This is a genomic window from Ewingella americana ATCC 33852 (assembly GCF_000735345.1).
Classification (GTDB): Bacteria; Pseudomonadota; Gammaproteobacteria; order Enterobacterales; family Enterobacteriaceae; genus Ewingella; species Ewingella americana.
The window spans coordinates 111608-169278 of sequence record NZ_JMPJ01000066.1 but is presented as its reverse complement, the minus strand read 5'-3'; the positions used below and the strand labels follow the sequence as shown (position 1 = coordinate 169278).

50 protein-coding genes (1 of these 50 cut by a window edge) are annotated in these 57671 nt (G+C 54.6%); 28 read left to right on the top strand and 22 right to left on the bottom strand.

Annotation, left to right across the window (positions count from 1 at the left end; translation table 11 throughout):
- Nucleotides 1–310: the 3' end of a hypothetical protein gene (locus GEAM_RS17375; protein ID WP_034793949.1), read on the top strand. Its footprint begins 1064 nt before the window's first position; 310 of the gene's 1374 nt are visible here — the last part of the coding sequence; its start codon lies beyond the left edge, outside the window; its stop codon occupies nt 308–310.
- 86 nt (nt 311–396) lie between these two features.
- Entirely contained in the window at nt 397–978 is a 582-nt protein-coding gene (locus tag GEAM_RS17370) for a TetR/AcrR family transcriptional regulator (RefSeq protein ID WP_034793948.1), read from the top strand.
- On the opposite strand, the gene GEAM_RS17365 is transcribed toward GEAM_RS17370, so the two are convergent.
- The 6 genes from GEAM_RS17365 to GEAM_RS17340 form a co-directional block, all read right to left on the bottom strand.
- The gene (locus GEAM_RS17365) at nt 965–1189 is read right to left on the bottom strand and encodes a DUF2798 domain-containing protein (protein WP_034793946.1); all 225 of its coding nucleotides are present in this window, start codon (nt 1187–1189) and stop codon (nt 965–967) included. The genes GEAM_RS17370 and GEAM_RS17365 overlap by 14 nt on opposite strands.
- 58 nt (nt 1190–1247) lie before the next feature.
- Nucleotides 1248–1682: an ester cyclase gene (locus tag GEAM_RS17360; RefSeq protein WP_218586960.1), complete on the bottom strand. Its 435-nt coding sequence runs from the start codon at nt 1680–1682 to the stop codon at nt 1248–1250.
- A 115-nt stretch (nt 1683–1797) separates the two neighbouring features.
- Nucleotides 1798–5433, bottom strand: coding sequence for an autotransporter outer membrane beta-barrel domain-containing protein (locus GEAM_RS23540; RefSeq protein ID WP_167333540.1), 3636 nt, complete (start codon nt 5431–5433; stop codon nt 1798–1800).
- A 220-nt stretch (nt 5434–5653) separates the two neighbouring features.
- Nucleotides 5654–7369, bottom strand: a complete 1716-nt coding sequence (gene olsF / locus GEAM_RS17350; protein ID WP_034793942.1) for a bifunctional ornithine lipid synthase OlsF — start codon at nt 7367–7369, stop codon at nt 5654–5656.
- Nucleotides 7370–7516: 147 nt separating this feature from the next.
- Nucleotides 7517–7951, bottom strand: coding sequence for a hypothetical protein (locus GEAM_RS17345; RefSeq protein ID WP_051899559.1), 435 nt, complete (start codon nt 7949–7951; stop codon nt 7517–7519).
- Nucleotides 7952–8257: 306 nt separating this feature from the next.
- Nucleotides 8258–8785, bottom strand: a complete 528-nt coding sequence (locus tag GEAM_RS17340; RefSeq protein ID WP_034793941.1) for a GNAT family N-acetyltransferase — start codon at nt 8783–8785, stop codon at nt 8258–8260.
- A gap of 592 nt (nt 8786–9377) precedes the next feature.
- On the opposite strand from GEAM_RS17340, the gene GEAM_RS17335 reads away from it, so the two are divergent.
- The 5 genes from GEAM_RS17335 (at nt 9378) to licT (ending at nt 15941) form a co-directional block, all read left to right on the top strand.
- Complete coding sequence (locus GEAM_RS17335) at nt 9378–10073, top strand: pirin family protein (RefSeq protein ID WP_034793940.1); 696 nt, start codon at nt 9378–9380, stop codon at nt 10071–10073.
- Between the two features lie 205 nt (nt 10074–10278).
- Nucleotides 10279–11277, top strand: coding sequence for a gluconate operon transcriptional repressor GntR (gene gntR, locus GEAM_RS17330; protein WP_034794121.1), 999 nt, complete (start codon nt 10279–10281; stop codon nt 11275–11277).
- Between the two features lie 371 nt (nt 11278–11648).
- Nucleotides 11649–13532, top strand: coding sequence for a beta-glucoside-specific PTS transporter subunit IIABC (locus tag GEAM_RS17325; RefSeq protein ID WP_034793939.1), 1884 nt, complete (start codon nt 11649–11651; stop codon nt 13530–13532).
- 19 nt (nt 13533–13551) lie between these two features.
- Complete coding sequence (locus GEAM_RS17320) at nt 13552–14961, top strand: glycoside hydrolase family 1 protein (RefSeq protein WP_034793938.1); 1410 nt, start codon at nt 13552–13554, stop codon at nt 14959–14961.
- A gap of 152 nt (nt 14962–15113) precedes the next feature.
- On the top strand, nt 15114–15941 hold the full coding sequence (licT, locus tag GEAM_RS17315; RefSeq protein ID WP_034793936.1) for a BglG family transcription antiterminator LicT: 828 nt from the start codon (nt 15114–15116) through the stop codon (nt 15939–15941).
- A gap of 122 nt (nt 15942–16063) precedes the next feature.
- Here licT and GEAM_RS17310 read toward each other — a convergent pair whose 3' ends face one another.
- Nucleotides 16064–16582 carry a gluconokinase gene (locus tag GEAM_RS17310; protein WP_034793934.1) on the bottom strand — a complete coding sequence of 173 codons (519 nt, stop codon included), beginning with the start codon at nt 16580–16582 and terminating at the stop codon, nt 16064–16066.
- A gap of 245 nt (nt 16583–16827) precedes the next feature.
- Between GEAM_RS17310 and gntT the strand changes: the two genes are divergently transcribed.
- Together gntT and GEAM_RS23535 are read left to right on the top strand one after the other, a co-directional pair.
- Nucleotides 16828–18144 (top strand): gluconate transporter, encoded by a 1317-nt coding sequence (gene gntT / locus GEAM_RS17305; protein WP_034793931.1) that lies wholly within the window; start codon nt 16828–16830, stop codon nt 18142–18144.
- A gap of 143 nt (nt 18145–18287) precedes the next feature.
- Complete coding sequence (locus tag GEAM_RS23535) at nt 18288–18422, top strand: hypothetical protein (RefSeq protein ID WP_256594441.1); 135 nt, start codon at nt 18288–18290, stop codon at nt 18420–18422.
- 72 nt (nt 18423–18494) lie between these two features.
- Here the strand turns inward: GEAM_RS23535 and GEAM_RS17300 are convergent, their stop codons facing one another.
- Complete coding sequence (locus tag GEAM_RS17300; RefSeq protein WP_034793928.1) at nt 18495–19088, bottom strand: YhgN family NAAT transporter; 594 nt, start codon at nt 19086–19088, stop codon at nt 18495–18497.
- A 293-nt stretch (nt 19089–19381) separates the two neighbouring features.
- Here GEAM_RS17300 and asd point away from each other — a divergent pair, with 293 nt between their 5' ends.
- The 7 genes from asd (at nt 19382) to GEAM_RS17265 (ending at nt 31538) form a co-directional block, all read left to right on the top strand.
- Nucleotides 19382–20485 (top strand): aspartate-semialdehyde dehydrogenase, encoded by a 1104-nt coding sequence (gene asd / locus GEAM_RS17295; protein ID WP_034793925.1) that lies wholly within the window; start codon nt 19382–19384, stop codon nt 20483–20485.
- 384 nt (nt 20486–20869) lie between these two features.
- Nucleotides 20870–23056, top strand: coding sequence for a 1,4-alpha-glucan branching enzyme (gene glgB / locus GEAM_RS17290; RefSeq protein WP_034793922.1), 2187 nt, complete (start codon nt 20870–20872; stop codon nt 23054–23056).
- Nucleotides 23053–25044, top strand: coding sequence for a glycogen debranching protein GlgX (gene glgX, locus GEAM_RS17285; protein ID WP_034793919.1), 1992 nt, complete (start codon nt 23053–23055; stop codon nt 25042–25044). Before glgB ends, glgX begins: the two co-directional genes overlap by 4 nt.
- Before the next feature lie 79 nt (nt 25045–25123).
- Nucleotides 25124–26401 carry a glucose-1-phosphate adenylyltransferase gene (gene glgC, locus GEAM_RS17280; protein ID WP_034793916.1) on the top strand — a complete coding sequence of 426 codons (1278 nt, stop codon included), beginning with the start codon at nt 25124–25126 and terminating at the stop codon, nt 26399–26401.
- Between the two features lie 178 nt (nt 26402–26579).
- On the top strand, nt 26580–28016 hold the full coding sequence (gene glgA, locus GEAM_RS17275; RefSeq protein ID WP_034793913.1) for a glycogen synthase GlgA: 1437 nt from the start codon (nt 26580–26582) through the stop codon (nt 28014–28016).
- Nucleotides 28017–28056: 40 nt separating this feature from the next.
- Nucleotides 28057–30504 (top strand): glycogen phosphorylase, encoded by a 2448-nt coding sequence (gene glgP / locus GEAM_RS17270; RefSeq protein WP_034793910.1) that lies wholly within the window; start codon nt 28057–28059, stop codon nt 30502–30504.
- A gap of 233 nt (nt 30505–30737) precedes the next feature.
- A complete protein-coding gene (locus GEAM_RS17265) occupies nt 30738–31538 on the top strand; it encodes an NYN domain-containing protein (protein ID WP_034793907.1) in 801 nt (266 codons plus the stop codon).
- Between the two features lie 63 nt (nt 31539–31601).
- Here the strand turns inward: GEAM_RS17265 and glpD are convergent, their stop codons facing one another.
- The 5 genes from glpD to GEAM_RS17240 form a co-directional block, all read right to left on the bottom strand.
- A complete protein-coding gene (glpD, locus tag GEAM_RS17260) occupies nt 31602–33113 on the bottom strand; it encodes a glycerol-3-phosphate dehydrogenase (RefSeq protein ID WP_034793905.1) in 1512 nt (503 codons plus the stop codon).
- Between the two features lie 275 nt (nt 33114–33388).
- On the bottom strand, nt 33389–34147 hold the full coding sequence (locus GEAM_RS17255; protein WP_034793903.1) for a DeoR/GlpR family transcriptional regulator: 759 nt from the start codon (nt 34145–34147) through the stop codon (nt 33389–33391).
- A gap of 9 nt (nt 34148–34156) precedes the next feature.
- A complete protein-coding gene (gene glpG, locus GEAM_RS17250) occupies nt 34157–34993 on the bottom strand; it encodes a rhomboid family intramembrane serine protease GlpG (protein ID WP_034793901.1) in 837 nt (278 codons plus the stop codon).
- A 192-nt stretch (nt 34994–35185) separates the two neighbouring features.
- Nucleotides 35186–35812 carry an isochorismate family cysteine hydrolase YcaC gene (gene ycaC / locus GEAM_RS17245; RefSeq protein WP_034793899.1) on the bottom strand — a complete coding sequence of 209 codons (627 nt, stop codon included), beginning with the start codon at nt 35810–35812 and terminating at the stop codon, nt 35186–35188.
- A gap of 89 nt (nt 35813–35901) precedes the next feature.
- Nucleotides 35902–36771, bottom strand: a complete 870-nt coding sequence (locus tag GEAM_RS17240) for a pirin family protein (protein ID WP_034793897.1) — start codon at nt 36769–36771, stop codon at nt 35902–35904.
- 137 nt (nt 36772–36908) lie between these two features.
- Between GEAM_RS17240 and GEAM_RS17235 the strand changes: the two genes are divergently transcribed.
- Nucleotides 36909–37814, top strand: coding sequence for a LysR family transcriptional regulator (locus tag GEAM_RS17235; protein WP_034793894.1), 906 nt, complete (start codon nt 36909–36911; stop codon nt 37812–37814).
- A gap of 6 nt (nt 37815–37820) precedes the next feature.
- Here the strand turns inward: GEAM_RS17235 and GEAM_RS17230 are convergent, their stop codons facing one another.
- The 4 genes from GEAM_RS17230 to ulaG all read right to left on the bottom strand — a co-directional run bounded on the left by GEAM_RS17230 (nt 37821) and on the right by ulaG (nt 41592).
- The gene (locus GEAM_RS17230) at nt 37821–39011 is read right to left on the bottom strand and encodes a trans-sulfuration enzyme family protein (protein WP_034793891.1); all 1191 of its coding nucleotides are present in this window, start codon (nt 39009–39011) and stop codon (nt 37821–37823) included.
- Between the two features lie 224 nt (nt 39012–39235).
- Nucleotides 39236–39556 carry a thiosulfate sulfurtransferase GlpE gene (gene glpE, locus GEAM_RS17225; RefSeq protein ID WP_034793888.1) on the bottom strand — a complete coding sequence of 107 codons (321 nt, stop codon included), beginning with the start codon at nt 39554–39556 and terminating at the stop codon, nt 39236–39238.
- A gap of 84 nt (nt 39557–39640) precedes the next feature.
- On the bottom strand, nt 39641–40396 hold the full coding sequence (gene ulaR / locus GEAM_RS17220; RefSeq protein WP_034793885.1) for an HTH-type transcriptional regulator UlaR: 756 nt from the start codon (nt 40394–40396) through the stop codon (nt 39641–39643).
- A 131-nt stretch (nt 40397–40527) separates the two neighbouring features.
- Nucleotides 40528–41592 carry an L-ascorbate 6-phosphate lactonase gene (gene ulaG / locus GEAM_RS17215; RefSeq protein WP_034793882.1) on the bottom strand — a complete coding sequence of 355 codons (1065 nt, stop codon included), beginning with the start codon at nt 41590–41592 and terminating at the stop codon, nt 40528–40530.
- Between the two features lie 418 nt (nt 41593–42010).
- On the opposite strand from ulaG, the gene ulaA reads away from it, so the two are divergent.
- The 8 genes from ulaA to malQ all read left to right on the top strand — a co-directional run bounded on the left by ulaA (nt 42011) and on the right by malQ (nt 51185).
- Nucleotides 42011–43414 carry a PTS ascorbate transporter subunit IIC gene (gene ulaA / locus GEAM_RS17210; protein ID WP_034793880.1) on the top strand — a complete coding sequence of 468 codons (1404 nt, stop codon included), beginning with the start codon at nt 42011–42013 and terminating at the stop codon, nt 43412–43414.
- A gap of 47 nt (nt 43415–43461) precedes the next feature.
- The gene (gene ulaB / locus GEAM_RS17205; protein WP_034793878.1) at nt 43462–43770 is read left to right on the top strand and encodes a PTS ascorbate transporter subunit IIB; all 309 of its coding nucleotides are present in this window, start codon (nt 43462–43464) and stop codon (nt 43768–43770) included.
- Nucleotides 43771–43780: 10 nt separating this feature from the next.
- Nucleotides 43781–44269, top strand: a complete 489-nt coding sequence (ulaC, locus tag GEAM_RS17200; protein WP_034793876.1) for a PTS ascorbate transporter subunit IIA — start codon at nt 43781–43783, stop codon at nt 44267–44269.
- A 12-nt stretch (nt 44270–44281) separates the two neighbouring features.
- On the top strand, nt 44282–44938 hold the full coding sequence (locus GEAM_RS17195) for a 3-keto-L-gulonate-6-phosphate decarboxylase UlaD (protein WP_034793873.1): 657 nt from the start codon (nt 44282–44284) through the stop codon (nt 44936–44938).
- A gap of 10 nt (nt 44939–44948) precedes the next feature.
- Complete coding sequence (locus tag GEAM_RS17190) at nt 44949–45812, top strand: L-ribulose-5-phosphate 3-epimerase (RefSeq protein WP_034793871.1); 864 nt, start codon at nt 44949–44951, stop codon at nt 45810–45812.
- A complete protein-coding gene (locus tag GEAM_RS17185) occupies nt 45806–46495 on the top strand; it encodes an L-ribulose-5-phosphate 4-epimerase (RefSeq protein WP_034793868.1) in 690 nt (229 codons plus the stop codon). Before GEAM_RS17190 ends, GEAM_RS17185 begins: the two co-directional genes overlap by 7 nt.
- Nucleotides 46496–46677: 182 nt before the next feature.
- Nucleotides 46678–49098, top strand: a complete 2421-nt coding sequence (gene malP / locus GEAM_RS17180; RefSeq protein ID WP_034793866.1) for a maltodextrin phosphorylase — start codon at nt 46678–46680, stop codon at nt 49096–49098.
- Between the two features lie 8 nt (nt 49099–49106).
- A complete protein-coding gene (malQ, locus tag GEAM_RS17175; protein ID WP_034793864.1) occupies nt 49107–51185 on the top strand; it encodes a 4-alpha-glucanotransferase in 2079 nt (692 codons plus the stop codon).
- A gap of 67 nt (nt 51186–51252) precedes the next feature.
- Here the strand turns inward: malQ and nfuA are convergent, their stop codons facing one another.
- Both nfuA and gntX read right to left on the bottom strand, forming a co-directional pair.
- Nucleotides 51253–51828 (bottom strand): Fe-S biogenesis protein NfuA, encoded by a 576-nt coding sequence (nfuA, locus tag GEAM_RS17170; RefSeq protein WP_034793862.1) that lies wholly within the window; start codon nt 51826–51828, stop codon nt 51253–51255.
- Nucleotides 51829–51887: 59 nt separating this feature from the next.
- Entirely contained in the window at nt 51888–52577 is a 690-nt protein-coding gene (gene gntX / locus GEAM_RS17165; protein ID WP_034793859.1) for a DNA utilization protein GntX, read from the bottom strand.
- Nucleotides 52578–52621: 44 nt separating this feature from the next.
- Between gntX and bioH the strand changes: the two genes are divergently transcribed.
- The 3 genes from bioH to GEAM_RS17150 all read left to right on the top strand — a co-directional run bounded on the left by bioH (nt 52622) and on the right by GEAM_RS17150 (nt 54690).
- A complete protein-coding gene (bioH, locus tag GEAM_RS17160; RefSeq protein WP_034793857.1) occupies nt 52622–53392 on the top strand; it encodes a pimeloyl-ACP methyl ester esterase BioH in 771 nt (256 codons plus the stop codon).
- A gap of 231 nt (nt 53393–53623) precedes the next feature.
- Nucleotides 53624–53899 carry a YdgH/BhsA/McbA-like domain containing protein gene (locus tag GEAM_RS17155; protein WP_034793855.1) on the top strand — a complete coding sequence of 92 codons (276 nt, stop codon included), beginning with the start codon at nt 53624–53626 and terminating at the stop codon, nt 53897–53899.
- 170 nt (nt 53900–54069) lie between these two features.
- Nucleotides 54070–54690: a malonate decarboxylase holo-ACP synthase gene (locus GEAM_RS17150; protein WP_034793854.1), complete on the top strand. Its 621-nt coding sequence runs from the start codon at nt 54070–54072 to the stop codon at nt 54688–54690.
- Here the strand turns inward: GEAM_RS17150 and GEAM_RS17145 are convergent.
- The 3 genes from GEAM_RS17145 to feoA all read right to left on the bottom strand — a co-directional run bounded on the left by GEAM_RS17145 (nt 54687) and on the right by feoA (nt 57548).
- Nucleotides 54687–54926: a FeoC-like transcriptional regulator gene (locus GEAM_RS17145; protein ID WP_034793853.1), complete on the bottom strand. Its 240-nt coding sequence runs from the start codon at nt 54924–54926 to the stop codon at nt 54687–54689. The genes GEAM_RS17150 and GEAM_RS17145 overlap by 4 nt on opposite strands.
- Before the next feature lie 9 nt (nt 54927–54935).
- Nucleotides 54936–57251, bottom strand: a complete 2316-nt coding sequence (gene feoB, locus GEAM_RS17140) for a Fe(2+) transporter permease subunit FeoB (RefSeq protein ID WP_034793852.1) — start codon at nt 57249–57251, stop codon at nt 54936–54938.
- A 69-nt stretch (nt 57252–57320) separates the two neighbouring features.
- Complete coding sequence (feoA, locus tag GEAM_RS17135; RefSeq protein WP_034793850.1) at nt 57321–57548, bottom strand: ferrous iron transporter A; 228 nt, start codon at nt 57546–57548, stop codon at nt 57321–57323.
- Between the last annotated feature and the right edge of the window lie 123 nt (nt 57549–57671).

Genomic DNA, 57671 nt, shown 5'->3' with positions numbered 1-57671 from the left:
GTTTATCGCCGGTGCTTCGGGAACAGGGCAGTTTGTTATCCAGCATCTGGAGATGTCGAAACCCTTCGCCCAGTGCTCGGCGCAGGAGAAACAGACCCGTGAGAAGATTCTAATCATGTACGCAGCGCTGATGACCCTCTCCGGTCATCACAGCATCATGGAAACCCTGATGATCGGCAGGAAGATTGGCTATCTGGCCGACATCCCCGACCCGCTGCAAGGCCCCGGCGGCTATGACAAATGCATGAAAGCCCTCGACGCACGCCTGCGCAGCATGGGAATGGACGCCAACGTTAGGTTGCGGGCTTAACTCTCCCCCAAAGACAACCTTGACACTCTTGTCAAGGTTGTTGTCTACTTTGCCCCATAACATTGCACTGCAAAAAAGAGGCGGCTATGGCGGGGACTCGTCAATTTAACGAGCAAGAGATGCTGGATAAGGCGCTCAAACTTTTTTGGGCCAAGGGCTACTCTGACACAACAATGAAGGATATCGCCGAGGAAACGGGCGTTCAGCGCGGCTCGCTGTACAACGCTTATGGCGATAAAGATGTGATTTTTTTGCGTGTGTTTAGCCTCTATCGTGCGAAGTATGTCGAACAGATGCTCGCCACCTTACAAGCTCCGACCTTACGCGGCGCGCTGGAGAGTTTTTTCGATTTCGCCATCAACTCAATGACCACAGGTACACCTACGCGTGGCTGCCTAAGTACCAAAACTATCGTGGGTACCGAAGCGCCTGACGAGGCCATAAAAGCCCAAGTTAAAGCTCTATTAGATGACATCGAAACAGCCCTGAGTGAGCGTATTTCTCGTGCGGATGAGCAAGATAATTTAGCGCTTGATCCCATCGCGGCAGCCCAGCTGATTGTCACCCTGACCCGTGGGTTAGTGGTGATCGAGCGAACTTACCAAGATAAACAAAGGCTGCAAAACGTGGCTCACTCCTTGTTGAGCACGTTATTTAAGGCTGAGTAAGCTTAATGGTTAGCTTACGAACATAGGGTGCGATGAAAATAACTACCGGGACCATAACGGCCCATGAGAGTAAAAAGCTGTTGATCCAATGAATTACGCCGCCTTCGCGCAATATTCCCTGCGCATTATTGATGGTCGCCGCAATGGCGCAGGTCAGGCAGGATTGAATGATCCCAAAGATAAAATGGCTATATTTCTCAGGTAGTTTCATTAGCGAATTCTTGTGAAGGGCGGGCATAGGTTTCTCACCTAGCCCGCGTTTAATTGTCTTATTTTTTAAAGGATTGGAACACTTCGTGGGCATTACGCTCTACCCAGTTGTGTTGCAGCAATCCATTTTCCAGCACGTGAAATACCGCCGTGCCCGTCATATCAATCGGTGACTGACAGGCTTCGGTACCCATGAAACCGTTATTTTTCCCGGTTACCCGCCAGCGAGCCGTGACGCGATCGCCAGTTTGATTCTGAAATATTTCAATAATTTCAAAGCTAAAGTCATTGATAGAGGCTAAAAAGCCGCTCACCCATTGTTTGAATACCGGACGCGGGCCAATCACTTTCCCGCCAGAAGTCACTGCAAAAGATTCAGTGACGAATTTGTCCGCCATTTCTGGGTTTTTGTTTTGCCATACTTCAGTAAAAAAACCGGTGACTGCTGCAACTGCATTATTATCTGACATGATCTCACCTTTTATTTTTGACACTGTTGTCAATGATTGAAACTCTATGGAATCTTGACATGCGTGTCAATAATAAAGTTAAGGACGAAAAAAAGCGCAGTTTCCTGCGCCTTTGGCGTGATGTTGACTCTATTGGCCTTTAGAAGCTTACCTTCACTCCGACCATTGCGCTGCTGTCGCGGTAGCTCTCGCTGCCCATCTGCTGGCCGATGTTACCCCACAGATTGACGCGTTCGCTGACCTTGCCGTCAACACCGGCGCGGACTTCGGCGATGTTCTTGCCACCGCGCTGCTCGATGCTCACGTCATTGAGAGTGGCTCCGGCGTTCTGGGTGTTGCTGATCCAGTTGGCTTCGATGTAAGGCTGGAAGCTGGCTTGCTGCTTCTCGCTGTGGGTTTTCATCGAGGCGCGAACCCCGACGCGAGATTGCAGGTTGCCGCTGCCTTGGCTGCTGACCTGCGTGCCGTTGCTTTCGGTCAGGTCGTCGGCCTTGATGTTGCTCCAGACAAACTGTGCGTTTGGCTCGATGAAGTAGCTGTTTTTCGCGCTGTCTTCGCCCACTTTCCAGCGATAGCCGCTCTCCACTGACGCGCTAACGCCCTTGGATTTATAGCTTTCCTGTGGCAAATCATCGCCTTTCACACTGTTGTTGAACCAGCTGTACTGCGCCCAGCTATCAAGGTACATGCCAGTTTGTGTCGCGGCATTTTGATACCAAGTGCTGTAGAGGCCGACGCTATAACCATTCACCTGACCCTTCGAACGATGGCCAGTGACCTTGGAGTCGGTGTTGCTTTGTGCATTACCGTAGCCCGCCATGGCGCCGAAGCTCAGGCTGTCGTTGCCATCGAAGCTCCACTTGCCAAGCTCGCCACCGATTTGCAGCACATAGCGATTAGTCTGCGTTTTCAGCTGGCCGCTGCTGTCGGTGCTGGTGTTGTGGCCGCCGAGGTTGCGCATCCACATGGTGGTGGTTTTTTGCTCGCCGGTGATAGCATCGCGGTACAGCGTTTCTGCGCCACGGTCTTGCAGACGCAGAGTAAACATGTTGTTCGCCGCCGCGATGTTGGCGAGGTAACTGCCCGCTTCCGGACGGGTGATCATCACAGCATCCACAGGAACCACTGGTTTAACGGGAGTGACTTCTTCGCCGGGCTCAACCGGTTTAGCAGGGTCGACAGGCGTGACTGGGTCAACAGGTTTTGCCGGGTCGACAGGTGTTACAGGGTCAACAGGTTTTGCCGGGTCGACAGGCGTGACTGGGTCAACAGGTTTTGCCGGGTCGACAGGCGTGACTGGGTCAACCGGTTTTGCTGGGTCGACAGGTGTTACTGGGTCAACCGGTTTAGCTGGGTCGATAGGTGTTACAGGGTCAACCGGAACCACTGGGTCAACTGGCGCAACGACGTTGGTATCACTGATCAGATACCAGTTTTTGTTGTTGCTGCCGGTTCCGCGCACCAGATGGTAGTCATACGCGCCCGCCACGATACGGCCCTGCTGGTTGAATTCACCCGCCGAGTTGCCGCCTACGGAGATAACTTCAATCCCCTGAATGGTCTGCGCGCCGCTGCCGCCGGCTTTGTTCATCACCACATTGGTATCGCCAGAGGTGTCACCGGTGATCTTCAGGTTATCGTGAGCCGAGCCGTCATCCGCCAGAATGCTGTTCATCACCAGCGTGCCGCCGTTGCTGCTGTAGTTGCCGTCGACGGTCAGGGTTTCAAAGTTGTCATTCACGTGGCTGAACATCAGGGTGCTGTCGTTGAGATTCAGTTCGCCGACATTGGAATCGCCGGTGATGGTCCACTGGCTACCATTGCTCAGGTTCAGAGTCTGCAAGCCTGCGGACGCGCCTTTCCATACCGAGTTATCCAGCGCCAGCGTGCTGCTGTCGGTGAAATCTCTGTCGATGGCGATATCGCCGCTCAGCTGTGAGCCGTTGGTGGCGGTCAGGCTGATGTCACCGACGGTGATGTCGCCGTCGTTGGCTTGCCCGCCGACCATCAAATATTTCTGGCCGATGATGCTTGAGCCGTCTGCGGTGACATTCAGTGACGCAGTATTAAAGGTTAAGTCATCTGCCGACGGGGTGACATCAGCGCGCAAAGCCGTGCCGTCAGTGGAGAGCAGGGTATTTTTCAGCGTCGCGCTTTGTACGCCGTTGGTGGCTTGAATGCCAATGGCTTCTGCGCCGTTGTATACCAAGCGTGAGTCTTCGAAGCTGGCGGTGTTCAGCCCTGAGCCATTGCTCAACAGCACGGCGGCGTTTTCAGCGTCATTCACATTGTCGATAGCGAGATCGAGGTTTTTAGCCAGCAGCGTGCCGTCATTATTGATGGTCATGCCGTTGCCGCCCTGTGCACCAGTGATGCGCACGCCGTCAAGGTTTGCGGTTGAGTGGTCGAGGTACATAGCTTGAGATTTCGCTACCGCCAGCGTGATATCAGCATTGGTTAAATTCAGCGTTGAATTGAGGATGCCGCCCAGCACTGCGCTGTATTGGCCGTCGGTCTGTACCATATTGATATTATTGGCATTAATGGTGCCGCCCGTCAGCCACATGGCAGAGCTATTGGCATTGATATTCAGACTGTCAGCGTTAATCACCGCGCCAGCGCCGGAATAGAGGCCCGTTGCGCCGTTGTAGTCCACGCTGCCGACGGCATTAATATTGAGATCCATATTGCTGATATTAGCTATCGTGCCAGTCGTTCCCTGAACGCCATTACTGCCCGCGCCGGAAGTGGTGATAGTTCCGCCGTCGACGGTGACCTGGGACCCCACGCCATTGATCAACACGCCGCGCGCGCTGCTACCGGTGGTGGTCAGCGCGACATTGTTGGCGGTTGTGGTGGTGCTTTGCGTGTAAATAGCGCTTGAGCCGTTGCCCGATGTGTTGATGGTTGCGTTGCTTACGGAAACTCCGCCGGTACCGGTTGACGCGTTTTGAATACCATAGCTGCCGGCCCCCTGCGTCGAGATGTTGACGGTATCAACAGTGGCTTGGGTATTAGCACCCGTGGTTAAAATGCCACGGGCACTGTCGCCGAGAGTGGCGATAGTGATATTACTGCCGGTGAGGCTTCCCGCCTGTCCCAGAAGGCCGCTGGCACCAAAACCTGCTGTGCTGAAACTGGCATCTTTGATATCCGCCGTGGCAGCGCCGGTGTAGCGCAGGCCATAACCGTTAGTGCCGCTGGTGGTGACATTCAGCGTGTCGATATTCAGGGTGGAATCGGCAACCAAAATACCGGAGTTGGTGCTGTTAATTAGCACATTGGTGCCGGTGAACTGACTGCCACTCAGTAAGTTAATGCCATAAGTAGTGACGCCCGTGCCGATCAAATTCAAGTTATTGGCATTTACCGTTGAGCCGCCCGACGCATACAGTACGTGGGCGTTAGGGCCGGATGAGGTGAGGGTGACATTGTCCAGCAGCAGTGAGGAGGTGCCCTGAACCAGCGCCACGTAAGCCGCGCTGCCAGAGGTAGTGGCTTGGCCGTTGGTGTAAGTCAGGTCGCCGCTGTTGTTAACTTGCAGGCCGAACTCCGAGGTGCCGGTGGTGGCGATGTCATAGGCATCATAGCTTGCGGTACCGCCAGAGATGATTAAGCGAGGGTTGGTGTCAGCCGCAGCTGAGAATGAGGTCAGTAAGACCGCCGTAGCCAGCAGACCAGTCGTGCTGGATTTGGTTTTGCCAGTGGCCAGTTCTGAGGCGACGGTATAGCAGCGCGTGGCGCTGTTCCAGATAACGCGAAAGACTTTATTCATGACGTTTTGCTCTTCAGTGACAGCTTCCATGTCCTAGAAAATCAGGCGCGCGGAATATGAGGGATAAACACCCGGCGCGCCGCGAAGCTGGCGTACTGAGTGGTGCTGTCACGCAATATAGGGAATGAAGATAACGTCGGCAGTCAGGTGCGTCCTACCTGCTTGTAGGACGCATCTGAAGATAAGTGGAAAGGGGAAAAATCTCTGGAAAAGGGCGGTTTTAGGCCGATTTCTGGCACTGATGCACGCCAATATAGCGATCAAACTTGGCGGCTTTTAGTTGGCTTAAATCTACTAAGACCAGCCCGTCAATGCAGTTATTAAACGCCGGGTCCGAGCCGAAGTCGATAAACTGCACGCCGCCCGACTCGCACAGCTCGGTGTACTGCTTGTACAACGGCGGAATGGCGCAGCCCAGATTGCTCAACATTCTTTTCAGGCGCTGAAGGTCTTCGGCATAGTCCTCGCCGGAGAACTGCGCCAGCACGTCGGGCAGCGAAGCCGGGTAAGGGTGGCGCGAAGTCGCCAGCGGCAGGGTCGGAGCAAAGTAAATCCGGTAGAAGGCAATCAGCAGGTCGCGAGCCGCCAGCGGCAGGCCGCCGGAAATCGACACCGGGCCAAACAGATAGCGGGTTTGCGGATACTTCGCCAGATAGGCCCCAATGCCCAGCCACAGGTAGTCGAGGCCGCGTTTCCCCCAGTAGGCGGGCTGGATAAAGCTGCGGCCAAGCTCAATGCCCTGAGCTAAAATCGGGTCCATCTGATGGCCGTAATGGAACAGGCTTTGGCTATAAATAGTGTCGATGCCGTGCTCCTGCACGTGGTCGGCCGTCGGCATAAAACGGTACGCGCCAACGATTTCCAAATCCTGCGGATCCCACAGCACCAGGTGATAATAGGTGTCGTCGTAGCTGTCGAGGTCGCGGCGGCGACCACTGCCTTCACCCACTGCGCGGAAGGCGATTTCGCGCAGACGCCCCAGCTCGCGCAGGATCGGCACATAGTCCTCGCCGTTGCGGCGATAGAGATAAATCAGCTTGCCGTCCGGCGTTTGCCCCAGCTTTTCACTGCCTTCCAACGCCCGTTTCAGCACGGCGCGGTCTTCAGCGCGGGCAATGGCGGACTCAGACTGGAATAGCCCCTCTTTACCTTGCCCAAGGCGATAAACGTGGCGACGAAAACGCTCCGCCAAATCATTGGCGTGGGTGTGTCCATCGTGCCAGCTGGCATAAGGAATGCGCGCGCCAATCTGCAATTTCAAACTGTTGCCGCGCTGGCGGAACATTTCCCGCACTAGCAGCAGCGAGGAGAGCGGGCGATAAACCAGCGAGCTGAGATAGAACAGCGCGCTGTTATTGCCGCTGATGTGCACCGGCACAATGGGCGCGCGCACCTTGGCGGCCATGCGAATAAAACCGGTATGCCAGCGGCCGTCGCGTACGCCTTTCGAACTCAGGCGTGACACTTCTCCCGCTGGGAAGACAACCAGCACGCCCTGATTTTCCAGATGCTCCTGCATCGCGGAGACCTGCGAGCGCTGTGTGCGATTGCCCATATTATCCACCGGAATCATCAAGCTGCTGATGGACTCCACGCGTGACAACAGGCGGTTGGCCATCACTTTGACATCTGGGCGCACCGAGGCCACGGCGTGAAGCAGCGCCAGTCCGTCTAAGGTGCCAATCGGATGGTTAGCAATCACCACCACCGGACCATAGCTTGGGATCTGCTCCAAATCACGCTCGGCCAGTTCACAGCGAATATCGAAATACTCCAAAACCTGCTCGACCATATCCATGCCCTTGAGGTGGCGATGCTGATCGGCAAGCTGGTGGAAGTCTTTCTCGTGGAACAGAGTTTTCAGCAGGCTAAGCTGCCATGAAGGGGTTTTACGCTGCGGGTCGAGATCCTGAAGTACGGTGTCCATGCTAAACATAGGCTTGTCCTCCGGTGAAGTTAACCAGACCATAAGCAGCACGGATGACAGTAAAATTGCAGGTAAGTGACAGAACGGGGAATCTTGGTCTTTAGAAACCATTTACGCGAATCAGCCCGCCTTGCGCGAGCTTTTCCGTTTCTGCCGCTAATTGATGTGATAGCTGATTGGTGCGGTGATGTTCTGGCCGTTAAAGGTGTAAGTTGAAGACTCCCCGAGTGAAAACACCTTCCCGGTATAGGTTACGGTTACTCGGTTATCTGCGTTGGCGGTGATATCCGAAATGGTCCCATTGCCGGAGAGGAACGGATAGCCCTCGGCCAAACTTTTGACTATGTCGCTGGCGCTTCCCTTCAGCTCACCGGCCAGATAAAACCGGTAGTTATTCGGGACCGTAGCGCCGCCAGTTTGGCTTTCGGTCATGTAAAGCCACATATGGTCATTGATTTTGGCCACATGCTGTAGCTTATCCGTCGCCCGGTTATCTCCGGTTTGGTTGAGCCACCACATACCCGCAACGATAATCAGCAGAACGGCTGTGACAATCCCATGAACTACCTTAAAAGCCGCTTTGAATGGCATATTCTATGCCCTCCTGAATGTAACGCTGATCGGTGGGATCATCTGCAAGCGGTACTGATGCCATTTTTAACTCCCTGTAAAATATTGGCTGTATTGTGAGCATATCAGTATCGAGCGCGACAAAGGGTCTGAAAATGAGGGCCTTTTGCTCCTCCCCCTGATAAGGGGGAGGTTGGGAGGGGGTATTACATAAAATTCAGTGGGTTAGGAGGGGTTCGGCTGGTTTTGCTCCTTCACCTCTCAGAGGAGAAGGTTGGGATGAGGAGTGGTTTTTATCCAGCACCTGAAAGGGGAGGGATAAAACCATCAAACCGCGCCAGGCGTCACGCGCCCCATATGGTGCACATCCACGAATTTCCCATCGCGAACGGCGAAGCAGGGGCTGGTGCCTTCGATTTCAAACCCAAACTTTTGATACAGCGCCAGCGCGGCTTTATTGTCGACAAACACCGTCAGCTCGATGCGCCGCACGTTGATCCAGTTATCGCAAAGGTCGGTGATGGTTTTCAGCAGCAAGCTGCCGACGCCTTGGCCGTGATAACTCGCGTCCACGCCCATGCCGAAGGAGGCGACGTGGCGGCGGCGCAGGTTTGGCTCAATTCTTAAGGTTATCTGCCCCACGATCCGCTCGCCGTCGCACGCTACATAGCTGAAAAGGCTCGGGGAAGTGTCCGCTAGCCGCTCTTCCCAACGGGCGAGAGTTGGCAGAGGAAGTTGTAGCGTGTCGCTGTAAAGCTGAGTCTGGGCATAAAGATGATTAAGTTGTGCAGCATCGCTTGGTAATGAATGACGGACGCTAAACTGACTCGATTTGCCGGACTCGCTCTCGCTCATAACAACTTCCTCTTTTAGAGTGGGTGTGGTGTTTACTGCTTGAATAACCTCTGAATTTATCCGTCTTTAAAAAAGAGTCAATCAATAGTTTGGCTAAAAAAAGTGCTTTACAAGTGCGAATGATAATGATTATTATTGTCATGTGTTCCGGAGATGGCCACACACCATGGTCAAACGGGTCTCCTGAATGCACGACATTGCTCACATTGCTTCCAGTGTTTCTTAGCCAGCCGGGTGCTGGCTTTTTTTTTATCCCTTTTTTCCCGTCATATTTTGAGCTGTGGGTGCGTTGGCTGCACTCAGTCACCCGAATCACTTACCTGTGTAAGCTCATCGGGATTCCTTCATTTGCCGCCTTCCCACAACTCAAACTATTTAGGGAAAATATTTGATTCCTCACTCTCCCAACACGAATTATTTTGGGAAAAATAGTTATCTTTCTTCACTCTCCCAACTCTTCTCAACACCTACAAATCCTTTGAATTTAGCGCTCTACACTTGTTCATATTATTTGAATAGAGGAGTGAGATTTTTACGCTTTCTTATTCTCGGGCGTTGACTAGACTAGAGAAAACATTGAGGAGAGTTGAACATGATCTACTTACGCAAAGCACAAGAACGCGGTCACGCAAACCATGGCTGGCTTGATAGCTGGCATACGTTCTCCTTCGCCGATTATTATGATGCGAACTTTATGGGTTTCTCCGCGCTGCGGGTGATTAACGAAGATTTTATCGACGCTGGCCAAGGTTTTGGCAAGCACCCGCATAAAGACATGGAAATTCTGACCTACGTGCTGGAAGGCACCGTGGAGCATCAGGACAGCATGGGCAATAAAGAGCAGATCCACGCGGGCGAGTTCCAGATTATGAGTGCCGGTACTGGCGTGACGCACTCTGAGTACAACGGCAGTGCAGATAAAAAGCTGCATCTGTACCAGATTTGGATCATTCCTGAGAAAAAAGGCATTGAGCCGCGTTATGAGCAACGTCTGTTTGACGCCCCTCAGGGCCGCCAACTGGTGCTGTCGCCAGATGCGCGCGACGGCTCGCTAAAAGTGTTCCAAGATATGGAGCTTTCTCGCTGGGCGCTGAAGAAAGACGAGCAGTCGGTGTATCAGATTTCAGCTGAACGCCGCGTGTGGATCCAAGTGGTCAAAGGCACCGTTGAGATTAACGGCCAGAAAGCCTCAACCAGCGACGCCTTTGCTATCTGGGATGAAACCGCGCTGTCGATTCACGCCGATGATGACAGCGAAATCCTGCTGTTTGACCTGCCGCCTGTCTGACGGTGATGTAAGCTGAAATCAGTGCCAGTAGCGCTGATAACTAACGAAAAGCGGCACTTAGGTGTCGCTTTTTTATTGCTCGCTTCTTCCTTCTTTTGTTGACCCGCCTCTGATTGCCGCGACGTACAGTTATCCGTCGGGTTGAAACTTTGCTAAGATCACGACATCAACCCTCAACCCGTTCATTGGCTTTATCTAATTGAAAATATCCAAGAAAAAACGGCCAGTGCTTCAGGACGTTGCCGACAAAGTGGGCATCACCAAAATGACGGTCAGCCGTTATTTGCGCAACCCTGAGCAAGTTTCTGCCGTGCTTCAGGAGAAAATCTCCGCAGCGCTTGATGAACTGGGTTATATCCCGAACCGCGCCCCTGACATTCTTTCCAACGCCAAGAGCCGCGCCATCGGCGTGCTGCTGCCTTCATTGACCAACCAAGTGTTTGCCGAAGTGCTGCGTGGCATTGAAAGCGTCACCGATATTCATGGCTATCAGACCATGCTGGCGCACTACGGCTACAGCCCGGAGCGCGAGGAACAGCGGCTGACGTCGCTGCTCTCTTACAATATCGACGGGCTTATCTTGTCAGAGCGCAATCACACCCCGCGCACTCTGAAGATGATTGAAGTGGCGGGCATCCCGGTGGTGGAAATGATGGATTGCGTCTCGCCCTGCGTCGATTTAGCCGTCGGTTTCAACAACTATGAGGCGGCGCGGCAAATGACCCAGCAGATTATTGCTCGCGGGCATCGCCACGTGGTCTATTTCGGCGCGCGTCAGGATGAGCGAACGCTGATTAAGCAGCAGGGTTACGAGCAGGCGATGCGCGAATCGGGGCTGGTGCCTTACAGCGTAATGACCAGCCGCTCGTCGAGCTATTCTGCCGGGGCCGAGCTGTTGAAGCAGGCGCAGCAGGACTGGCCGCAAATCGACAGTATTTTTTGCACCAATGATGACTTGGCGGCAGGGGCATTTTTCGAATGCCAGCGTCAGGGTCTGCATATCCCTTCACAGATGGCGATCGCCGGTTTCCACGGCCACAACATGGGTCAGGCGATGGAGCCGCAGCTCGCCAGCGTGCTGACGCCGCGTGAACGCATGGGCCAAATTACCGCCGAGAGAATGCTGGCAAGGCTGCGCGGCGAGGCGGTGACGCCGAAAATGGTGGATGTAGGTTTCACCATCTCCCCAGGCGGAAGCATTTAGTCCTTTGGGCCTAGTTTGCTTGCCACTTTGAATCCGCGCTGTGCTCATAACCCTCACGTACTACGTGTACGCTCGGGTTCTTGCGCGCAGTGCGAATCCAAATTGCCTGCGCCACTGACGGCCCCTCTTTTCCTGTCTTGAGCCAAAAACCGAGCTGTTGCACAAATTTCATTCTATGAGCCCTATCACAGAACGCTATTTCGGCTGTTGTTTGAAGATTTAGACAACGCTATAAACGAGCTTCCGGGACGTTATCAGAGCAGTGCCCTGAGCGAAACCTGATTCGAAGTCTGTCTTAACTGGCAGCCTTCGAATCAGGTTTTTTTTTGGCCGAAATTTGGCAAGTCAGTTCGCTGATTAGGATAAAAACGATGAATATCAAATCTCTGGCAGAAAATTTATTACGGTTAGTCGGCGGCGAAAGCAACGTCGAGACGGTAGTTCACTGTGCGACGCGCCTGCGGTTTTCCCTGCGCGACGACGCTAAAGCCGACACCGCCGCGATTGAGCAGTTGGATGGCGTGATCACCACCGTGACCGGCTCCGGCCAGTTTCAGGTGGTGATTGGCAATCGCGTGGCTGAAGTTTATCGCCAACTGGGGGAGATCTCCTCGGTGCTGGATGACCACACGCAAAGCCGCGAAAAACCGGCCAAACGCAGCGGCAGCCGTATCGGGCAACTGATTGACATTGTGTCGGCGATTTTCACTCCGCTGCTGGGAGCCATGGCCGCCGCCGGCGTGCTGAAAGGCTTGTTGAACATCGCCACTTCCCAAGGCTGGCTGGACAAAACCGAGTCTACTTACATCATTCTTCAGGCCGCGTCCGACAGCCTGTTCTACTTCTTACCGATCATGCTGGCTATCACGTCGGCGCGCCGTTTTCAGGGCAATGTCTTTGTGGCGGTGTCGATTGCCGGAGCGCTGATTTACCCGTCGATGATTGACCTGTTCACCCGTCAGGTGGAGGTGACTTTCTTCGGCATTCCGGTGGTGATGATGAAGTACACCTCGACGGTGGTACCGATCATTCTGTCGGTTTATGTCATGTGTCACTTAGAGCGGCTGCTGAATAAGTTCATTCATGAAACCGTGCGCAACATCATCACGCCGTTCCTGCTGCTGGTGGTGATGGTGCCGCTGACGCTGGTCACGCTGGGGCCGGTGGGGATTTACACCAGCGAGGCGGCGGCGGGCGTTTTCGTCGCCATCTTCAGCTACAACCCGATTATCGCCAGCGCACTGTTCGCCGCGCTATGGCAGGTGTTCGTCATCTTCGGCATGCACTGGGCCTTTACGCCGGTGATCATCAACGACATCACCGTGCTGGGGCGCAGCACCTTGAAAGCCTCGACGGTACCGGCGGTGTTTGCTCAGGCCGGGGCCGTGCTTGGTGTGATGTTCAAAACGCGCAATAAAAAGATGAAAGCGCTGGCGGGAAGTACTTTTATCACCGCGCTGTTTGGCATTACCGAGCCCGCGGTTTACGGCGTAACCCTAAAACTGAAGAAGCCGTTTGTCTGCGCGGTCATTGCCGCGGCGGTCGGAGGCGGCGTGGTGGGGTACTCCAACAGCGCGGCGATTTCTACTGGTATTCCCAGCTTGCTGACCCTGCCGATTTTCTACGGCGAAGGCTTCGGCGGGCTGATCCTCGGCATCGTTATCTCCTTCGTGATGGCGGCGGTGCTGACCTACATCGTCGGCTTTGAAGACCCGATTGATGAGTCGGCCACGGCTCCGACACCAAGCTCTTCACTTGAGAAAAACGCGAAACCTCAGCCAGTTACCGCAATGCCGGTGGATATTGCCGAAGACATTATGGTGCCGGTCACCGGGCGCGTGGTGGCCCTCGAACAGGTCAATGACAAAGTGTTTTCCAGCGGCGTGGTGGGGGATGGTATCGCGATCCAGCCGACCGAAGGCAAGGTCTATTCGCCGGTTGACGGGGTGGTGACCGCCACGTTTGACTCGGGCCACGCGCTGCATATTTTGTCCGACAACGGGGCTGAAATCCTGATCCACATCGGGCTGGATACCGTTCAGCTCAACGGCCAGCACTACGCCATGCACGTGAAGGAAAATCAGACCGTGAAACGCGGAGATTTGCTGATCGACTTCGACCTCGCCGCTATCGAAAAAGCCGGTTTTGACACCATTACGCCGGTGATCATCGCCAATTCAGACCGCTATAAAACCTTCCATAAAACGCGTCAACCCGCCGCCAATACCGGGGATGTCTTGTTGACGCTGTCTTGATGCTTAAAGGAGAAAAATTGTGAAATATTCGGAACTTAAACCTTTCCCAGCAGACTTTTTATGGGGCGCTTCCACCTCGGCTTATCAGGTGGAAGGCGCATGGAATGAAGATGGAAAAGGGCCGTCGGTTATTGACGCCCGCCGCGAATACCCGGAAGGCACCACCGACTTCAAAGTCGCCAGCGACCACTATCATCGCTACAAAGAAGACATCGCGATGTTCGCCGAAATTGGCCTGAAGTCTTACCGTTTTTCCATTGCGTGGACGCGGATAATTCCCGACGGCAGTGGCGAAATTAACCCGGCGGGGATCGACTTTTACCATCGGCTGATCGACGAGATCCTCAGCCACGGCATCGTGCCGATCGTCACCATGTATCACTTCGATCTCCCGCAGGCGCTGCAAGAGAAGGGCGGCTGGTACAACCGCGAAACGGTGGATGCCTTCGCCCGTTACGCCGACGTGCTGTTTGATGAATACGGCAGCAAAGTGAAATATTGGCTGACCATCAACGAGCAAAACCTGATGATTTTGCAGGGCGCGGCGCTCGGCACGCTGGATGAAAAGCTGGTGAATCAGAAGAAAAACCTTTATCAGCAGAACCACAATATGCTGGTGGCACAGGCCAAGGTGATGAATTCACTGCACAATAAAATTCCGGGCGCGAAAATCGGCCCGGCGCCGAACATTGCGGTGATTTATCCCGCCACCTCCAAACCGGAAGATATTCTGGCGGCGTTCAACTACAACGCCATCCGCAACTGGCTCTATCTGGATATGGCGGCGCGCGGCGAATACAACACGCTGGCGTGGCGCTATATGGAAGAGAAGGGCTACGCACCGGAGATTTTGCCAGGAGATATGGACATCTTGCGCAGCGGCAAGCCGGACTTCATCGCCTTCAACTACTACACCACGCAGGCGGTGGAAGCCAGCCGGGGCGATGGCACGGATGAAGTGATTCGCGGCGGCAATAAGCTATTGAAATCAGGGGAAGATGGCGTGCATCGCGGCGCGGCGAATGACCACCTGCCGCGCACCCAGTTTGGCACTGAAATTGACCCTGTGGGTTTTCGCAACACGCTGCGTGAAATCTACGATCGCTACCACTTGCCGCTATTAATTACTGAAAACGGTCTGGGGGCTTTCGACAAGCTGGATGAGAACGGAGAAATAAACGACGACTACCGAATCGATTATTTACGCCGCCATCTGGAGCAAATGCAGCTGGCAATCACCGACGGCGTTGAGGTATTTGGCTATACGCCTTGGTCTGCGCTAGATCTAATTTCCACCCATCAGGGCTGTTCTAAACGCTACGGATTAATTTATGTTAATCGTGACGAATTTGATTTAAAAGATTTAAAGCGTATTCGTAAGTTAAGCTCTTACTGGTATGCGGATGTGATTAAAAATAATGCGCTTTAAGCGCGATTAAAGGCGTATAAACGCCATAAGCAGTCTGTTGTTGCCAATAAGGTGATAGCGCATTTCGCGTTATCGCCTTAATGCTTTTATAGGCAATAACCCTTTTAAAACCCTCGCTAAAGTAAGGATCTATCCGGCATGAGAAAACTGGGATGAGAGTCTTAAAAATACTCAGTAATAATGCGGTGATTGCCACGGAAGATGATCAACAGGAAGTGGTGGCGATTGGCCGCGGTATTGGTTTTGGCAAGCAGTTGGGAGACAGTCTGAATACCGCAGATATCGAGAGCCAATTTGTGAAAAAGGCCAGCGGCATGACGGATATTCTGGCGCAACTGACGGCGGCTATTCCCACTGAATGCTTATTTATTACTCAGGAAATTATCAAGTTAGCTAAAAGCCGTCTCAATATCGAGGCGCAGGAGACGCTGTTCTTCGCGCTAAGCGACCATATTAGCTTTGCGGTTGAGCGCTATAAAAAAGGCATTGAGATAAAGAACATCCTACTCTGGGATATTAAGCAGTTTTATCAGGCGGAGTTTGCCGTTGCCCTCGAGGCATTGGCGATGATTAATCAGAAATTGCATTGCGAGCTGCCCGAGGATGAAGCCGGTTTTATTGCTCTGCATCTGGCCAACGCCACCACCAACAATATGCAAAGCACCATGCAGAGTGCAGGCATGATTAAAGATATTCTTAACATCATCAAATATGATTTACGCATCAAGTACGATGAAAAGTCTATCGACTATCAGCGCATTATCACTCACCTGAAATTCTTCTCGCTGCGTTTATTAAACCGCACCGAAGTGAATCATGATGATAAAAGTATTTACGCCGGAATTCAGGACGCCATGCCCGTGGCTTATCAATGCGCGCTAAAGATAAATGATTATGTGCTGAAGAATCACCGCTGTCGGCTGACCACGGATGAAATTATGTTTTTAACTATTCATATCAATCGCTTGAAGCCGGATTGATGGGTTGGTTTTACTCCCTCCCCTATTTTGGGGAGGGTTGGGGTTGGCTGCATTGAGCGCGGAATTAAACCACTCCTCATCCCAGCCTTCTCCTCTGAGAGGAGAAGGAGCAAACCTTTTTCCTACTTAGCATTCAGCTTCTGCAAAGCCGCTACGCAGCGATCAACCACGCCCTCGAACTTGTGGTCGATATTCACGCGGATCACATCTGGCTCATCTTCGCCCGGCTCTTCCAACGCTTCGAACTGGCTTTTCAGCAAATCCAGCGGCATGAAATGTCCGGCGCGCGCTTTCAGGCGTTCAGAAATGACGTCAACGCTGCCTTTCAAATAGAGGAAAACCACGCCCTGATTGTCATCACGCAGCGCGTCGCGATAGCGGCGTTTCAGCGCGGAGCAGACAATGATGCCGGTTTCGTTTTTATGGTACAGGCTGTAGGCCGCGTCGTTCAGACGTTTGAGCCACGGCGCGCGGTCGTCATCGTTCAATGGGTGGCCGCTGGCCATTTTCTGGATATTGGCGCGCGGATGAAGATCATCACCGTCAATGAATTTCGCGTTGATTTCACGTGCCAGTGCTGCGCCTACGGTGGATTTACCGCTGCCTGACACGCCCATCAGAATGATGCTTTGTCCTGCCATAAGTATGATCTCTATCCCAAAATGAAAATTTCGACTGCGGAGTGAGTCCTAATATTAGCATGTTACCGGTATCATGATACCGGTAACAAATGGAGATGTGATTAATATCACAAAGGAATGCACTGCTGATTTAGCGGTCGCGACCTGTACCGTTGCACTGTTAACTCCTACAACTTATTGAAAATCAAAAATAATGTACCGGCGTTCGATCACCTGCGCTGGAGAAAGCATTAAGGGGAAAAGATATGCCATTAGTTATTGTAGCCGTAGGCGTCGCGCTACTGCTGTTGCTTATGATCCGATTCAAACTCAACGGGTTTATCGCGCTGATCCTGGTCGCACTCGCGGTCGGCATCATGCAGGGTATGCCGGTCGACAAAGTTATCACTTCGATTAAAAACGGGGTTGGCGGCACGCTAGGAAGTCTGGCACTGATAATGGGCTTTGGTGCCATGCTCGGTAAAATGCTGGCTGACTGTGGCGGTGCGCAGCGTATTGCCACCACGCTAATTAAGAAATTTGGTAAGGATTACATCCAGTGGGCAGTGGTGCTGACCGGCTTTATCGTCGGCTTCGCGCTGTTCTATGAGGTTGGTTTCGTACTGATGCTGCCGCTGGTATTCACCATCGCTGCCGCCGCGCGCCTGCCGCTGCTGTATGTCGGTGTGCCAATGGCGGCTGCACTGTCTGTGACCCACGGCTTCCTGCCACCACACCCAGGTCCGACGGCGATTGCCACCATCTTCCATGCGGACATGGGTAAAACCCTGCTCTATGGTTCACTGTTGGCCGTGCCGACGGTCATCATCGCCGGCCCAGTGTTTGCGCGCTTCCTCAAAGGGATCGACAAGCCGGTGCCAGAAGGATTATTCAACCCAAAAACCTTTACTGAAGAAGAGATGCCAAGCTTCGGCGTGAGCGTTGCGACGTCGCTGGTGCCGGTTATTCTGATGGCTTTCCGCGCAGTGTGTGAGATGGTGCTGCCGAAGGGCCACGCTATCCTGCCTTACGCAGAATTCTTCGGTGACCCGGTGATGGCAACCTTGATTGCCGTGCTGATTGCTATCTTCACCTTTGGTCTGAACCGTGGCCGTACCATGACGGAAGTGATGGATACTGTTACTGATTCGATCAAAATCATCGCCATGATGCTGTTGATCATCGGCGGTGGCGGTGCGTTCAAACAGGTACTGGTAGACAGCGGCATCGAGCCATACATCGCTAACATCATGAACGGAAGCCACCTGTCGCCAATTCTGCTGGCATGGTCCATTGCAGCAGTGCTGCGTATCGCGCTGGGTTCAGCAACCGTGGCGGCGATCACCGCTGGCGGTATCGCGGCTCCGCTGATTGCCACCACCGGCGTTAGCCCTGAGCTGATGGTTATCTCCGTGGGGTCCGGCAGCCTGATTTTCTCTCACGTCAATGACCCAGGCTTCTGGCTGTTCAAAGAGTATTTCAACCTGACTATCGTCGAGACCTTCAAGTCATGGTCAGTGCTGGAAACCATCATCTCCCTCTGCGGCTTGGGCGGCTGTTTGCTGCTGTCGATGGTGGTGTAAGGCGTTAACTGTTGAAGTAAAAACAACAGGTTATCAATAAAAACGGCGAGCCATGTGCTCGCCGTTTTTTTATGGCGAAGACAAAAAACTCGCGTTGAACTCTTACCTCGTGAGAGTAAAGTTGCGGTTCAATTGAGATGAACATGAATAAACAACTATTCGAAGAACTTCGTCAATCAGCTAAGGAAATGGTGGCGATCCGTAAGGGCGCGATGGCACCTACGCATGTCACTCGTGTGCTGATGCCTCTGGTGGGGAAAAAGCCTTTAAAAGCCTGATGAGATCAGAAGAATTGGAATAAAAACGGCGAGCCATGTGCTCGCCGTTTTTGTTGTTCTGAGGAAGATAAACTAAATCTTCAAATACGCCCTAACTCCATCAAGGAACATCTGGGTGGAAAGCATGATCAGCACTAGGCCCATCAGGCGTTCGAGGGCGCTGACGCCTTTGTCGCCGAGCAGGCGCAGGAACAGGTTTGACAGCAGCAGGATGCACATCGACAGGCCCCAAGCGATAAACAGTGCTAGCGTCAGGTGCGACATCTGATTCGGATATTGATGCGAGAGCAGCATCAGCGTTGCCAGAATTGACGGGCCAGCCACCAGTGGGATCGCCATCGGCACCAAGAAGGGTTCTTCACCCGCCGGTAAGCCGGTGCTGCTTTTCTCTTCTGAGGGGAAAATCATTTTGATGGCGATCAGGAACAGAATAATACCGCCGGAAATCGACACCGTTTCTGTCCGCAGATTGAGGAAGGAGAGGATCTTCTCACCGGCGAACAGGAAAATAAGCATCAGGATCAGCGCGATCAGCATCTCGCGGATCAGCACAACCCGACGACGCTTAGGATCTAAATGTTTGAGTACCGACATAAAGATCGGCAGGTTACCTAGTGGGTCCATAATTAAAAACAGCAAAATAGTTGCTGAAATCATTTCGGTCATAACTACCTCAGAAGAGAGTCGGCCAATATACCCGTGGGTAAATAAAGGCTCTGTTTTTACCTGTTATATAAGTTGTGCTGCTAAAAAAGCCTGCACTATCGATTAAATTCACTTGCCACTTCTACACCATTTTGTAAGGTGGTATACCCGTCTTCGTTTGTTTCGAATAGGCACTGCTTTTTGCCTGTCACCCGAACGATTTCCGGGACAAATCCTTTGTGTTGACAGGGTCGTCAGCGCTAAAAAATCAAACTCATTACGCAGCTATCACCTTTCAGGTCAGGACAGTAATTATGAAAAATGTAGGTTTCATTGGCTGGCGCGGTATGGTCGGTTCTGTACTCATGCAACGCATGATTGAAGAACGCGATTTTGACGCCATCCGCCCGGTATTCTTCTCCACCTCGCAACACGGCCAAGCCGCTCCGTCATTTACCGGGCAGCAGGGCACATTGCAGGATGCTTATGATCTCGACGCACTGAGTGCGTTGGACATTATCATTACCTGTCAGGGCGGCGATTATACCAATGAAATCTATCCGAAGCTGCGTCAAATCGGTTGGAATGGCTACTGGATCGACGCAGCATCGTCTTTAAGAATGAACGATGACGCGATCATTATTCTGGACCCGGTCAATAGCGCAGTAATTCATCAGGGTATCGACAAAGGTATTAAGACCTTTGCGGGCGGTAACTGCACCGTCAGCCTGATGCTGATGTCACTCGGCGGCTTGTTTGCCAATGACCTGATTGAGTGGGCCTCTGTCGCCACTTATCAGGCGGCATCCGGCGGCGGTGCGCGTCACATGCGTGAACTGCTGACCCAAATGGGCATGCTGCACAACAACGTGGCGAAAGAGCTGCAAGACCCGGCGTCTGCCATTTTGGATATCGAACGCAAAGTCACTGCGCTGACCCGCAGCGGCACCCTGCCAACCGACAACTTCGGCGTTCCTTTGGCGGGCGGTCTGATCCCTTGGATTGACAAGCAGCTCGACAACGGCCAGACCAAAGAAGAGTGGAAAGGTCAGGCTGAAACCAACAAAATTCTCGGCACTTCAAGCGTGATCCCAGTGGATGGCCTCTGCGTGCGTATCGGCGCACTGCGCTGCCACAGCCAGGCGTTCACCCTGAAACTGAAAAAAGACGTGTCGATTCCAGAAATCGAACAGATGCTGGCAACCCACAATGACTGGGTTCGCGTGATCCCGAATGACCGTGAACTGTCGATGCGTGAGCTGACACCAGCCGCGGTTACCGGCACCATGAACACCCCGGTTGGGCGTCTGCGTAAACTGAACATGGGTCCACAGTACCTGTCCGCGTTCACCGTGGGCGACCAGCTGCTGTGGGGCGCTGCTGAGCCGCTGCGCCGCATGCTGCGTATCCTGCTGTAACCTCGAATAATCCTCCAACGGGACACCAGCACGGTGTCCCGTTTTAACTCCTTCTATCAAGCACTTCACCCTGTTGCAGTCTCTCCTCCTAGCGCTTTCCCCTGAATTTCAAGACACCCAAAATTCCTCTGCTTATCCACCCTGCCTTTTAACGACCTTTGTCTATGCTTAGTAGATGACCCGTTTGAATTTGAGAAGGGGGAAATAGCACTTTTTTAGAAACTGTGAACATGAGCGTCGCCGAGCACGTTTAAGCAAAAAATAACGGCACGCGCGTCACAGGGCACTCGGTAAAACGGGCGCACAATTTATTAGAGAAATAACATTAATCATCTGTCTGATGTCATTGAATTTATTGATTTAATTAATCATAGGACGAAATTCATGTCAGTTCTTCCCGATCAGCACGTTATTAATCAGCTTATTTCTGGCCACTACGCTGATCCTTTTTCCTTACTGGGGATGCACGCCGTCGCGGCGGGCATTGAAGTTCGCGCTCTGCTGCCAGACGCTGATCAGGTTTGGGTAGTTGATGCCGACAAGGGCACGCAGGTTTGTGAGCTGCGCCGTTATGACGATCGCGGTTTTTTTGTCGGCGTGATCCCGCGCCGTAAGAATCCGTTTCGCTATCAGTTGGACGTGCGTTGGGGCGAAAACACTCATCGCCTCGACGACCCCTATCGCTTCGGCACTCTGTTGCAGGAGTTGGATATCTGGCTGTTGGCCGAGGGCACGCACCTGCGGCCTTATGAAAAACTGGGCGCGCACCCGCAGGTGTTAGACGGTGTCGAAGGCGTGAGTTTTGCCGTCTGGGCGCCGAATGCCACGCGAATCTCGGTGGTCGGTGAGTTCAATTACTGGGATGGTCGCCGCCATCCGATGCGCCAGCGCCGTGAGAATGGCATCTGGGAGCTGTTTATCCCCGCCGTTAAGCAAGGCCAGCTCTATAAATATGAAATCATTGATTGCCGTGGCCATGTTTCGCTGCGCGCTGACCCTTATGCTTTTGAAGCCCAGATGCGCCCTGAGACGGCTTCTCTGGTGCGCCAACTGCCTGAAAAGGTGCCATTTTCCGCTGAGCGCAAGAAAGCCAACGCCTTTAACCAGCCGGTTTCGGTTTACGAAGTGCATCTCGGTTCGTGGCGTCGCCATACCGATGACAATTTCTGGCTGAGCTACGGCGAACTGGCCGAGCAACTGGTCTCCTACGCCAAATGGATGGGCTTCACTCATATTGAACTGATGCCAATTAACGAGCATCCGTTCGACGGCAGCTGGGGCTATCAGCCGCTCGGCATGTATGCGCCGACCCGCCGCTACGGCACGCCGCAAGAGTTCAAAGCCTTTATCGACGCTGCCCACGACGCCGGGCTGAACGTGATCCTCGACTGGGTGCCGGGCCATTTCCCCAGTGACGCCCACGGGCTGGCGCAGTTCGATGGCACCGCGCTGTACGAATATGCCGATCCGCGCGAAGGCTATCATCAGGATTGGAACACGCTGATTTACAACTATGGCCGCCACGAAGTACGCAACTATCTGGCGGGTAATGGTTTTTACTGGATTGAGCGCTATGGCATTGATGGTTTGCGCGTCGACGCCGTGGCGTCGATGATCTACCGCGACTACAGCCGCAAGCCGGGCGAATGGGTGCCCAACCACTATGGCGGGCGGGAAAATCTCGAGGCGATCTCCTTCCTGCGCTACACCAACCAGACCATCGGCCGCGAGTTGGATGGTGCAGTCACGCTGGCGGAAGAGTCCACCGACTACCCCGGCGTCACCATGCCGCCGGACGCCAACGGCCTCGGTTTCCACTACAAGTGGAATATGGGCTGGATGCATGACTCCCTCAATTACATGCAGCTTGACCCTGTTCACCGCAAATACCACCACCACCTGATGACCTTTGGCGTGCTCTACGCCTACAGCGAGAACTTTATTTTGCCGCTGTCGCACGATGAAGTGGTACATGGCAAAGGCTCGCTGCTCGACAGAATGCCGGGCGACACGTGGCAGAAGTTTGCCAATCTGCGGGCCTATTACGGCTTTATGTGGGCCCATCCGGGCAAGAAACTGCTGTTTATGGGTTGTGAATTCGCCCAAGGTCGCGAATGGGATTTCAATAACAGCCTCGACTGGCATTTACTGGATGACCAAAACGGCTGGCACAGCGGCGTGCAGCATTTAGTGCGCGATTTAAACCACGTTTACCGCCAGCAGTCGCCGCTGTATGAGCTGGATTTCAACCCGCGCGGCTTTGAATGGCTGGTGGTCGATGATCATGAGAACTCGGTGTTTGCCTTTGCCCGTCGCGACGAGCACGGCAACGAAATCATCGTGGTCAGCAACTTCACGCCGGTACCGCGCTACGATTACCGCATCGGCGTCGGGCGTCCGGGGCGCTATCACGAAGTGCTCAACACCGACTCCCACTTCTATCGCGGCAGCAATGTCGGCAACGGCGGCGATATTTACAGCCATGCCCACCACCATCACCAGCGCGAACACTCCATCTCGCTGACCATTCCTCCGCTGGCCACTCTTTATCTGCGGCGGGAGGATCTATGAATAAACTCCAACCCGGTCAATCGCAGCCTTTTGGCGCCACCTTGCAGTCAGATGGCGTCAACTTCAGCCTATTTTCCGCCCATGCTGAGAAGGTCGAGCTGTGCCTGTTTGATGAAGCGGGCAGCGAGCAGCGCTTAACCTTGCCGGGGCGAACCGGCAATGTGTGGCACGGTTTCCTGCCAAACGCCAAGGCAGGGCAGCGCTACGGTTATCGGGTTTACGGGCCGTTTGAACCGGCTCAGGGGTTACGTTTCAATCCTAAAAAACTGTTGATTGACCCAAGCGCGCGCGCCTTAGAAGGGGAGTTGCGGGACAACGCGCGGCTGACCGGCGGCATCGACGCGCCGGACGAAAAAGACAGCGCGGTGGCCGTGCCGAAGTCAGTGGTGGTCAATGACGCCTTTGACTGGGGCGATGACGCGCCGCCCGCCACGCCGTGGAGTGAAACGGTGATTTATGAGGCGCACGTTCGCGGTTTGACTCGCCAGCATCCGCGCATTCCGGCGGCGCTGCGCGGCACTTACGCCGGGCTGGCGCATCCGGTGATGCTGCAATATCTACAACACTTGGGCGTGACCGCCATTGAGCTGTTGCCGGTGCAGCATCACGCCGACGAGCCGCGCCTTCAGCGGCTTGGGTTAAGTAATTACTGGGGCTACAACGTGCTGGCGCCATGCGCGGTGGAATCACGTTACGCCAGCCGCCACAAAAACCTATCGGCATTGAACGAATTTAAAGCCGCGGTAAAAGCGCTGCATCAGGCGGGAATCGAAGTGATCCTCGACGTGGTGTTCAACCACAGCGCTGAGCTGGACGTCGATGGGCCCTTTATCTCTTTCCGTGGCATCGATAACGCCAGCTGGTACTGGCTGCGCGAAGACGGCAGCGACGACAACGTGACCGGCTGCGGCAACGCGCTGCGTCTGGTAGATGACGAAACCATCGCATGGACGCTCGACTGCCTGCGCTACTGGGTGAGGGAGTGCCACGTTGACGGCTTCCGCTTTGATTTAGCCACGGTGCTCGGCAGAACGCCGACCTTCGACACCCAATCGCCGCTGTTCGCCGCAATTCAGGCCGACGACGTGCTATCGGGTTGCAAGCTGATTGCCGAACCTTGGGACATCGGCCCCGGCGGCTACCAGTTGGGGCATTTCCCCGCGCCTTTCGCCGAGTGGAGCGACCTGTGGCGCGACGACATGCGCAAATTCTGGCTGCACGGCGACCTGTCGCTGGGGCAGTTCGCCCAACGTTTTGCCGCCTCCGCCGACCTGTTCAATCACGATGGGCGCGCGCCCTATGCCAGCGTCAACATGCTTACCGCCCATGACGGCTTTACCCTGCGCGACCTCGTGAGCTTTAACGACAAGCACAATCAGGCCAACGGAGAAGATAACCGCGACGGCCACAATGAGAATTACAGCCAGAACCATGGCGAAGAGGGGCTGAATGCCTCGCCTGAGGTGCAGCATCAGCGCTGGCTGAGCCAACGCGCTCTGCTGGCCACGCTGCTGCTGTCGCAGGGCACGCCGATGCTGCTGGCGGGCGATGAGCAGGGCCACAGCCAGCAGGGCAACAATAATGCCTATTGTCAGGATAACGCGCTGACGTGGCTCGACTGGAACCACGCCGATGAAAGCCTGACGGCGTACGTGGCGGCGCTGATTGCGCTGCGCAAGAAGATCCCCGCTCTGTCCCGTTCTTCATGGTGGCAAGCCGAGGGAGATGACGTTGAATGGCTGGACCAGCAAGGCCAGCCGATGAGCAATGAGGGTTGGGAGCATGGCCCGCAGCAGTGGCTGCAAATCCGCCTTTCGGGGCGCTGGCTGGTGGTTCTCAACGCATCGCTTAACGATGTTGATACGCAATTGCCCGCAGGGAACTGGCGCCCGGTTGCGCCATTCGCTGAGGGAGCACCGCCGGTCAGGGAGGGCGGAATGTGGTGTGCGCAAGCGAAAACCCTATCTGTACTGGAGAGCGGCGAATAAGTGATTAACAACCAATCGTCGAGCACCGCGACCTCTTCGGCACAGCGCAACGTCAGCAGAGTGATGCAAGGAGTTCATCATGAGTAAAACAGAACATCGAGACCCGGTCATGCTGGCAAGACAGCTGCCGCTCAAGTCCGTGGCGCTAATTTTGGCCGGAGGACGCGGTTCGCGCTTGAAAGATTTAACCGCCACGCGGGCCAAGCCTGCGGTGCACTTTGGTGGCAAATTCCGCATCATCGATTTTGCCCTGTCGAACTGCCTAAACTCGGGCATTCGTCGCATCGGCGTAATCACGCAATATCAATCACATACTCTCGTTCAGCACATTCAGCGCGGCTGGTCTTTCCTCAATGAGGAGATGAACGAGTTCGTCGATTTACTCCCGGCGCAGCAGCGCCAGAGTACGGAGCATTGGTACAAAGGCACCGCCGACGCGGTGTATCAGAATCTGGACATTATTCGCCGTTACGAGGCGGAGTACGTGGTGATCCTGGCTGGTGACCACATCTACAAAATGGACTACTCGCGCATGCTGGTGGACCACGTGGAAAAAGGCGGCGAATGCACCGTGGCCTGTCTGGCGGTGCCATTGGCAGAAGCCAGTGAGTTTGGCGTGATGGACGTCAGCGAAGACTTTCAAATCAAAAGCTTCCTCGAAAAACCGCAGGAGCCGCCCTCTATTCCGGGCCAGCCGGACATGGCGCTGGCCAGCATGGGGGTCTACATTTTTAATGCGGATTACCTTTTCCGCCTGCTCGAAGAGGACATGGCGAGCGAAGAGTCCAGCCATGACTTCGGCAAAGATCTTATCCCGAAAATTACGCGTCAGGGCGCGGCCTGGGCCCATCCTTTCAGCCTCTCCTGCGTAACGCAAAACAGCGAGCAACCGCCGTACTGGCGCGATGTCGGTACGCTAGACGCCTACTGGCGAGCCAATCTGGATTTAGCGTCGGTGACGCCAGAGCTGGATATGTATGACCGCTCGTGGCCTATTCGTACCCATATGGAGCCGCTGCCACCGGCCAAGTTTGTGCAAGACAGGTCGGGCAGCCACGGCATGACCATGAACTCCTTGGTGGCCGGGGGCTGCATTGTCTCTGGCTCGGTGGTGGTCAACGCCGTGCTGTTCCCGCGCGTGCGGGTGAACTCGTTTTGCAATATTGATTCGACAGTCTTGCTGCCGGACGTCAACGTCGGCCGCTCCTGTCGTCTGCGTAACTGCGTGATCGACCGCGCCTGTCATATCCCTGAGGGCATGGTGATTGGCGAAAATGCCGATGAAGACAGTAAACGTTTTTATCGCTCAGAAGGCGGCGTAGTGCTGGTCACCAGGGCGATGTTAGCGAAATTGTAATACCCGGCATGTTGCAGCCCAACGCGTTGGGTAGGCCGGTGAGAAGTGAAAAGCTGATTACATGAAATGAACGTGGTCCGGGACGGTCAAGAGGGAGAATATTGACGTCTGCCCCGATAATATTTGCTCGCCATTTCGGCCCTAATCCCGTGATGGCGGTGATGATTCAGGAGCGCGAATGCAGGTTTTACATGTTTGTTCAGAGCTGTTCCCCCTGTTGAAAACGGGCGGGCTGGCTGACGTCGCGGGTGCGCTTCCCGCCGCACAAATTGAAGGGGGGACTGACGTTCGCGTCTTGATTCCGGCGTTCCCTGATATCAAACGCGGGCTGGGTGAGACGCAGGTCGTGGGGCAACTTGATACCTTTGCCGGGCAAGTGACGCTGCGTTACGGCGTCTATCAGGGCGTGGGGATCTATATTATCGACGTCCCGGTGCTGTATGAGCGCCCCGGCAGCCCGTATCACGATCAATCTCTCTATGCTTACCCGGATAACCATCTGCGTTTTGCGCTGCTGAGTTGGATGGCGGCGGAGCTGGGGGCCGGGTTCGACCCCGCGTGGCGGCCGGATATTCTGCAATCCCACGACTGGCACGCCGGGCTGACTTCCGCCTACGTGCGCGCGCGTAACCTGCCGGTGAAAACCGTCTTTACCGTACACAATCTGGCGTTTCAGGGGCTGTTCGAAAGCCACCATTTGCAGCAGCTGCAAATCCCGCAAGAGTTCTTCCAGATGCACGGTCTGGAGTTTTACGGCCAGATCTCTTACCTCAAGGCCGGGCTGTATTACTCCGACCACGTCACCACCGTCAGCCCAACCTACGCCAAAGAGATAACCCGGCCTGAGTTTGGTTACGGCATGGAGTCGCTGCTGCTGGAGCTGGAGCGCGAAGGGCGCCTCACCGGCATTCTCAACGGCGTAGACGATGCTATCTGGCAGCCGCGCAATGACGTGCTGCTCTCGGCCCGCTACGACGCCGACGACCTGCGCTCTAAAGCCATCAACAAAGCCTATTTGCAGCGGGCGATGGGGCTGGACGTCGATGACTCGCGGTTGGTGTTCGCCGTGGTCAGCCGCCTGACCAGTCAAAAAGGGCTAGATCTGGTGCTGGAAGCCCTACCTGATCTGCTGGAGCGCGGCGGCCAACTGGCGCTGCTCGGCGCGGGTGATGCCGTATTGCAGCAGGCATTTTTGGCGGCGGCGGCGGACAATCCGGGGCAGGTTGGCGTCCAGCTGGGTTATCACGAGGCGTTCTCGCACCGCATTATTGGCGGCGCGGACGTGATCATGGTGCCGAGCCGCTTCGAGCCTTGTGGCCTGACTCAACTCTACGGCCTGAAGTACGGCACGCTGCCGCTGGTGCGCCGCACTGGCGGGCTGGCTGACACCGTGGTGGACTGCGCGCTGGAAAATCTGGCCGACGGCACCGCCAGCGGTTTTGTTTTCGAAGAGGCGAACGGCAAGTCATTGGGTAACGCTATTCGTCGAGCCTTTGTTCTCTGGAGCCGGCCAAAGCATTGGCGGCACGTGCAGCATCACGCCATGGGAATCGACTTCGGCTGGCAGGTAGCGGCTCAGGCCTATCTGTCTCTTTATCAACGCCTGTTGTCATAATGGCCGCGCAGCGGCATGACTTGATTGGGAACGCAACGCTATGACCTCACCGTTTAATTACACATCGCCTACTGTCAGTGTTGAAGCGCTGAAACACTCTATTGCCTATAAGTTGATGTTTATCATCGGCAAAGATCCTTCTATCGCCACCCAGCACGACTGGCTCAACGCCACGCTATTTGCCGTGCGCGACCGCATGGTAGAGCGCTGGCTGCGCTCCAACCGCGCGCAAACCTCGCAAGATGTGCGTCAGGTTTATTATCTTTCGATGGAGTTTTTGATTGGCCGCACCTTGTCAAACGCGCTGCTGTCGATGGGCATCTACGATGACATTAAGCAGGCGTTGGATGAAATGGGCTTTGACCTTGAGGAGCTGATCGGCGAAGAGAATGATCCCGGCTTGGGCAATGGCGGGTTGGGGCGTTTGGCGGCCTGTTTCCTTGATTCACTGGCGACGCTGGCGCTGCCGGGCCGTGGCTACGGCATTCGCTATGAATACGGCATGTTCGCGCAAAATATCATTAATGGTCAGCAGATGGAGTCGCCGGACTACTGGTTGGAGTACGGCAATCCGTGGGAATTCCAGCGCCACAGCACCCGCTACAAAGTGCGTTTCGGCGGGCGTTTGCAGCATGAAGGCAGCAAAACCCGCTGGCTAGAAACCGAAGAGGTTATCGCGCTGGCTTATGATCAGGTTATCCCCGGTTTCGACACCGACGCCACCAACACGCTGCGCCTGTGGGGCGCGCAAGCCAGTAACGAAATCAACCTCGGCAAGTTCAATCAGGGCGACTACTTTGCGGCGGTGGAAGACAAAAACCACTCCGAAAACGTGTCCCGCGTGCTCTACCCGGATGACTCCACCTACTCGGGCCGCGAGCTACGTCTGCGCCAAGAGTACTTCTTGGTGTCGGCCACCGTGCAGGACATCCTCAACCGCCACTACGTCACGCACCACACTTATGAGAATCTGGCGGACAAAATCGCCATCCACCTTAATGACACTCATCCGGTACTCTCCATCCCTGAGCTAATGCGCCTGCTGATTGACGAGCATAAGTTCAGCTGGGAGAAGGCGTGGGAGACGGTGACGCAGGTGTTCTCCTACACCAACCACACGCTGATGAGCGAGGCGCTGGAAACCTGGCCGGTGGATATGATTGGCAAAATCCTGCCGCGCCATCTGGAAATTATCTTCCAGATTAACGATCACTTCCTCAAAGAGGTGGCGGTGAAAGTGCCGGATGACAGCGGCATTCTCTCCCGCGTGTCGATTATTGATGAAGGCAATGGCCGCCGCGTGCGCATGGCGTGGCTGGCGGTAATTGCCAGCCATAAAGTGAACGGCGTGTCGGCGCTGCACTCGGAGTTAATGGTGCAGTCGCTGTTTGTCGACTTCGCCCACATCTATCCAGACCGTTTCTGCAATAAAACCAACGGCGTGACCCCGCGCCGCTGGCTGGGGCTGGCCAACAAACCGCTGTCGAAAGTGCTGGATGACGCCATCGGCCATAACTGGCGTACGGACCTGAGCCAGTTGGAAGAGCTGAAACAGAATATCGACTACCCAAGCTTCCTCGAGGCGCTGCGCAAGGCCAAGCTAGAGAACAAAAAGCGGCTGGCGCTGTATATCGCCCAGAAGCTCGACGTGGTGGTGGACCCGAAAAGCCTGTTCGACGTGCAGATTAAGCGCATTCACGAGTACAAACGCCAGCTGATGAACGTGCTGCACGTTATCACGCGCTATAACCGCATTATCGAAGATCCGGACGCAGGCTGGGTGCCGCGCACGGTAATTTTCGCCGGCAAAGCGGCTTCGGCCTACTACGCGGCCAAGCAAATCATTCGGCTGATCAACGATGTAGCTGCGGTGATCAACGAAGATCCCCGGGTGCGCGACAAACTCAAAGTGGTGTTCATCCCGAACTACAGCGTGAGTCTGGCGCAGATCATTATTCCGGCGGCGGATCTCTCCGAGCAGATCTCGCTGGCGGGCACCGAGGCGTCCGGCACCAGTAATATGAAGTTTGCGCTCAACGGCGCGCTGACCATCGGCACGCTGGATGGCGCCAATGTCGAAATGCTCGAGCACGTCGGCGAGGAGAATATCTTTATCTTCGGCAACACCACCCCGCAGGTCGAGCAGCTGCGCCGCGACGGCTACAACCCGCATACCTACTATGAGCAGGACGCCGAGCTACACCAGGTGCTGACCCAGATTGCCACCGGCGTCTTTAGCCCGAATGAGCCAAAACGCTACAGCAATCTGTTCGACACGCTGGTCAACCTTGGCGACCATTACCAGCTGCTGGCGGACTATCGCAGCTATGTCGACACCCAAGACAAAGTGGATGAGCTTTACAAACAGCCCGAGGAGTGGACGCGCCGCACCCTGCTGAACATCGCCAACATGGGCTACTTCTCCTCCGACCGTACAATTCAAGAATACGCGGACGAGATCTGGAACATTAAGCCGATTAAGCTGTGATGAGGTGATTGGTAATTACCGGAACAACTTAGCTGGATGAATAAAAGGCACATGAAAATGTGTCTTTTATTATTTCGAGGCTTATCTAAAAGCCATTAAATTAAGATTAAATTATATTGACGGCCTCTGAATAAAAGCTTAATTTTCACACAGCAGCCCAGCACTGTTCGTAGATAATAGTTAGGATCTACTCAACGGTTCTGGGCTTTTTCATATCAAAGGAACTGATAAGAATGAAAAAAACGGCAGTTATGATCGACGGCGGGTATTTTATTCGCCGCATAGATTACTTTTTGAGAAAGCATTTTTCTGGACTGACAATCGATGCGGCGCAGCTAGTAAAAATCATTTGGCGTATCGTTAGATTTCATTTGGACTCCCCACACGGCAGACATGCCGAGCTAGAGCCTCTCGCGCTTTATCGTATCTACTATTATGACTGCCCACCTCTTGATAAGCAGATTAAATTTCCACTTCCTCTTGAAGGCCATAAAACACCTTCTACGAAAAACTTTAAAGCCCATGCTCCAAATGTTTTACGCAATGAATTACATGAAGAATTAAGGCGTAATCGCAAAACTGCTTTAAGAATGGGAGTGTTATCTACAACGGGCCAGTGGCAGGTAAAAGAAAGAAGGTTGAAGCAACTTATCAATAATGAAGTTAGTTGGAATGAACTCACCAACGATGATTTCTATTATGAATATAAGCAAAAAGCTGTCGATATAAAGTTAGGGATGGATATCACTATTTTGGCCCATGAAAAACTGGTGGATGTCATTATCCTGCTTGCAGGAGATGCTGATTTTGTTCCTGCTGCAAAGCATGCTCGAATCAAAGGCGTTGATTTTATTCTTGATCCAATGCATCAGAAGGTATCTGCATCATTATCGGAACATGTTGATGGTGTTCAGTCTAGCAACATCGTTGTCGCTATTGCGGATATCTGTAAGATTCAACCAACACATAAACCCGAATGGTGGGAAGCACATGTTGATCGTAGAAGAGAGAAACGTAGCCAGCGGGCGAGTTAGCTGTCGTCTCAGAGATAAAAAAGGCATCCATCTGGATGCCTTTTTGCTAGCTAGCCGCGGTGATTAAGAGGCGAGCGAGATGTCTTTCTTCTGCAGCTTATTGGCTGCCAGCCACTCGGCGACGCGTGCCTGTTGGGCTTTATCCAGCCACATGCCGAGCTTGGTGCGGCGCCAGATGGCGTCGTCGAGTTCGCAAACCCACTCTTTCTCCACCAGATAGCGCAGTTCGGCTTCATACAGACCGTGACCGAAATCTTCGCCCAGTGATTCAAGGCTGGTGGCGTCGGCGATAAACAACTCGGTCTGGCTGCCGTAAGTGTGGGTATAACGGCGGGCCAGCGACTCAGGTAACCATTTGAAACGGCTTCGTAAATTAGCTGCGTAGGTTTCACGGTCACCGCCAAGTTTACCCCCCGGCAGCACAGCGTTTTTGGTCCACGCTGGGCCTGCTTTCGGATAGTACTTGCCCAGTTTCTCCATCGCGTGCTCAGCCAGCTTACGGTAAGTGGTCAGCTTGCCGCCGAACACTGACAGCAGTGGTGCTTTGCCGTTTTGGTCGTGAACGTCCAGCGTGTAGTCGCGGGTCACGGCCTGTGGAGAATCTGATTCATCGTCGCACAGCGGACGAACGCCGGAGTAGCTCCAGACGATATCTTCCGTGGTCAGCTGTTTCTTAAAGTGGTCGTTATACACTTTCAGCAGATAGTTGGTCTCTTTCTCGTCGATCTGCACGTCTTTCGGGTCGCCGTGGTACTCCACGTCAGTGGTGCCAATGATCGAGAACTCGTCCAGCCATGGAATAACGAACACGATACGATGGTCTTCGTTTTGCAGAATGTAGGCCTGCGGCTGATTGTGCGCGCGTGGCACAACGATATGGCTACCCTTGATCAGGCGGATGCCGTATGGCGATTTCAGTTTCAGGCCGTCGTCGAAGAAGTGTTTCACCCACGGGCCGGTGGCGTTAACCAGACCCTTGGCGCGCCAGGTGAAGGTTTTGCCGGTATCGACTTCTTCGGCTTCTACCATCCACATGCCGTCTTCGCGCCATGCGCGAGTGACTCGGGTGCGAGTACGAACTTCGCCGCCGCGTTCTTCCACTTCCTGAGCGTTAAGTACGACTAAACGCGCATCATCAACCCAGCAGTCAGAGTATTCGAAACCTTTGGTCAGCTCCGGCTTCAGCACGGAATCCGCGCCAAATTTCAGCCCTTTACTGGACGGCAGGCTGGTGCGTTTGCCCAAATGGTCGTACATAAACAGGCCGATGCGGATCATCCAAGCCGGGCGCAGATGAGGCTGGTGCGGTAGGCGGAAGCGCATTGGGAAGGCAATGTGTGGCGCAAGGCGCAGCAACACTTCGCGCTCGGCCAGTGCTTCACTGACCAGACGGAATTCATAATGTTCGAGGTAGCGTAAGCCACCGTGAATCAGTTTTGAGCTAGCTGAAGAGGTTGCGCAGGCCAAGTCTTGCGCTTCCAGCAGCAGAACGGACAGCCCGCGGCCAGCCGCATCCGTAGCGATGCCAGTACCATTGATACCGCCACCGATTACGATCAAGTCTTTGGTTTCCACGTCATCTTCCTCCAGATGTTCGTAATAGCTCTTTTATGTTCGTTTTCGCTCATGATTGTAATCGAGAAACACCAAACAAGCCAAGCGTTAACCAAATAAAAACATTTAGGCGTGATGTAGGTAACATAATTTTGGCGCTTTAGCGCAATCAGATTAAAGAATAGACAAAGATGGCAGGAATTCGCGCGGTGCTTTTCGTAATTGCTCGTTTAAGACTGTAAAGGAGGGGGAACAGCGAGCCGGACGCGCAGGGCGCACGTCCGGAGGGGGCGGAATTAGCAGAGTTCGAGCTGGACGTCGTACTTCTCAATCAGCTTCATCACGCTTTCAGGCGGCTTTTGGTCGGTAAACATGTAGTCAATCAGGCTCATGTTGCCGAGGTTCACCATGGCGTTACGGCCAAACTTCGAGTGGTCGGTTACCAGCATCACGCAACGCGAATTCTCAATGATGGCGCGCTTGGTGCGCACTTCGTGGTAGTCGAATTCCAGCAGTGAGCCATCCATGTCGATGCCGCTGATGCCCAAAATGCCGTAATCGAGACGAAACTGGGAGATAAAGTCCAGCGTCGCTTCGCCCATAATGCCGCCGTCGCGGGTGCGCACTTCACCACCGGCGAGGATCAAACGAAAATCCTCTTTGGCGGTGAGCAGAGTGGCAACGTTCAGGTTGTTGGTGACCACGCGCAGGTTTTTGTGATTCAACAGCGCGTGGGCCACGGCTTCTGGCGTGGTGCCGATATCAATAAACAGCGTCGCGCCGTCCGGGATTTGCGCTGCCACGCGCTGAGCGATACGCGCTTTCTCTTCCGACCACATGATTTTGCGGTCGTGATAGGCGGCGTTCACCGAGCTGGAAGGCAGGGCCGCACCGCCGTGGTGACGATGAATTTTATTCTGTTCTGCGAGGTCATTCAGGTCGCGGCGAATGGTCTGCGGGCTGACGGCAAAGTGCTCAACCAGCTCTTCCGTACTCACATAACCCTGCTGGCGCACCAGTTCGATAATGGCATCATGGCGTTGTGTCTGTTTCACCGAAATCCCCTAATTCTGTTTTTTATGTGACGTACGGGTGTCAACAAAGGCCATGAGCAGGCCAAGCACCAGACCGAAAACGTGCGCGGCATTGGCGATAGCCAGCCCCATCACGTTGAAATAGCCCAGCACCAACCAGGCAATGGAAAATACCATTAGTCCGCGTGGCAGAGAAATACCGCGTTCTGGTTTTAACTCGCCGGTCAGCCAGACATACCCCATCAAGGCATATACTACGCCGGATAAGCCGCCAAACCAGATCCCGCTGAAAAGTGACTGTCCCCAGCCGCTGACCAGTGCCGAAACCACGGTAATAGTGAACAGTTTGCCAGTGCCCAGACGCTTTTCCACCGGGCCGCCGAGATACCACCACCACAGCAGGTTAAACAGAATATGGAGCAGGGAGAAGTGCAGCAGCGCCGGGCTGAACCAGCGCCAGATTTCGAGATATTGGCTGCTGTCCATCGGCCATGCCAGCGTGCGCATGACATTTTCGTCGCCGTAAATCTGTTGCAGGATATAGACCGCGATGCATAAGAAAATCATCACCATGGTCAGCGGGCCTGCCTGACTGCGAATGCGCTGCCAGTAGGAGTAATGCTGATAACTGAGGTTAGCGCCGGTGTTCCCAGTCTGCCAGCTGGCCGCCTGATAGCGCGGGTGCAGCGGGTCTTCTAGAAAGAGGGCTAATTGCTGCTCGACTTCAGGGAGTCGGGCTTCATCTTCCAGCCAGATCTGTACTTCCTGACTTTCATTTTTGACCTGTAGTTTTATCCCTTGAGTTGCCATGTAATCGACAAAGGCCAGCGCCAGACGGGGGTTGTTCAGGCTGAGAATGCGCACCATATTATTCAGCTGGTCCTGTAGTAGTTTGATTTTTAAGAGACATTTGTAGGGTAAACCTTTTCTGCCAGCGTTTAGAGAGTCGATTATAACGTCAGCGGACAAGGTTGTTGTCGAAAAATCAAATTATGCAGGAGGGATAACAGAGTGAAGAAAATTCCCGCGTCCCTGCGGGAGAGTTGTTGCGCCTTGAAATCAGCTCTTTTGAGTCAGTTTGCTGTAGCTGGTCATCAGGTTGCGATAGTCAGGAATGTGGCTGGAGAACAGCGCGCCCAGTCCTTCCACATCATTACGCCAGTCGCGGTGCAATTCACAGGCCACGCCGAACCAAGTCATCAGCTGTGCGCCTGCATTGGACATGCGATCCCATGCCGAATGGCGAGTCATTTCATTGAAGGTGCCGGAAGCATCGGTGACCACGAAGACGTCGAACCCTTCTTCAATGGCGGATAGCGCTGGGAAGGCCACGCACACTTCGGTGACCACGCCGGCGATCAGCAGCTGTTTCTTGCCAGTGGCTTTGATGGCTTTGACGAAGTCTTCGTTGTCCCACGCATTAATCTGCCCAGGGCGCGCGATATAGGGCGCATCCGGGAACTGGCTTTTCAGCTCAGGCACCAGCGGGCCGTTTGGACCCTCTTCAAAACTGGTGGTTAAAATGGTCGGCAGCTTGAAGTAGCTGGCAATATCGGCCAAGGCCAGCACGTTATTTTTGAATTTATCCGGGTCGATATCGCGCACCAGAGAGAGCAGGCCGGTTTGGTGATCGACCAACAGCACGGCGACATCATCTTTATTCAAACGCTTGTAAGCTACAGTCATGGGGAACTCCTTTAAGGTAAAATGCCCGAAGGCGTTAAGCCAACCCGCGAAGGGGCGCCAGCGTTAAGCTGCCAGCGCCACTCATCAGGTTAGGAATGCATCTGACCAAATCGGCCACTGTTGAAATCGTCGATGGCTTCTCTGATCTCTTCCTGCGTGTTCATCACGAAAGGCCCGTGACCCACGATTGGCTCATCAATTGGCTCGCCGCTGAGCAGCAAGAACACCGCGTCGGTATTGGCTTCCAGCTCAATGCTGCTGCCTTGCGGGTCGAACTGCACCAGCTGCGCTTCACGTGCCACGTCATTGCCGTTGATAAGCAAGGTGCCGTGCAGCATCACCAGCATCAGGGTTCTACCAGCCGCAACGTCGAAACGCGCCTTACCGTTTTGCGTCATCCGCACGTCCCACACGTCCAGCGGCGAGAAGGTATGCGCCGGGCCGCGTTGGCCGCCGAATTCACCGGCGATCACCCGCAGGTAACCCGCGTTATCCGGCAAATTGACCGCCGGAATATGCTTGTCGGTCAGCGTCTGGTAGCCGGGCGTGGTCATTTTGTCTTTGGCTGGCAAATTGACCCACAGCTGCACCATTTCCAGCCCGCCGCCTTTACGCGAGAAAGCTTCGGAGTGGAACTCTTCATGCAAAATGCCCGAACCGGCGGTCATCCACTGCACATCGCCGGGGCCGATCACGCCGCCCGCGCCGGTGGAGTCGCGATGCTGCACTTCACCCTGATAGACGATGGTGACCGTCTCAAAGCCACGGTGCGGGTGCTGCCCAACGCCGCGCGGCTGGCCATCATTGGGGGTGAATTGCGCCGGACCCGCGTAGTCGAGCAGCAGGAACGGACTGACGTGCTTGCCGTGACTGCCGTAACTGAACATTGAACGGACCGGGAAGCCGTCGCCAACCCAGTGCTGACGCGGTGCGCTATACGTGCCGAGGATTTTCTTCATCATCATCTCCAGTCAAAAAAGGTGGCCAAAACGACGTTGCCTTGGCTGATGAAAAGATGATAGATCTGCAACGATTGGTCCGGTAGATGCTAAAATTGTCCGCAGTGTTCTATTAATAGAACGATATGGAGAGCGCGATGCGCGATTTGAACGATCTCTATTATTTTGTCGAAGTGGTGAATCATCGCGGCTTCTCGCCAGCCGGGCGCGCCTTGGGTATGCCAAAATCCAAGCTGAGCCGCCGGATTGCGCTGCTTGAGGAGAGGCTGGGGACGCGGCTTATTCAGCGTTCCACCCGGCGCTTTACCGTCACCGAGGTGGGGCAGGTTTACTATCAGCATTGCCGGGCGATGCTGATTGAGGCCGAGGCTGCGGACGAAGCTATTGCTTTGCGCTACGCCGAGCCGCGTGGCGTGGTGCGAGTGACCTGCCCGGTGGCGCTGCTGGATTCGCGGGTGGGCGAGATGCTAGCCGAGTTTATGGTGCAGTACCCGCTGGTGGATGTGCATCTGGAAGCCACCAATCGGCGAGTTGACGTGGTGGGAGAGGGCATTGACGTGGCGATCCGCGTTCGGCCGCCGCCGCTGGAAGACAGTGAGCTGGTGATGCGCGTATTGGCGGACCGCGCGCAGTGCTTAGTGGTCAGCCCCGAGTTATTGGAAAAACAGGGATTACCCCTGACTCCCGCCGACCTTATCGGCTGGCCGAGTCTGGATTTGGGCGTGCCGCAAAACGACCACGTTTGGACATTGAATGGGCCGGACGGCGAGCAGGCGGCGATTCGCCATCAGCCGCGTTTAGTGACGCGCAGTATGCCTGCATTGCGAGCTGCGGCGGTGGCTGGTGTGGGGATTGTGCAGTTGCCGACCATGATGCTGACGGAGCAGATTGCCCGAGGGGAGCTGATACAGGTGCTGCAGGGTTGGCAGCCGCGACGCGAAATCATCCATGCGGTTTTCGCGTCGCGACGAGGACTTTTGCCTTCCGTCAGGGCACTGCTCGACCTGCTGGCCGAGCGTTTTTCGAACCTGAAAGAAGACTAAAGCCTATTACAGACCTTCGAGCGCCTGCTCAAGGTCTGCCACCAGATCTTCGACATCTTCGATACCGATACTGATGCGCACCAAGCCGTCAGTGATGCCGCTCAGGCGGCGAACTTCTGGCGAAACCGCGCTGTGCGTGGTGGTTGCCGGGTGACATGCCAGAGAGTCGGTATCGCCGACGGAAACGGCCTGAGTGATCAGCGTCAGCTTGTCGAGGAAGGTGCGCGCTGCTTCACGGCCGCCGCGCAGTTCAATTGCCATGATGCCGCCGAACAGCTTCATCTGACGCGCCGCAATCTCATGGCCCGGATGGCTTTTCAGCCCCGGATAGAACACCTGCGACACCGCCGGATGCGCATGCAGCACTTCGGCAATATGCGCCGCGCCGACGGAGCTGGCTTCAACGCGCAGTGGCAGGGTTTTCAAACCACGGGTCAATAAAGCGGCTTCGAACGGGCTTAAACAGCCGCCGAACTGCTTCAGACACAGCACGCGAATTGGGTCGATCAGCGCTTTGCTACCCACTACGATACCGCCGGTGGCGTCGCCGTGACCGCTGATATATTTGGTGGCGGAGTGCAGGGAGATGTCGATCCCCATATCCAACGGACGGGTCAGGTAAGGGGTAGCGAAGGTGTTATCCACCACGCTGACAGCGCCAGCCTGCTTGGCGATACGGGCAATTTCTGCAATATCGGCAATCCCCAAAACGGGGTTGGCTGGGGTTTCCACAAACACCATTTTGGTCTGCGGCGTCAGGGCGGCTTGCAGGTCTTTGGTGTCCGCCACGAAAATCGGTTTGATGCCGTAGCGCGGCAGCAGGTTGCGGATCACACCCTCGGTGCCGCCATAAAGCGTACCCACGTGGATAATCTCATCGCCCGGCGACAGCAGGGCAAACAGCACGGCGCTGATGGCCGCCATGCCGCTGGCACAGGCCACGGCACTTTCGCCGCCTTCCAGTGCCGCCATTTTCTGCTCAACAACCGCCACGGTTGGGTTAGCGAAACGGCTATAAGAGTAGCCCGGCTCTTCGCCGCTGAAGCGACGCGCGCCGCTGTCAAAGTCATCGTAAGAGAAAGAAGAGGTCGCGGTGATTGGCGTAGTGATCGCGCCAGTTAAAGGGTCAGGCTGTTGACCCGCGTGCACTGCAAGCGTACGCATGCCCAATTGGCGGGTGTTTTCCAGATGTTTCATCTTCATATCCTGTAAATATCAGGGATAAATTATATCAATACTTATAAGCAGTAGCTGTTTTCGCTTAAGAACATTTGGCACTCAGGACCAAACCAAACGATATATCCCCTGCGCCACCCGTGTTCGTTATATGTAGAGAAGCCGCCGCCATGTTGGCAGCGACTTAAATTCGGGGAGTGCTTATTTGGCTGGAGACTCAGCCGAAGGTGAAGCCGGACTGGGGATTAGGCTTCAACATCCTGTGGGAAGGTGTTTGACCAAGCTTCGAAACCGCCGTCGATGCTGTAGACCGATTCAAAACCCTGAGTCAGCAGGTACTGGGCTGCGCCACGGCTGCTAATGCCGTGATAGCACATCACCATCACCGGGGTTTTGGTGTCAGCGCGTTCCATAAATGCCAGCATGCTTTCATTGCTGAGGTGGAATGCGCCCGGAGCATGGGCCGCGCCAAAGCTTTGCGGATCACGGATATCTACCATGACCGCGTCGCCCTGTTTCAGGCGGGTGTGCGCTTGTTCAACGCTGATCGATTCAAATTGTTCCATTCTGGCGAGCCTCAATAATCAGTTATCGGCACATTCTACCTAAATATTTGCTCGCCAAGACCAGACAAACCGCAGGGTTAAAGCTTAAACCAGAATCACTTCCACGCCTTTTTGGCGCAATTGTTCAAGGATTTCAACGTCCGCCTCTTTGCCGGTGATCAGCACATCGATTTGTTCGGTGCGGCTAAATAGCATTCCCGCGCGCTGACCGACCTTGCTGCTATCAACCAGCACCGCCAGCTTGCCCACATAATTCAGCATCTTCTGCTCGGCCATGGCGGTAAGCATGTCGGTTTTGTACAGACCGTCGGTGGTCAGGCCCGCGCCGCTGGTGAACATCCAGTGCCCGGCGTACAGGCTGGCATCGCCGTCCTGTGGTGCGAGGGTGATGGACTGGCTCTTGTTGTACTGCCCGCCCATGATGACCACGCTGTCGTGCTCTTGCTCAATCAGATAGTTCGCCAGCGGCAGATAGTTGGTGATCACCTGAATGTCTTTGCCGCACATTTCGCGGCCCAGCAGAAACGCCGTCGAGCCACAGTTAATCACCACGCTTTCACCGGCTTCACACAGCTGTGAGGCTGCCTGAGCAATGCGTTTTTTCTCATCGAGATTATGCGTCTGGTGGATATTCAGCGGCGTCCAGTTCTCGCGGGGTGAACTGACGGCTTCGGCACCGTTGCGCACTTTACGCAATTTGCCTAATTCATTGAGTTTGGTGATATCACGGCGCGCGGTCGCCGGAGAAATATCGAAACTGTCGATCACATCGGAGACAGAGATCTGACCCTTACGTTGTAAAAGATTGAGGATCGCGTTGTGACGCTGGGGTTCAGTCATGATTGCTCCGCAGGGGAAATGATTATTGCGTGATTATAGGCGAGTGATTCAATCATTCATACACCCTTAGCTTAGTGGCTCCTCTTTGGTGGAAAAGGCAGGGAGTTGCTCCCTGCCGCTCTTCATGATGATTAAAGGAATGATTTGAAAGGCAAATCTGTTTCTGACGTGAAGCAGTCATCGAAGCCACGCGGGTAGTGGTATTCGAAATTATCTTTATCATTGGGATAAGTAAATTTGCCGCCGACCTGCCAAATAAACGGCTTAAAGTCATATTTTAGTCGGTCTTTTTTCATATTCCACAGCATGCGGATTTCTTGCGGGTCAGCTTGGAAGTTTGACCAAATATCATGGTGGAACGGAATAACCACCTGAGTTTTCAAGGATTCCGCCATACGCAGGATATCCACGCTGGTCATTTTGTCGGTGACGCCACGCGGGTTCTCGCCATAAGAGCCGAGCGCCACGTCTACCTGATGTTCATTGCCGTGTTTGGCGAAATAGTTGGAATAGTGGGAGTCACCGCTATGGTACAGATTGCCGCCCGGCGTTTTGAACAGGTAGTTCACGGCGCGTTTGTCCATCATATCTGGCAACACGCCTTCGGCTTTTTGGTCTGCTGGCAGAGTGATTAGCACTGTGCGGTCGAAGGAGTCCAGCGCGTGGATTTCTACATCTTTGATTCGCACCACTTTGCCCGGCGTCATCACGATGCAGCGTTCAGCCGGTACGCCCCAGCTCATCCAAAGATCTACGCAGGTCTGTGGGCCGATAAACGGCACTTCTGGCGAGCAATTCTGCATGACGGCAGCGGCGACATTCACATCAATATGATCGTTATGATCGTGAGTAGAAAGTACGGCGTCGATCTCTCTAATGGCAAAGGGATCAAGCACAAATGGCGTGGTGCGCAGGTTAGGCTGAAGCTTTTTCACCCCCGCCATACGCTGCATCTGGTGGCCGGTTTTCATCAACGGGCTGCTGTGATTTTGTTTGCCCACGCCGCACCACAAATCGACGCAAATATTCGCACCACCCTCTGATTTCAACCAGATCCCGGTACAGCCGAGCCACCACATCGCGAAGGTCCCCGGCGCGACGCGCTCTTGCTCAATCTCTTCATTAAGCCAGGTACCCCACTCAGGGAAGGTGTTCAGGATCCAGGACTCGCGGGTAATGCTTTGAACTTTACTCATGGTTTAACCCTCTTCATGCATCGGTAAGTTGAAATTTTTTGTCTTAATGATCTTTTGTGATTATTTGATGATTACTATTTGCTGAACTTAGCACCAATAAATCATCGAGACAAGCAGGGTTAATAATGTTTGTGTACTCATTCAGAAACATTATGAGCCTGTAGTTGAAGAGGGAATGCGTTAGGTGGATTTCAGTATTTTGTTATATCATTATGAATTTAAATGTTTATTTGTGATTTTTACTTTGACGTGAATGTTCTTGCAGCGGATATCTTGCGAGGAGTATCACAAATAATCATTTTCAATCTTTTAATGATTTATTGTGAGCGTTAATGTGCCTCCGTCCTTACAGTATTTGTGACTATCGCTTTGCAGAGTCTTCTCAAAGCGGGTCTCTTGAAGGTTAACGGAGAGTCTTATGGAATTCCTCTACACCGTCTTCACCGTATTTTTCAATCAAGTCATGACCAATGCCCCGCTGTTGCTGGGTATTGTCACCATGCTGGGCTACATCCTGCTTAGGAAAAGCGTGAGTGTCGTTATCAAGGGCACCATCAAAACCATCATCGGTTTTATGCTGCTACAGGCCGGCTCGGGGATTTTGACCAGCACTTTCAAACCCGTGGTTGCCAAACTTTCTGAAGTGTACGGCATCAATGGCGCCATTTCTGACACCTACGCCTCAATGATGGCAACGGTTGAAAGAATGGGTGAAGCCTACAGCTGGGTGGGCTATGCCGTGCTGATCGCCTTGGCGCTGAACATTTTGTATGTGGTTTTCCGCCGTATCACAGGCATTCGCACCATCATGCTGACCGGCCACATCATGTTCCAACAGGCCGGGCTTATCGCCGTGTTCTTCTTTGTGATGGGCTACCCGATGTGGACTACCATTTGGGCGACGGCGTTTCTGGTTTCGCTCTACTGGGGCATCACTTCCAACATGATGTACAAACCCACTCAGGCCGTGACGGAAAACAGCGGCTTCTCGATTGGGCATCAGCAGCAGTTTGCCTCATGGATTGCTTATAAAGTGGCTCCGTATCTGGGTAAAAAAGAAGACAGCGTAGAGAACCTCAAGCTGCCGGGTTGGCTGAATATCTTCCATGACAACATCGTCTCGACAGCCATCGTGATGACCATTTTCTTCGGCATCATTCTCTGCTCATTTGGCCTCGATACCCTGCAACTGATGGCCGGTAAAACCCACTGGACTATCTATATCCTGCAAACCGGGCTGATGTTTGCGGTCGCTATTTTCATCATTATTCAGGGCGTGCGTATGTTCGTCGCTGAATTAACCGAAGCCTTTAACGGCATCTCCCAACGCTTAATTCCCGGCGCAGTATTGGCTATCGACTGCGCGGCTATTTACAGCTTCGCGCCGAACGCAGTGGTCTGGGGCTTTATGTGGGGCACCATCGGGCAGTTGATCGCCGTAGGCATCCTGTTCGCGCTCGGCTCATCCATCATGATCATTCCCGGCTTCATCCCGATGTTCTTCTCCAACGCCACCATTGGCGTGTTTGCGAATCACTTTGGCGGCTGGCGCGCGGCGCTAAAAATCTGTCTGGTGATGGGCATGTTGGAGATCTTCGGCTGCGTCTGGGCAATCAAACTGACTGGCCTGAGTGCCTGGATGGGCATGGCCGACTGGTCAATTCTGGCACCGCCACTGATGCAGGGCTTCTTTAGCATCGGCATGGCCTTTATGGGTCTCATCGTGGTGGTCGCACTTCTTTATATGTTCTTCGCCGGTCGCACACTGCGCGCCGAAGAAGATGCTGAAAAACAGGCGCTTAACCAGCCTGCTTCTCACTAAGTTACACACTCTTATTCATCTATTTCACATTGACCGGAGATTTTCACATGACAGTACGAATTCTAGCGGTATGCGGTTGTGGGCAAGGCAGTTCAATGATCATGAAAATGAAAATTGGCCAGTTCCTCACTCAAGAGGGTGTTGATCACACCATGAACAGCTGCGCAGTGGGTGAGTACAAATCTGAGCTGAGCGGGGCGGATATCATCGTGGCTTCAACCCACGTGGCCGATGAAATCACCGTCAGCGGCAACAAATACGTTGTCGGTGTGCGCAACATGCTTTCTGCTGCAGATTTTGGCCCGAAAGTGATGGAAGTGATTAACGCGCACTTCGCCAGCGACCTGAAGAAGTAAGGAGAGCGCCATGAAATTACGTGATTCTCTGGCTGAAAATGACTCGATTCGCCTAAACGCCGACGCTGAAACTTGGCAGGAGGCGGTGAAAATTGGGGTGGATATGCTGGTAGAGGCCGGTGTGGTTGAGCCGCGCTACTACCAAGCCATTCTCGATGGCGTGGAGCGTTTCGGCCCTTACTTCGTGATTGCGCCCGGTCTGGCGATGCCGCACGGCCGCCCTGAAGAGGGAGTGCTCAAAACCGGTTTTGCGCTGGTCACCTTGAAAACACCTCTGGTCTTCAACCATGAGGACAACGACCCGGTAGACATCCTGATCACCCTCGCGGCGGTGGATGCCAATGCCCATCAAGAGGTCGGCATCATGCAGGTGGTGAACCTGTTTGAAGACGAAGAGAACTTTGATCGCTTGCGCGCCTGCACCACGGCTCAACAAGTGCTGGATTTAATAGATAAAACCTCCGCAGCTTCTGAGGCTGCGTTGACTGACTCAATGTAAAGGGAACATACCATGTCTAAAACATTACCGATGTTGCAGGTTGCGCTTGATAACCAGTCGATGGATGACGCCTACAAAACCACGCGCCTGATAGCTAATGAAGTCGACATTATCGAAGTGGGTACCATTCTGTGCGTGGCGGAAGGGGTTCGCGCCGTCCGTGATTTGAAAGCACTGTATCCAGAAAAAATCGTATTAGCCGATGCCAAAATTGCTGACGCAGGGAAAATTTTGTCGCGCATGTGCTTTGAAGCCAATGCCGACTGGGTGACGGTTATCTGCTGTGCCGACATCAACACCACCAAGGGCGCGTTGGAAGTCGCCAAAGAGTTTGGCGGCGACGTGCAAATTGAACTGACAGGCTACTGGACGTGGGAACAGGCTCAGGAGTGGCGCGCAGCCGGAATTCAGCAAGTGGTGTATCACCGCAGCCGTGACGCACAGGCCGCCGGTGTCGCCTGGAGCGATGCCGATATTACCGCGATCCAACGCCTATCCAGCATGGGCTTCAAGGTCACCATCACCGGCGGTCTGGCTCTGGAAGATCTGCCGCTGTTTAAAGATATCCCGGTCCACGTCTTTATCGCTGGTCGCAGTATCCGTGATGCAAAAGACCCGGTCGAGGCCGCTCGCCAGTTCAAAAAATCAATCAGCCAGCTCTGGGGCTAAGGACAGCGCAATGATGCACAAAGCCGTTCCACTCGGTATTTATGAAAAGGCCCTGCCTGCGGGGGAAGACTGGTTCGCGCGCCTGAAAATGGCCAAAGAGCTAGGCTTTGATTTCGTCGAAATGTCGGTCGATGAAAGCGATCACCGATTGGCGCGGCTGGACTGGAGTCGCGAGCAGCGAATGGCGGTGGTGGATGCCGTTGCCCGCACTGGTGTTCGCATTCCTTCCATGTGCCTCAGTGCGCATCGCCGTTTCCCTCTCGGATCCGAAGAGGATGCCACCCGCGCGCAGGGGCTGGAGGTGATGCGTAAAGCTATCGTGCTGGCGCAGGACCTTGGCATTCGAGTTATCCAGCTTGCTGGCTACGACGTCTATTATCAGGAAGCCAATGACCACACCCGCGAGCGTTTCCGCGCTGGCCTGAAGGAGGCCGTGGAGATGGCAAGCCGCGCGCAGGTCACGCTGGCGATGGAAATCATGGATTACCCGCTGATGAACTCCATCAGCAAAGCTTTGGGCTACGCCCACTATCTGAACAATCCGTGGTTCCAGCTCTATCCCGACATCGGCAACTTATCGGCGTGGGATAACGACGTGCAGATGGAACTGGCGAGTGGCGCAGGCCATATCGTGGCGGTGCATGTCAAAGACACTCAGCAGGGCGTGTTTAAAAATGTGCCTTTCGGCCAAGGCGTGGTGGAGTTCGAACGCTGCTTCAAAACGCTGCTCGACACCGGCTATCGCGGCCCCTATTTGATTGAAATGTGGAGTGAAACCGCGAGCGACCCAGTTAAAGAGGTGCGCGAAGCTCGCGCATGGGTGGTAGATAAAATGCAGAAAGCCGGGTTAAACGTGGAGGCCGCCGTATGTTAGAGCAACTGAAAAGACAGGTTTTCGACGCCAACATGGCGCTGCCAGCGCGGGGGTTAGTCACCTTTACTTGGGGCAATGTCAGCGGCATCGACCGGACCTCCGGCCTGATGGTGATCAAACCCAGCGGCGTAGAGTATGAAGTAATGAGTGCCGACGACATGGTAGTCGTGAATATGCTGGGTGACGTGGTCGAAGGGTATTTCAAACCCTCTTCTGACACGGCAACCCATCTCGCGCTCTATGCCCGTTACCCCGAGCTGGGCGGCATTGTTCACACGCACTCGACCTATGCCACCTCGTGGGCGCAGGCTAATGCGCCTATTCCCGCGTTGGGCACCACCCACGCTGACTACTTCGCGGGGGCGATCCCCTGTACTCGGCCACTTAGCCGGGCCGAGGTGACGGGCGAATATGAGCTGGAGACGGGCCACGTAATTGCCGAAACGCTGGGAGATGCTGACCCCTTGCATATGCCCGGCATTTTGGTGTCGCAGCATGGCCCTTTCTGCTGGGGAACCACGCCTGAAATGGCGGTGCACAATGCCGTGGTGCTGGAAGAAGTGGCAAAAATGGCGTGGATAACCGGCACCCTGAACCGGCAATTACCGCCGATGGATGACTATCTTCTGAACAAACATTTTAGCCGCAAACACGGCCCGGATGCTTATTACGGCCAGAATTAACGCTGTTGTTTGGCCTCCAGCCGTAATATTTACCAACAAATCCCTAAGCTTATCGCGCCCTCGTGATGAGCTTTTTTGTCCTATTGGGTTTATACCTATAGTTGATCCCAGATCACAGATTTCGCTTTCATGCAGAACAGACTTCTTCTCCCGTAGTGTAACGAAAAGGAAAGAGCTGCCTTATGACCAAGCCCACTCTCAAGCAGGACGTTTTTTTGGCGGCGCTAACCCGCCAATGGCAGGCCTTCGGGCTCACTTCCGCCAAGGACATGACTTTACATCAATGGTGGCATGCCGTTAGCGCCGCCGTCGCCGAACAGCTTCCCCCCCAAAACGACACCGTTCCCGCCAGCAAAAAGCGCCAGAAGATAACGCGCCATGTGAACTACATCTCCATGGAGTTTCTGGTGGGTCGTTTGACAGGTAACAACCTGATTAACCTAGGTTGGTTCGACACCGTCGCTGACGTGCTGAAGCAGTTTGATATTAACCTCAGCGACTTGCTGGAAGAGGAGATTGACCCGGCTCTGGGCAACGGGGGCTTGGGCCGATTGGCCGCTTGCTACCTCGACGCCATGGCCTCCGTTGGCCAGCCTGCGATTGGCTATGGGCTGAACTATCAGTACGGTTTGTTCCGCCAACGCTTTGTCGATGGGCAGCAGAAAGAGTCGCCGGACGACTGGCATCGCAACCAATATCCGTGGTTCCGCCACAACAGCTCGCTGGCCGTCAGCGTGGGCATCGGCGGGAAAATTGTCAAGAACGATGCCGGAGTTAGCCGCTGGGAGCCGGAGTTTACTCTGCGTGGCGAGGCTTGGGACTTGCCGGTGATTGGTTATCGCAACGGCGTCACCCAGCCGCTGCGCCTGTGGGAAGCTACCCACCCACACCCCTTTGATTTGGAAAAATTCAACGACGGCGAGTTTCTTAAAGCCGAGCAGCAGGGCGTTGATGCCGCCAAACTGACCAAAGTGCTGTACCCCAATGACAACCATCAGGCGGGCAAACGCCTGCGTCTGATGCAGCAATATTTCCAGTGCGCCTGCTCGGTGGCCGATATTCTGCGCCGCCACCACTTCCTTGGGCGGAAAATTGCCGAGCTGCCGGACTATGAGGTGATTCAGCTCAACGACACCCACCCGACCATTGCCATCCCCGAAATGCTGCGGGTGCTGCTCGATGAACACCAACTCAGCTGGGATGATGCCTGGCACATCACCAGCCGCACCTTTGCTTATACCAACCACACATTGATGCCAGAAGCGCTAGAAACCTGGGATGAAAAGCTGGTGCGCAGCCTGCTGCCGCGACACTTCCAGATAATCAAACAGATCAACGCCAACTTTAAGAAAGTGGTCGACAAGCAGTGGCCGGACGACGAACAGGTGTGGGCCAAACTGGCGGTTCATCATGACAAGCAGGTGCGCATGGCGAACCTGTGCGTGGTGGCCGGGTTTGCCGTCAACGGCGTGGCCGCGCTGCATTCTGATTTAGTGGTGAAAGATCTGTTCCCCGAGTATCACCAGCTGTGGCCGGAGAAATTCCACAATGTTACCAACGGCATCACGCCGCGTCGCTGGATTAAACAGTGTAATCCGGCGCTGTCTGCGCTGATCGACAAACGTCTTGATACTGACGCGTGGGTGACCGATCTCAGCTTGCTGAAGCAGCTGGAAAGCGGCGTTAAAGACAAAAAATTCTGCAAAGAGTACCGCAAGATTAAGCATGAAAATAAAGTGCGCCTTGCCGAGTACGTCTGGCAGCGGCTGGGGATCAAACTCAATCCTAACGCCATCTTCGACGTGCAGATTAAGCGCCTGCACGAGTACAAACGCCAGCATCTGAACTTGCTGCACATCTTGTCGCTGTATAAGCAAATTCGTGAGAACCCGAAACTGGATATCGTCCCGCGCGTTTTCCTGTTCGGCGCGAAAGCCGCTCCCGGCTACTATTTGGCGAAAAACATCATCTATGCCATCAATCAGGTTGCCGAGGCGATCAACAACGATCCGATCGTCGGCGATCGCCTGAAAGTGGTGTTTATCCCCGACTATTCTGTGTCGGTGGCGGAGCTGATGATCCCGGCCGCCGATGTGTCAGAGCAGATTTCCACCGCCGGTAAAGAGGCGTCGGGTACCGGCAATATGAAGCTGGCCCTCAATGGCGCGCTGACTATCGGCACGCTGGACGGCGCCAATGTGGAGATTGCCGAGCAGGTGGGGGATGAGAATATCTTTATCTTTGGTCTGGACGTTGATGGCGTTAAGGCGCTGCAAAAGAAAGGCTATAAACCGCAGAGCGTGGTGAAAAAGGATAAACATCTCAAAGCCATTCTCGACGAACTTGCCAAAGGGTTCTTCACCAAGGGGGATAAACACGCCTTTGATTTGATGCTTAATAGCTTTAAAGAGGGCGGTGACCCTTATCTGGTACTGGCCGATTTTGCTGCCTATTGCGAGGCGCAGAAAAATGTCGATGCGCTCTATCGCGATGCCGATGAGTGGACCCGCCGAGCCATTCTCAACACGGCTCGCGTCGGCATGTTTAGCGCCGACCGCTCGATTCACGATTATCAGCAACGCATCTGGCAGGCCAAACGGTAGGAGCAGGAATGGAGGGCAAGCAACTCGAGCACGCTGCACAGCAGGCAGGAATTCTAGACAGTTTTATCAATATGCAGGATGAGGTGCAGTCGGTTTCCGATGAAACCAAGCTGGCGCTGCTCTCGGCGATGGGGCGCGCTGAGCCGGACCTTGGCTCGGCATCGCCGCTGCCCGCCGTGCTGGTATTTCGAGAGCATCAAAAGGTGGAGCTTGCGCCGCAACATTCCTCGAATTTGCACTGGCAGCTGACCTTGGAAAATGGCGATGTTTCCTCCGGTGAACATGTCGCAAACCAGCCGCTGCACTTGCCGAAAAACCTGCCGACGGGGTATCACCAGTTAACCCTCAGCCACGGCAAGAAACAGTGGGGCTGTCGCATCATTATCGCGCCGCCTCGCTGTTATGAGCCGCAGGCCGTACTCAATGGCGAGAAGCTTTGGGGGGCCACGGTCCAGCTTTACACCCTCAGGTCGGAGAAGAACTGGGGCGTGGGGGATTTTGGCGATCTCAAGCAGATGCTGGAACAGGTTGCCCAGCGCGGCGGAGCATTTATCGGCCTCAACCCGATTCATGCGCTTTATCCGGCGAACCCGCTCAGTGCCAGCCCTTACAGCCCTTCGTCACGGCGCTGGCTGAACGTCACTTACATTGATGTCAGCCAAGTGCCTGAATTTATTAATAGTGAAGAAGCCCAAAGCTGGTGGCGAGAGCCAGAAACCCGCGACGCGCTGCATCAGGCGCGCAGCCGAGAATATGTCGATTATGCACAAGTGATGAAGCTGAAATCTGACGGACTAAAGCTGGCGTGGAAGACCTTTGTCGATACGCCGGAGGCCAGTCAGCGCAAGCGCGACTTTCGCAGTTTTGTTCATCTTGGCGGCGAGAGCCTTTATCAGCTCGGGGTCTTTGATGCCCTGCACACCCATCTGCGCGATTTGGACTTGGGCCTGTGGGGCTGGCCGGTGTGGCCGGAAACCTATCGCGACATCAACAGCCCCGACGTGGTGGCTTTCCGCGAGCATTACTCCGACGAAGTAGAGTTCTTTTTGTGGTTGCAGTGGTTGGCCCACGAGCAATTCTCCGACTGCTATGAAACCAGCGTTGAGCTAGGAATGCCTCTCGGTTTATACCGTGATTTGGCCGTTGGCGTGGCCGAGGGCGGGGCTGAAACCTGGTCTGATCCCAATCTCTACTGCTTGCGGGCGACGGTCGGCGCGCCGCCGGACCTGCTCGGGCCGCAGGGGCAGAACTGGGGGCTTCCGCCGATAGATCCCCACGTAATGCAAGAGCGGGCCTATCAGCCATTTATCGATTTACTGCGCGCCAATATGTCGCAGTGCGGCGCGCTGCGTATCGATCACGTGATGGGTTTACTGCGGCTATGGTGGATACCCGCCCACGAGCACGCGGCGAAAGGGGCTTATGTGCGTTATCCCCTGCAAGACCTGCTTGGCGTGCTGGCTCTAGAAAGCCAGCGTCACCAGTGCATGGTGATTGGCGAAGATCTTGGCATTGTTCCCAAAGAGATTGTCGCCAGCCTGCGCGATAGCGGCGTTTACTCCTACAAAGTGCTCTATTTCGAGCAGGAGAAAAACGGCGCTTATCGCACGCCGCAGGAGTACATCACGCAGGCGATGGCTACCGTCACCACCCACGACTTGCCGACCCTGCGCGGCTATTGGGAGGGGGGCGACCTCAGGCTTGGTGAGAAGCTGGGGATTTACCCCGACGCCGCCGTGCTGGCGCGGCTGCGCGCCGAGCGAGAAGCCAATAAGCAGAACCTGCTCGATGCTCTGCATCGTCAGGGCTGCGTGGCGAAAAGCGTCGGAAAACAGGCCAGCCGGATGTCGATGACCCCAGCGTTAAATCGCGGTTTGCAGCGCTATCTGGCAGGCAGCGCCAGTGCCTTATTGGGCCTGCAACCCGAGGATTGGCTGGACATGGCAACCCCCGTCAACGTGCCGGGCACCAACACCGAATACCCCAACTGGCAGCGCAAACTGACTCACAGCCTCGAGGAGATATTCAGCGACGAGTGGGTCAATCGGTTGATTAAGGATTTGGACCGAAGGCGCAAAAAGGCATGAAAAAGGCATGAAAAAGGGTTCAGCCAAGCTGAACCCTTCTGTTTTCTACCTTTGGCAACTTGTTCTATTAGTAGAACGAGTGCTCGCCGCGCTGGTGTTCGGTCAGGTCACGAACGCCTTTCAGCTCTGGGAAGTTTTCCAGCAGTTCTTTCTCGATGCCGTCTTTCAGGGTGACATCAATCATTGAACAGCCGTTACAGCCGCCGCCGAATTGCAGAACTGCGATGCCGTCATCGGTGATTTCCATCAGAGATACGCGGCCGCCGTGGCTGGCAAGCTGTGGGTTGATACGAGATTGCAGTTGATATTCAACACGTTCCATCAGAGGCGCGTCGTCAGCAACTTTACGCATTTTCGCGTTAGGGGCTTTCAGCGTGAGCTGTGAGCCAAGCTGGTCGGTAACAAAGTCGATCTCAGCATCGGCCAGATATGGCTTGCTCAGCTCGTCGATGAAAGCGGACAGCTTTTCGAATTTCAATTCAGTATCCGTTGCTTCCACCGCATCAGGTGGGCAGTAGGACACTCCGCACTCCGCGGTCGGCGTACCGGGGTTGATCACAAATACGCGGATCTGGGTGCCTTCTTCTTGGTTTGCCAGCAGTTTGGCAAAGTGCGCTTGGGCAGCATCGGTAATAAGAATCATAACATTGGCTCAATAGTTGACTACTCCAGTTGGTTATAATACGCCCTTTACTTAGCCGACTACAAGGTGCGACAAACGCACCAAATCTGTAGCGAGGCAATCCCCTGATTTCTCAGTAACTTACTGATTTCACATAATGTGCTCCCCGTTGTAACAACATCATCAAGCAGCGCAACATGCTTGCCGTGGAAGTTTTCGCGGCAAATAAAGGCTCGGCGAAGGTTACGTTTTCGTGCAGATTCGGAAAGCCGTTGCTGTGGCGGCGTGGCGCGAATTCGCTGTAAAGCATAGGGGTGAAATTGACATCGCAGCCAGCGCGCCAGCGGCGCGGCCAGCAGCTCGCTCTGGTTATAGCCGCGTGAAAAGTAGCGCCGCCGATGCAAAGGCACGCTAAGCAGGATATCGGGGCGAACCACCTCGGCGGCTCGAAATCGGGCCAGCCAGCGAAACAGCAGCAGTCTGGCGAGCGGCAGGGCCAGCTCGGGCTGTTTGGCGAACTTCAAACGCATCACCAAGCCGTTGAGTGGCGCAATATAGTCACTCACTTGCACCAAGGCGTCCCACGGCGGCGGCTTGCGCAGGCAGCGCCCGCAGTCGAGTTTGGCGTGGCTGCTGGGTAGTCCGCAGCGCGGGCAGCAGGGCGGGGGGACGGGGAGGTATTTGACGCAAACGCTACAGAGGCCGTGCCGCGCAAGATGCAGCGGCTGTTGGCATAGCCAGCACTGCGCCTGAATTGTTATCCTTAACATCACTTTTCCCTTTGTAGATTTCGAAACCCAACGGACATTACCCTATGAATAAGCTCTACTGGCAGACCTTAGGTGAAGGCGATCTCGATCTTGTGCTGCTTCACGGATGGGGGCTGAATGCGGAAGTCTGGCGTTACACCGCCGAGCGACTCGCGCCGCATTTTCGGTTGCATCTGGTGGACTTGCCGGGCTATGGCCGCAGCGAAGGTTTTGGGCCGATGAGCATTGAGGAGATGGCCGACACCGTGCTGGCCGCCGCGCCGCAAAAAGCCGTCTGGCTCGGCTGGTCGCTGGGTGGGCTGGTCGCCAGCCAGATTGCCCTGAGTGCGCCAGAGCGCGTCGAAAAGTTGATCATCGTGGCTTCTTCGCCTTGCTTTGCAGCTCACGATGAGTGGCCGGGGATTAAGTCCGAAGTGCTGCACGGCTTCCAGCATCAGCTGAGTGAAGATTTCCAGCGCACGGTGGAGCGTTTTCTGGCGCTACAAACGCTGGGCAGCGACAGCGCTCGTCAGGATGCCCGCATGCTGAAATCAGTGGTGCTGAGCCAGCCGATGCCGTCGGTTGAAGTGCTCAATGGCGGATTAGAGATTTTGCGGCAGGTGGATCTGCGTCAGGCTCTGTGCCAACTCAGCGTGCCAATGCTGCGCATTTACGGCGCACTCGACGGGCTGGTACCGCGCAAAATTGTGCCGTTATTGGACGCGCTGTGGCCTGAAAGCGAGTCGCATATCATTGAAAAATCGGCTCATGCGCCTTTTATCTCTCACCCTGAAGCCTTCTGCGAGCAGATAAAGCAGTTTGCTGTCACACATTGAAATCTAATGTAAATATTTTATACATTTCGACTGGATATTTTTTGGGAGTGACTAATACTTAGGCAGATAATACCGAAAGGTGATTGTCGGGCCAGCCTATGGCCCGGTTACATCATGCCGCGTTTCTGGGGAAATTTTGGTGTCAGGCCAGGAAGGTTACGCCAGCGCGGATTTCATCGTCGGTATTATCATGGGAGCTTTATCAAAATAATCACTCTTAGAGGTAACTTCATGAAATCTTATAAAATTATGGCAGCAGTTGTTCTGGCAGGCGTATTCTCAACTAGCGCAATGGCGGCAGAGTTGATCACCAAAGAAGTGGCACAAGAGAAAGGTTTGGTTAGCCTGGGCACCATCACGACCAGCAACGAATACACTGCACCAATGGATGCGCGCGAAGAGCTGTCCAAGCAAGCTGACGAGAAAGGCGGCAAATACTTCGTGATCATCGGTGGTCAAGAGAAGAAGAAAATCAGCGCAACGGCTGAAGTCTTTAAAGACAAATAAGTTTTTAACGACAAATAAGCTTTACGGTCTTCACGAGAAGGGTGCCCACGGGCGCCCTTTTTTGTGGGTCATTCTTCAGGTTAAGTTCGCCAGCGGGTTGTGTATCATTAGCTGACTACCCTTTATAGCAGTGGGGTTTTCGCTGCTTTGAACAATAAGGAAGCTTAACGATGAGTTTGCCGCGTGCCCATGACCTGATTTGGATTGCCGACCGTTCGGCGCTGGAAAGTGATCAAGCCTTGCCCGAGTGGGTGAGTCACTGGCGGACACATTTGCCGCTGGTGGTGTGTCGCGGGCAGCGTGCTGATGGCGCTATCGCCGTGGGGATTCGTGGTATGACGCGCACTCAGCGGGCGACGGCTTGGGTGGCTGCTTCCTCTATCGTGCGCACCGTGACGCCGGAATCGCTGGTCGCCAACCCAGTATCATTGCTGCATTCGCGCTTTATTTCCCTGCCTCCCATGCAGTCGTTGATCACCTTCGCCAGCCTGAAATGGCCGTGGACATGGGGTGTGACCGGCAGCTGCGCCTACACCATGGCCAGTGATATCCCGGCGATGCACGCCGAAAGTAACCTCGACTTACTGATTCGCTGTGACCAGCCGGTTTCGCCAGAGGCGTTTCGCGAGTTGAGCAACACCTTGCAGCAGCTGCCGTGCCGCACCGATGTACAAATCGTGACGCCGCAGGGCGGTTTTGCGCTTAGTGAGTGGTTGCAGGGCGGCGAGGTGGAATTAGCCACGGACGCGGGCTCTGTGCAAGTCCGCGACCCGTGGCAACCGCTGAGCTAAGAAGGGATCAGCCGGTAGCTGACCGTCAGGCATTTTTTGCCGTCTGCACAACTTTTGCAGCGGCCGCTGAGGCAGCTGTTATCAGGTTCAACGGCTTCCAGTTTTCGCATGGCGACCAGTTTGTCGAGCATCGCCTGCACCAGCGGCTGTGGCGCTTTCAGTTGCAGGCTCAGTTGGTGTGCATCGGCGATTCCAGCCAGCGCCACGTTATCGCGAACGGCTATCAGAGAAGTCATCTCAACTCCTTAATGGCAATCGTTAACTGCCGGTTGGCAGCAAGCGGCGACGTTGCGAGGCTTCAGCGTGACGGTCACGCGGCTGCGCATTTTCCGCAGCGCCACCAACACCAGCGCATTAAAAGCAATCACGGTGAGAATGATGCCCAGACTGCTGGCCGGGTGCTGGCTAAAGGTGGCGGTTTGGAAGAACAGCGTCGCCAGCGAATAGGCCACATTCAGCCCCCACGCGATGGAGAAGGTCATCCATCCACGGCTGGTTTCGCGAGCGATAGCCCCCATGACCGACACGCAAGGCACATACAGCAGCACGAAGATCAGGTAGCTGTAAGCTGAGATCGCGGTGCCGAATTTACTGCTCATCACGCCCATCGAGGTGGCAGCCATTTCGCCGTCGCCCTTGCTGGCTTCAATCGGGTTCGACAACACGCTCAGGCTGAAGGTGTCTTTCAAACCCTGCCAAGTTTCGTGTACCGCGCCGTTCAGTTCATCCAACAGGTTGAAGTTGGCGGCATCAAACTCCTGCGTGGTGATGTGCTCGGCGGTATATAAGGTGTTGAGCGTGCCGACCACCACTTCTTTCGCCATCGCGCCGGTTACTAGCCCAACCGTTGCCTGCCAGTTATCTTCGTGAACGCCCATCGGTTTCAGCAGCGGCGTCAGCACTTTACTGACGCTCGCCAGCGCCGAGTCATTAATGTTGTCCACCGCCTTGCCGCTGAAGGAGAAACTGTTCAGCGCGCCGATACAAATACTCGCGATAACAATGACTTTACCGGCGCGCAGCACAAAGCCTTTCAGCCGCTGCCACGTTTGCAGCAGCAGGCTTTTCAGGTGCGGAATGTGGTAAACCGGCAGCTCCATCACGAAGGGTGAAGCTTCTCCGCGCATGATGGTGTATTTCAGCACTAAACCGGTGAGGATAGCGACCACGATGCCGAGCAGATAGAGAGAGAACACCACCGATGCGCCACTCTGCCCAAAGAACGCGGCGGAGAACACGGCGAAAATCGCCAGACGCGCGCCGCAGGACATAAACGGCGCCATCATGACGGTCATCAGCCTTTCGCGCGGCGCGTCCAAGGTGCGCGCGCCCATAATCGAAGGCACGTTGCAGCCAAAGCCGACAATCAGCGGCACGAAGGATTTGCCCGGCAGCCCTAGCGCTTGCATCAGGCGGTCCATCACGAACGCCGCCCGCGCCATATAGCCGGAGTCTTCAAGGAAGGAGAGGAACAGGTACATCATGCCGATTTGCGGCACCAGCGGCAGCACGGTGTTGATACCGCCGCCAATCCCCTGCGCGAGGAAAATCGTCAGCCACTGCGGGAAGTGCAGGGTGAAACCCACCCACTGCATGCCTTGAATGAACACAGCGGCCGAGCCGATATCGAAAATCGGTTGCAGCGCGCCGCCGATGTTAATCGCCAGCAGGAACATCAGGTACATCACCAGCAGGAAAATCGGCACGCCGAGGAAACGGTTGAGGATCACCCGGTCGAGGAGTTGCGTCATGCGATTCGGCGCGGTCAGGTGTGAATTACTGACCGCTTCGCACAGGCTAACAATGCTCTGATAGCGTGCATCGGCGATCAGCAGTGCCGGGTCTTCATACTGCTGGCTGACCAGTCTTTCGCGCACGGCGGGCAATAGCGCGGCGGCGTGCGGGGCATGGGTCTGGCTATAAATGTCGCCTTCCAGCATCTGGAGTGCCAGCCAGCGGCGCTGTTGCAGCGGCAGTGGGTCTGGGATGGCGGCGGCCATGGCGTCCACTTCTTGCTGTAACACCGGCGGATAAATCACGCGGGAAAGGTCAGAGGCGGCAGGGCGGCTATCAATGCATTTTTTCAGCTCGCTGATGCCGCTGGCGCGGGTAGAAATCAGCGCAATCACCGGGCAGCCCAGCCGTTTTTCCAGCGCAGCGATATCAATAGTGATGTTCTGAGTCTGGGCGATATCCAACATGTTCAGCGCCACGATGCAGGGAATGCCAAGCTCCAGCAGTTGCAGCGTCAAATAAAGGTTTCGCTCCAGATTCGAGGCATCCACCACGTTGATTATCAGGTCGGCGTCGCCGCTGAGAATGTAGTGGCAGGCAATTTGTTCGTCGAGAGAAGTTTGTTCGGAGATGGTGGTGAGCGAGTAGGTGCCGGGTAAATCCACCAGCGTGACCTGATGCTCGGCCGTGGCGAACTGGCCTTCTTTACGCTCTACAGTGACCCCGGCCCAATTCCCCACGCGTTGACGTGCGCCAGTTAATTGGTTGAAAAGGGTGGTTTTACCGGAGTTCGGGTTACCAATTAAGCCAATAGTGAGTGCTTTCATACGTTGGTTTCTACGTGAGAGAAGAGAGCGGCGCGGGCATTAAATTAAAGCGAGCCCGCGCTGAAAAAATCATCCGGCCTGCATTTCCAGCTTCAACAGGTCGAGGTCTTTTTTACGCACCACCAGACTGGTGCGACGGGTTTCGATTTGTACCGGGTCGCCCATCGGCGCGACGCGGATAATATTGAACAGAGAGCCGGGCAGCATGCCCAGTGACAGCAGTTTCTGCCGATAAGCCGGGCTGATTTCGTGTGAAAAGCCGGTAATTTTATAAGCACGTTGAGAGATCAGTTGCATAGGTCCTCGCGAAGCGTTCAGGCGGAATGGGGACGGCGATAACGCCGTGCTTCCTTGCCCGGTTATTACCCTCTGTATGGGGTAAATCGTTGCGAAATAAGGTCTGGCTGGTGTCTGGCGAAC

Excerpts from the sequence above, each read along its gene's own strand:
- GEAM_RS17145 (WP_034793853.1), bottom strand. The coding sequence starts at position 54,926 with ATGACTTCTCTGATAGCCGTTCGCGATAACGTGGCGCTGGCTGGAATC.
- gntT (WP_034793931.1), top strand. The coding sequence starts at position 16,828 with ATGCCATTAGTTATTGTAGCCGTAGGCGTCGCGCTACTGCTGTTGCTT.
- malP (WP_034793866.1), top strand. The coding sequence starts at position 46,678 with ATGACCAAGCCCACTCTCAAGCAGGACGTTTTTTTGGCGGCGCTAACC.
- GEAM_RS17190 (WP_034793871.1), top strand. The coding sequence starts at position 44,949 with ATGATGCACAAAGCCGTTCCACTCGGTATTTATGAAAAGGCCCTGCCT.
- GEAM_RS17335 (WP_034793940.1), top strand. The coding sequence starts at position 9,378 with ATGATCTACTTACGCAAAGCACAAGAACGCGGTCACGCAAACCATGGC.
- GEAM_RS17265 (WP_034793907.1), top strand. The coding sequence starts at position 30,738 with ATGAAAAAAACGGCAGTTATGATCGACGGCGGGTATTTTATTCGCCGC.
- asd (WP_034793925.1), top strand. The coding sequence starts at position 19,382 with ATGAAAAATGTAGGTTTCATTGGCTGGCGCGGTATGGTCGGTTCTGTA.
- ulaC (WP_034793876.1), top strand. The coding sequence starts at position 43,781 with ATGAAATTACGTGATTCTCTGGCTGAAAATGACTCGATTCGCCTAAAC.
- ulaG (WP_034793882.1), bottom strand. The coding sequence starts at position 41,592 with ATGAGTAAAGTTCAAAGCATTACCCGCGAGTCCTGGATCCTGAACACC.
- licT (WP_034793936.1), top strand. The coding sequence starts at position 15,114 with ATGAGAGTCTTAAAAATACTCAGTAATAATGCGGTGATTGCCACGGAA.
- GEAM_RS17310 (WP_034793934.1), bottom strand. The coding sequence starts at position 16,582 with ATGGCAGGACAAAGCATCATTCTGATGGGCGTGTCAGGCAGCGGTAAA.
- GEAM_RS17235 (WP_034793894.1), top strand. The coding sequence starts at position 36,909 with ATGCGCGATTTGAACGATCTCTATTATTTTGTCGAAGTGGTGAATCAT.
- glgA (WP_034793913.1), top strand. The coding sequence starts at position 26,580 with ATGCAGGTTTTACATGTTTGTTCAGAGCTGTTCCCCCTGTTGAAAACG.
- ycaC (WP_034793899.1), bottom strand. The coding sequence starts at position 35,812 with ATGACTGTAGCTTACAAGCGTTTGAATAAAGATGATGTCGCCGTGCTG.
- GEAM_RS17340 (WP_034793941.1), bottom strand. The coding sequence starts at position 8,785 with ATGAGCGAGAGCGAGTCCGGCAAATCGAGTCAGTTTAGCGTCCGTCAT.
- glpG (WP_034793901.1), bottom strand. The coding sequence starts at position 34,993 with ATGGTGCGCATTCTCAGCCTGAACAACCCCCGTCTGGCGCTGGCCTTT.
- gntX (WP_034793859.1), bottom strand. The coding sequence starts at position 52,577 with ATGTTAAGGATAACAATTCAGGCGCAGTGCTGGCTATGCCAACAGCCG.
- GEAM_RS17150 (WP_034793854.1), top strand. The coding sequence starts at position 54,070 with ATGAGTTTGCCGCGTGCCCATGACCTGATTTGGATTGCCGACCGTTCG.
- glgC (WP_034793916.1), top strand. The coding sequence starts at position 25,124 with ATGAGTAAAACAGAACATCGAGACCCGGTCATGCTGGCAAGACAGCTG.
- olsF (WP_034793942.1), bottom strand. The coding sequence starts at position 7,369 with ATGTTTAGCATGGACACCGTACTTCAGGATCTCGACCCGCAGCGTAAA.
- glgB (WP_034793922.1), top strand. The coding sequence starts at position 20,870 with ATGTCAGTTCTTCCCGATCAGCACGTTATTAATCAGCTTATTTCTGGC.
- GEAM_RS17300 (WP_034793928.1), bottom strand. The coding sequence starts at position 19,088 with ATGACCGAAATGATTTCAGCAACTATTTTGCTGTTTTTAATTATGGAC.
- bioH (WP_034793857.1), top strand. The coding sequence starts at position 52,622 with ATGAATAAGCTCTACTGGCAGACCTTAGGTGAAGGCGATCTCGATCTT.
- GEAM_RS17230 (WP_034793891.1), bottom strand. The coding sequence starts at position 39,011 with ATGAAACATCTGGAAAACACCCGCCAATTGGGCATGCGTACGCTTGCA.
- ulaR (WP_034793885.1), bottom strand. The coding sequence starts at position 40,396 with ATGACTGAACCCCAGCGTCACAACGCGATCCTCAATCTTTTACAACGT.
- nfuA (WP_034793862.1), bottom strand. The coding sequence starts at position 51,828 with ATGATTCTTATTACCGATGCTGCCCAAGCGCACTTTGCCAAACTGCTG.
- GEAM_RS23535 (WP_256594441.1), top strand. The coding sequence starts at position 18,288 with ATGAATAAACAACTATTCGAAGAACTTCGTCAATCAGCTAAGGAAATG.
- GEAM_RS17345 (WP_051899559.1), bottom strand. The coding sequence starts at position 7,951 with ATGCCATTCAAAGCGGCTTTTAAGGTAGTTCATGGGATTGTCACAGCC.
- GEAM_RS23540 (WP_167333540.1), bottom strand. The coding sequence starts at position 5,433 with ATGAATAAAGTCTTTCGCGTTATCTGGAACAGCGCCACGCGCTGCTAT.
- ulaB (WP_034793878.1), top strand. The coding sequence starts at position 43,462 with ATGACAGTACGAATTCTAGCGGTATGCGGTTGTGGGCAAGGCAGTTCA.
- malQ (WP_034793864.1), top strand. The coding sequence starts at position 49,107 with ATGGAGGGCAAGCAACTCGAGCACGCTGCACAGCAGGCAGGAATTCTA.
- GEAM_RS17325 (WP_034793939.1), top strand. The coding sequence starts at position 11,649 with ATGAATATCAAATCTCTGGCAGAAAATTTATTACGGTTAGTCGGCGGC.
- glgX (WP_034793919.1), top strand. The coding sequence starts at position 23,053 with ATGAATAAACTCCAACCCGGTCAATCGCAGCCTTTTGGCGCCACCTTG.
- GEAM_RS17365 (WP_034793946.1), bottom strand. The coding sequence starts at position 1,189 with ATGAAACTACCTGAGAAATATAGCCATTTTATCTTTGGGATCATTCAA.
- GEAM_RS17185 (WP_034793868.1), top strand. The coding sequence starts at position 45,806 with ATGTTAGAGCAACTGAAAAGACAGGTTTTCGACGCCAACATGGCGCTG.
- glgP (WP_034793910.1), top strand. The coding sequence starts at position 28,057 with ATGACCTCACCGTTTAATTACACATCGCCTACTGTCAGTGTTGAAGCG.
- GEAM_RS17155 (WP_034793855.1), top strand. The coding sequence starts at position 53,624 with ATGAAATCTTATAAAATTATGGCAGCAGTTGTTCTGGCAGGCGTATTC.
- GEAM_RS17195 (WP_034793873.1), top strand. The coding sequence starts at position 44,282 with ATGTCTAAAACATTACCGATGTTGCAGGTTGCGCTTGATAACCAGTCG.
- GEAM_RS17370 (WP_034793948.1), top strand. The coding sequence starts at position 397 with ATGGCGGGGACTCGTCAATTTAACGAGCAAGAGATGCTGGATAAGGCG.
- ulaA (WP_034793880.1), top strand. The coding sequence starts at position 42,011 with ATGGAATTCCTCTACACCGTCTTCACCGTATTTTTCAATCAAGTCATG.
- glpE (WP_034793888.1), bottom strand. The coding sequence starts at position 39,556 with ATGGAACAATTTGAATCGATCAGCGTTGAACAAGCGCACACCCGCCTG.
- feoB (WP_034793852.1), bottom strand. The coding sequence starts at position 57,251 with ATGAAAGCACTCACTATTGGCTTAATTGGTAACCCGAACTCCGGTAAA.
- GEAM_RS17240 (WP_034793897.1), bottom strand. The coding sequence starts at position 36,771 with ATGAAGAAAATCCTCGGCACGTATAGCGCACCGCGTCAGCACTGGGTT.
- feoA (WP_034793850.1), bottom strand. The coding sequence starts at position 57,548 with ATGCAACTGATCTCTCAACGTGCTTATAAAATTACCGGCTTTTCACAC.